Source organism: Blastomonas aquatica (assembly GCF_014639875.1).
Classification (GTDB): Bacteria; Pseudomonadota; Alphaproteobacteria; order Sphingomonadales; family Sphingomonadaceae; genus Blastomonas; species Blastomonas aquatica.
Window position 1 is genome coordinate 1 of the sequence record NZ_BMGD01000008.1, and the last position, 52,546, is coordinate 52,546.

A 52,546-nucleotide genomic window follows, 5' to 3' on the forward strand; every position below is an offset into this window, starting at 1 on the left:
CCTCCCGAAACCATACCACAACCCGTTTCTACCGCGCACAGGCGGGCCCCGCCCAGGACTGTTTCCTAAGAACAACTGCGCGCGCAGCACAAATTCCGGGCCTGGGTGAGGCCACCAACTCATAACTGACCGTACGCGCGGGGCTGGCCGAGCAGATCCGGGTGATACACCGGCGCTCGTGCGGCGTCATTCGCCAGTTACAGGCCTGCGCAATCCCGGTGACGATCTCGGGGAGTGGCGTACAGGCATCTGCCGCCTTTACCGCCGCGGCCGACGAAGTTGGCGACTTTCCGACATTCACGCAACGTTTCCGCCGGCGTTGTTCCAAATATGAGCCAGGGCCGTCCTTGTTTGCCAGCAGTGAAGCGTGAAAACTGATCTCGGGGCGATGCCCCGAGAGGGAGCTCGGGCATGAACGATCTGCGAAGGTGGGCAATGGGATACGAAGCCCGCTTCAAGTTGATGCGCCGCTCGTCTCTAGGAGGGCGGATAAACCACGACCAAGCTCCGGCTCGCCCAGCGTGGACAAAACCATGAAACCATGAAGGGACGCCAATGCCTTGCGCTGCGGTTATTGATCGACCCAAACGTTACCCATAGGATAACAGGCTGTTGGAGGCGTCCACACCCCCGCTACTTTTGGTCGGGTGTGCTGCCCAGCATTCGAACGTGGCGGCGGGTCAGCAATGCACCCAGACCCAGTAGCAGCGCAATCAATGCAAGGTCTGCTGCAGCGCTCAGGAACGGCCAGCGTGCAGACGTCCCTGCCTGGAAGACGAGATATGTCGGCCGCTTGATGCGATAGCCGGCATCCTGGTATAGGCGTTCGAGCGCACCAGGAATGGCGGCTTCGCGTAAAAACCCCTTGATGACTCTGCGCTTCGCCGCAACGGCATCCTTCGTCGGCGATACCTGGATAAAGACCTGGATATCCGACGGGTTCTCACCAACCGTCAAAGGAGCCACGTAAAGGTCACGCTCTGTGAATATCAGCCGTTCTCGATAATAGCCTATACGGTCGGTCCGCACCCATGCTCGAGCCTGAACCTCGCGCCCGGCGGCAGGGGCGGGATTTGTCAGTGAGAAACTGCGCACTGGCTGGTCATCGCCGGAAGATACCGATAGTCCGAACAGTGCCAGACCGACAGATACAATGAAAAACAGCCCGGACAGGATTGCGAGCCACTTGCCGAGAAAAGTACCTCGCCTTGTCAGTAATCCGAGATTTGCCCGGCCATAGAGCCGTCGTCGCTCGCGCAGGCGCCAGCCGATCAGAAGCAGTGCAGGTAGAATGAGAAGCAAAGTCAGAAGAAAGATGGTCACTACCGGAAACATGCGGTCAAAGCGACGAAACTGCCACTCAGCCAGCCATGCAAATACGCCCGTATAGCTATAGGATTGCCAGACCAGGACAGCGATCACGAGCAGGCCCCAGGCTGTTGCAAACCATGAAATCCGGTGAACGCTGTAGCGAACTTCTGTGTCGGGGACTTCTGTTATGCCATCTGCCAGCATCTTCACTCCTAGATGCAAGCAAGGTACACCATGGCCTTAACTTGCGCCCGGTCCGAAGCCGTACCTGTAGCGTACGCGCCCTTTTTCCCGGTAAGTCCTTATGATGCTCTCACTTTTCTGTCGGGTCAACTCGGCTTGTATATCGCGAGTTGCAAGCGCCGCCTGAATGCCAGGTTGAAGGCTGTACGGCGTGCGCTGCACAAGCCGCCAATTTCGGCCGCCGAGAGAAACCTGCCCACCAGCCGATGTGGCTTCCAGCGCAAGGGCCTCTGTCTGGCCAATTTCGGCGCTATCCAGTGTGACAGGGCTGGCATCTGGCAGGTCGACCTGCTCGATCACGATCATCGCCCTGCGGGCATAGCGCCACGGCTGTTGTTCAAGGCGCCGAACGACTGCCTGCGCATCAGGCGAGGGTAGGTTCCTGCGAAGGCTCCTGTCGAGGGCTTCTGCAAGCAGCTGCTCATCTGCCCTGCGCCGGGCGAAATGATACTCGCCGTCAGCCTGCAGCCCGAGGGTACGGGCTTCGGCAGCAAGTATCTTCCGGTTAATGAGCGAGTCGAGGACGGCGTTGGCCGATGATTGACTGACCTCGCCCGATGCCATGCCCTGAACACGCAGTTCCTGTTCGAGCTCGCGCTGTGTTATCTCGACCCCGTCGATCGCAGCGACAGCCTGTTTGCTCATTGTTTCGCTGTTACATGCCATCGCAAGCAGCCCGGCACAGGGTGCTACCCATCGTCGAAGCTGCTTGCCATGACGGCGCAGTCCGTCCATCGCGGTCGTATGGAAACGGCGTTTGACTGGCTGAGCGTTGCTGTCTTCGGCGCCATCGCGCTGACCTATCTGCATCGTTCCCTCATACTCACAATCCGCCCGGATCCCATAATTGCTTATCTCCCTCCGGTCGCCGCCTGCGCTCTGGCCAACTGGCTTGGCAATGAAGGCGAAGGATTTGCTGCGTCTGGGATTCTGCTGGCTGCGGTCATATACTACCTGCTCGTTCTTCGACCGATTGATGACTTTAGCTAGCCGTTCCAAGCAATATCGCGTCGAGCTCTGGTGACGAATACTCGAGCAGCTCGGCTGCAAAATCCGCCAGCTGCCCTCTGTCTCGCGATGCATCGGCTGCCCTTTGTGACAAACGGACCAGAATTCCCCTCGTGCTGAAGCCGGTCAGCGCACCCTTTATGATGGCAGCCCGCTGCTGCCAGATATCCTGGGGAAAGCTGTCGCCCAGCCGGGTCCAGTAGAGCACTGCATCGCGACGGCTGCCACGCTCTGCCTCCAGGAAGCCGGCAGGGATGTTTCTTCCGCCAGCCTGTAGTTCATAGCTCTCCTGCCGCTTGATGCTAAATCCTGATGCCGGATAGCATGTTTCGGGGCGATGAAGCTGCGATGCAAAGCCCTGTACAGCGTCCTGAGCGATGACCAGAGTAATTGGCGGTGAGCGTCCGTCAACGAACCGGCGGATGACAACCTCTCCATAGGTCTGGTCGGTCAACCCGTCATCGGGCGGAAGGATCGCATCTACAGTTGTCTGACCGGCCCATCCCGCCACTTGCTTTGGCAATTGGCCGGCAATCTTGGGGCCATTTGCACTATTGCGCCTGCCCGCGCCGACAGGGCCCAGCGCCAAGCCTGCGGCTCCGCCTGCAGCCAGAATCCCGGCGAGGATCAGTTCACGGCGGGTCGGCAAGCCGGATTCGCTCTTTGGAGCACAACAAGCTCGATGCCGCGAGCTACACCCACCAGCATGGCAAGCGCGATTATAAAGCTCAGGATGCCCGACAACGGATGGATAAGGCCCCCAAGCGGTGCCGGGCCAGACAGATCGACAAGCGCTATCAGGCACAGGACCCTGAGGAGGTTTGCGACCAGCGCTATAGGTATGGCTAGCGCTGAAATGAGGACAATCCCTTTGAGGTGCGAACGGTATACCCAAAAGGCAAACAGAAATCCTATCGCAACAAGACTGATCGTTGAATTCACGCCGGCACATGCCGCCTCGACGCTAAGCAGATACTGGTTCACCACAATGTTCCCTTCCTCCAGCGCTGCATCTATGCCGATCCATCTCGAAATCTCGACTGACCATTGCGACAGCCAGCCGCGCAACAGTGCGTTAAGATATGCCGACAGGGCATATGGCAGCGGTACGACCAGGGCTAGAAAGATCAGCGGTATCCGACATGCTCGCACCATGGCCCAGCCAGCCATGGCATACAGGACGGTCACTGAGATCACCCACGCCATCAACGCGATCACCGTAATGCTGTCGATCATGATCGCCACGAGATAGAGAGGCAGGGACAAGGCCAGTATGGCCGCCCAGACCGCAGGCGTGCCGGAACGGCTCTGTACCCTGCTGTCGCGTGCCATGCGCCACACGGTCCATAAGCCGAACAGCAGAATCAGCGGAGAAAGCGAGCCCGCCTCGCTTCGCCATGTCTGACGGGCCAGTGCCGCGGCAGCTGGCAGCAGCAGCACCACCAGACCTGCACTTGCGATCCAACCTTCAGGGATCGTCCAGCGGGGATGCGAACCTGAGCTGGATGTCGGACCGAGTGAAATCAAGCGATCATTGCCTTTGGGATACGCGACACGATCTCGACTGGGTCGACATCTTGTCTTTTACCCGCTCAGGCAACAGCGGCCTCACGCAACGCTACTTCGTCTGCTGAAATCAGCGATGCGGGTCTATCCGGGGCGACGGTCAGACCGAGAAGGTGAGTGATAGTGGGGTGGACACGTTGCAGAGACACCGGCGATTCCAGCTGGGAAGGGCGCACGCCTGGTGCCTTTACCCAGAACAGGCCATCGGGACTGTGCATTCCGCTCCGCAGCGCGTCCAGCGGGTAGAACAGCTCCGAAAATGGCAAGAGCGTGTTGCTTGACCGGTTGCGCACAAGGCTTGGCCCCGGATCGCTGCTGAGCTTGCAGCCTGCATCGACCTTCAGGCCGATCGGCGCGGCCCACATGACCTGCTGGCCGTCATCCAGTGTCAGACCCTCCAGCTTGGCGGCGACAGACATAGCTTCAGCCTCGGTGCGGCAGTGGAGAAGAAACTCCTGCGACATGACAGGTGCGTACTCGCATTCTTCGTCGATGCCGGCAAAATCGAGCAACTGGCGGATATCGCGATGGCGGAAAATCTGGCGTCCGTGATCATCTTCATATGTCAGCATTGGCTGCTGGCTGAGCGCTGTGCACAGCATGACCGCAGTGTCGGGGCCGGCCAGCGCCAGAGCCTGGCCGACAATCCGGTCCATGTTACGGTAGCCTTCAAGGATTGTGTCGCGGAAGGTATCGCGATCCTGCTCACGCGGCGGGATCTTGAAGAGTTCCGGTTCCATCTCGCGCCAGTGGAAATGCTGAAAATGGGCAGTGGAGTTTATGAAGAAACTCGCAAACTGCGGACGCTCCCTGCGATAGACACCGCAAAACAGGTCCCATTGAAGCCGATCGAGGATGAGCGCTCTGCGCCACTTGGTAGGATTGCGCCTTTCACCTACAAGCTGAGCGATCGTTGCGCGGATCGTGTCCATGTTCAGTCCGTTGGCGATCATGAATTTTCCGAACCTAGCCATGGCCAGGGCCGAGACCTGTGGGCGTCCACTGTGTTCCTGGACAAACGTTCGCACAACATCGGTGAACGGACGGAAATAGCTGTCAGGCGAATCAGGAACGCCTGTCGCCCAAGGATCGGGAAGAAAATGGCCGCGGAAAACAGATTTGTCGAACCCGGCGTTCATGCTGCCGCAAACCCAGCTCTTGCCACCGACTGCGCCCAAATCATCCCAGATACGCCTTGCGTGAAGTGCCCCCCCGTCATTGAGATGGAAGCACTTGTGCTCGCTGAACGGCATCCCGGTGTGGACCGTAACCCATTGAATCCAGGGTTCTAGATTGGGCGGTGTCTCTTCGGCATCCGTAACGCAGCACATCGACGTGGCGCGCAGGCGCTCAAAATTGGGAAGGTGTCCTGCGCTAATAAAGCGATCCATAAGCCGCGGCGACAGTTCGTTGAACTCGAGCATCAAAACACGCATGAGCACAATCCTTCTTCTGCTGATTGCAACCTAGCTTCCATTTGCCGGAGAGTCATCTGCATTCGTGGGCTATAGTATGACGCTACCCATAGCCATAAGCGAGCGATTGCCGAATCGACATATCGCTGCTTAGGTTGCGCCAGGCAGCCTGGCACTTGCGAGAGACTGTGGGGAACCAGCACAAAGATTGCCAATCTTCGTTCATGCCATTGTCACAAGCAAAGTGTACTCTTTGAAATAAATCAACAGTAAATTTTTAAAATTACGAGTAATGTCAGCGGAATAGGGCCACTTTCATGGTGCATAGATTCGACAACAGGCTTTCTCTAAGCAATGGGAAAACACACTTATCTTTTGAATTGGGCGGTAAGCTTATATCTTACGCGTACATTAGAAAAAATGCGTGCAAAACCTTCAAAATAGCGCTGGGATTTGAGAATGGCGCAGATATCCGCGAGGTATCCAAAGCTTTTCCCGATCGAAAGGGCGCTCATCATGATGCAACAATCTTCGTGTATAGAGACCCTATTGAAAGAATCATGAGTCTATACAGAAATAAGATTTTGGAAAAAAAACAAAATCAAGATATAATGCGATCTATTACAAGCAATCTTGGGGTCGATGAGATCGATTTTGAAACGTTCATCACATTCTGTCGTTTAAAAGTAGATCCACATACTTGGAGTCAAAGATCTCACTTGAAGAGAATAAATTACACTCACGCCATTAAGATGGATTATCTTTATGAGGCAATGGTGAGTATCGTGGGCGCAGAGCATGCTGCCCCGTTCAAGCAGAAAAACAATAGCTCAACTCCTGTCGATATTACCATTTCTCAAGATTCATTATCAATTTTGCATAAAATATACGCAGACGATTTTAAAATGATCAAAAATATCGAAAAAAAAGACCGATAAATATCTTTGCCTCCGAGCTACACTGTGAACAGTAGAAAGTGTATGCGCCTAAAGTATAGATGGTAACTAACATTATTCATTTCGCAATAGGTCTTGCGCTTCCTGAGAAAACTCACTTTTCAGTACGCATTCGATGACCTCTTCGTAATTATCAACTATTTCTGAAAGGGGAGAATCAGTAGTTTTTCCAAAATTGATCTGAGGTAAATGCTCATCAATTTCAAGAAACTGGCAGGTCCTTTGCGCAGCCACTACTGGATTGCGCTGGATATCTTGTTCGTAGCTAAGCCTGAGAATTTTGCAGTTCTCAACTGCATCATGGGCCTTAGCGAAGAAGTCACGATATTGGTAAAACGCGTCGAGCAATGTTGTGTGACGATGGCCAACGTAAATTCTTGCCGGATTTATTCGGATTTTATGAGCAGCAACGTGTTCTTTTGATTGAATGTGAAACTTTTGACGCTGCGTTGCGATAAGATGAGAAACTAATTTTCGGAGATAATTTCGTTCAAGAAAGATAAACCGATCAAATCCCAAATGTCTAAGTCGCGTAATGTACTCTTCAATATCAGTTTTCATTATTTCTGCATGATAATCCTGCATTTCGGTGCCGAAAATTCGACCGCTAGCGCGGCGCTTCATGCGATTTTGCAATTCGCGTATGCCCTCATCAAGGTCGAACGCCCCATAGAGATCTGCAAAGCCATACTCACTTTTCTTTTCAATCTGATGGAGCTTTTTCTCCTGCGTCTCACCATCCCAAAAAACGTCCTGATGTTGATCCATCATGTCTCCGAGCAAAGTGCTCCCACTGCGTCCATTATGAAGCATCAGAACGTTACCAGTGCGGCGTGGCCGCCTGATGAACGACTGGATCGTCGACGAGAGAGCTCTGGGACCACGTTCCCGAAGTTTCGTTAATGTTCCGGTCATGTTTAGCTCCAATTTTTGGTAGATTCCCTGCAAAGCAATTCAGCCAAGTGACCAAATGATCATGCCCCATCGACGCTGCGGGCCCATTCGCGGGCCTCTGCATAGTTCCCAATAAATTCTACGGCACTTCGATCAGCAATTTTTTTGAGCTGCGTTTTCGCGGGCCTCTGCTCGAGGTCGAGTGATTGCAGGAGATTTGCAATGGTAGCCGATTGGAGCTCCGGAGTTGCAAGATCTCTTTCATATTCGATTGCTTTGTGTGGGATGCTGGCCAGCGCTTCAGCTTCCTTGACGTCAAGGGCGCTTCTATTGCGAATGCCACGCTCAAGTTCTGCCCGGTCGATTATGAGGCAAGTGTTTTCCGGCCGGTCATCCCGTTTGTGATAGGCTCCTCGGGCCCTGGCCAGACAGCCAGAAATATAATGGTCGAACTTGCTCGTTCTACGAAGCGCGATAATTTGCCAACCGTCGTCATACATAGCCTTTAGAAATTGCCTCGGGTCAACTGGACGCGCACCTTGTTCGATCCTGTCATGATCGAGTTGGTAAATCTTGACATGGCAAACGACATTCTCGTCGGCAAATTTGCGGGCGATTCCTTTGATGTAGGCTATTGGGAAACGGACCTTTTCGTTGGGTGCACCCAGAACCTCACCCTTGCCGTGAAAATACCCGGTCGATTCCAGCAAAGATTCCAGTAGCGTACTTCCTGTACGCCCCTGAGCGAATATCAGAATTCTGCGCGATTTTGGGGCACGAGAGAAGATAGACCGGAAATAAGCTTTCAATTCGCGCTTGATGCGCCAGCGGTCTTCACGCGAGATTGTAAATGCCACTTCAGGCTCCAACATCTAACGGTCCGGTGAGCCAGCGAAGCAATTGGTTCGGATATAGTACCCTAGTTAAAAGGCATCCCCATCTTTTTGACTGCTCACCTCAGTCCAGTCGTTGGGTTTCTTCCGAAAGTCGGTCCAGAATAGCACGTACATCCGCTCTCATGTCAACCCGCAGCAGTGCCAATGCGAGGGTTGCTTCGACGAAGCCAAGTTTGCTCCCGCAATCATAACGTTTACCGTCAAATGTCACGGCATTGAAGGGCTGCGTTCCAATCAGCTTGGCCATTGCGTCGGTCAGCTGGATTTCACCGCCCGCACCCTTACCTTGATGTTCCAGGATCTGCATGATCTCCGGCTGAAGGATGTATCTTCCTGAAATGATCTTGTTGGAAGGGGCTTGATCGACGGGAGGTTTTTCCACGAGGCCGCGCACTTCAGTGAGGTTGCCACTAATCTCTCCAGGGGAGATGACGCCATAGCTGGATACGTCCTCAGGCTTGACTTCAAGAACACTGATCAGGTTTCCGCCGACCTGCTCATAGGCATCAACCATCTGCTTCATGCAAGATTGCTCACCAACCATCAATTCGTCTGGCAACAGGATTGCGAACGGTTCGTCGCCTATGATCGATCGGGCACACCAGATCGCATGGCCCAGTCCAAGGGGGACCTGCTGGCGCACCGCAAGGATGTTCCCAGGCGTGAACCGGGCCGAATCGAGGATTGACAGATCCTTGCCTCGTTCACGCATCGTCGCCTCGAGCTCGTAGGCGATGTCAAAATGGTCTACGATGGCGGTTTTGCCTCGTCCCGTGATGAAGATCATCTCCTCAATGCCTGCCTCGCGGGCTTCATCGACCGCATATTGAATGAGTGGCCGATCAACAATGGGCAGAAGTTCTTTCGGGATAACCTTTGTCGCGGGCAGGAAACGAGTGCCTAATCCCGCAACCGGAAAAACTGCTTTTCGTACAGGCTTCATGTGTCGGACCTTTTCGTTGTCGCAAGGGTGACTCGTTCGAACAATGCGCAGATGAGAAATGCAGAATGCTTTAGGTTTATGACAACAGAAAGTTGCGACAAGGACTATATTCCTATTGCATCGCCGAGAGCGTCAATCACAGCGCCGCGGAAAAGTGGGCATTTCAAGCCTGAGTTGGGCGCAATGGGGGCGTTCCAATGGCTGGCTGACGGTTGGACGTGTTGTCCAGAACCTGCCTGAGTGAACAGTCAGATGAGAAATGATCCAGAGGCGTCCGGCTCGAACGTCCATATACTGTGCTGATGCGATGGCTGCTCGAGCCACGCTGGCTGGCGAGCGGCACAACTTGAGCTGTTTCATCTGCCAGACTCGGACAAACGGCGCTGATCGCCAGGTTTGGCTCGAGATATTGCAGATTATATAGTCACGCACTACTGGCCGACGCAATGATGAATGCCTCGTTTTCTGATACGACTGATTATCGACCCAAAGATCGATTGTCACTGGGTTGTAGTTGCATCACGGACGATTTATAAAAAGTGCATAGGCTACTGCCCAGGGTACTACTGCGCAGGCCGCAAGGATGATTGTCCGGATTTGCTTTGGGTATTTCGCTTCGCTTGTATCGATAGAATCGACAAACGCCGGAACGGGTATTGCTGGCTCGGCCTTGAGGCGCGCGGCGGCCAGCTGCGCAGACGTCAGTTTCTCGTGAAAGCGACAGCCATGGCGTTGACTGTCAGCCCACACCACTTCCGCCTCAACAGGAGCCGTGGCCGGCAGTTCAACCACAAATACTGTTCCAACCTCAAGCGAACGGTCAGATTGGAATGAGAAGCCTCCATCCGAAAGATTTTCGACGACGAACTCTATGGTATCCTGTTGGCTATCGCGTCCTGACAACGTCAGCGTCAGCCGGTGGCGGTGACTCAATCGCTGATATCTCGCAAGGTCGTTGGCTGACTGGTTTTGTAATTTCGGCATGTGCTAGCCTCCAAAGCAGGCTCTGTGACCCTGGTCTGCCTTCAGATTATGACCTACGGATTAACAAAGATTTACCTATTTTCGGTTTGGCAGCCACGGCCCCAGTGAGGTAGGGCCAGATGGCAACGAGGGCGTTAACCAGAGCTCCTAGCCACCGTCCGATATTGAAACTGCGTCTGGCATCAACGCAATAGTAATTTCACATAAATGCGATAAAGATAAATGAAATCCACGGGAGACGGGCGGGTAGTTTGATAAGGGGGCGGCGCTAACGAAGCGGCCCCACTGTTCCCGCGTGCCTGCTTGACAGTGTCATGGGTCGTCGGGAGCGCTTACTCGTATGAAGATTGCAATGATTGGTTCGGGCTATGTCGGCCTGGTATCGGGCGCCTGCTTTGCCGATTTCGGCCATGACGTGGTGTGCGTCGACAAGGATCCCGCCAAGATCGAGTCGCTGCTGGCAGGCATCATGCCGATCTTCGAGCCCGGCCTCGAATCTCTGGTCGCCAAGAATGTCCGTGCCGGGCACCTGTCGTTCTCGACCGACCTTCCCAGCAGCGTCGCCGATGCCGATGCGATCTTCATCGCGGTGGGCACCCCCTCGCGGCGTGGCGATGGCTTTGCGGACCTCAGCTATGTCCGCGATGCCGCGCGCGAGATTGGCGAATCGATCGCCAAGCGCTGCGTGATCGTCACCAAGTCGACCGTGCCCGTGGGTACCGGCGACGAGGTCGAGAAGATCATCCGCCAGATCGCGCCCGATGCGCAGTTCGAGGTGGTCTCCAATCCCGAGTTCCTGCGCGAGGGTGCCGCGATCGGCGACTTCAAGCGCCCTGACCGTATCGTTGTGGGAACCGAGGTCGATTGGGCGCGCGACTATATGCGCGAGATCTACCAGCCGCTTTATCTCAACGAATCGCCGATCCTGTTCACCTCGCGGCGGACATCCGAGGTGATCAAATACGCCGCCAACGCATTCCTCGCGACCAAGATCACCTTCATCAACGAGATGGCCGATCTGTGCGAGAAGGTCGATGCCAACATCCAGGACGTCTCGCGCGGAATCGGGCTCGATGGCCGGATCGGGTCGAAGTTCCTCCACGCAGGCCCCGGCTATGGCGGCAGCTGCTTCCCCAAGGATACGCTCGCGCTGATGAAGACCGCACAGGACCATGAGGCCCCGCTGCAGATCGTCGAGGCGGTGGTCCGCGTCAACGACCTGCGCAAGCGCGCGATGGCGCGCAAGGTGATCGCGGCGATGGGCGGCGATGTCGAGGGCAAGCGGATCGCACTGCTCGGCCTGACCTTCAAGCCCAACACCGACGACATGCGCGATGCGCCCGCGATCGTGATCGCGCAGGGGCTGATCGATGCCGGCGCCGAGGTGGTCGGCTATGATCCGCAAGGCATGGAGGCCGCTGCGGCGCTGATGCCCGGTGTGACCATGGCCAAGAATACCTATCAGGCGCTCGATCAGGCCGATTGCGCGGTGATCATCACCGAATGGGACGTGTTCCGCGCGCTTGATCTCACCCGCGTGCTCAGGACGATGCGTGGCAGCACGCTGGTCGACCTGCGCAACATCTACAAGCCCGAACAGATGAAAGCTGCGGGAATGAACTATTTCAGCGTCGGACGCTGAGCAGTCATGGGGGGTAGCTAACTCGATGACAAAACGTCAATGCCAGATCCTGCCTGCTTCAACCACGCGAACAATCGGCCGCTTATTTTTGCTCGGCATTTTGCATCGCCAGCCAATACCAGTGAGCTTTGTGGGAACAGGCACCAGCTGCAGATCCCTTCGCCTTTGCCAGTGTCCTGTCTGACCGCCAACTATAGGATCGCCTTGTATGACGCATGATTTTAACCCCACCACCCTTCGCGAATACGATATCCGTGGGATCATCGACGAAACGCTGAGTGACAAGGATGCCTATGCTATCGGTCGCGGCTTTGCGACCCTGATCGCGCGCGCGGGAGGAAAGTGCGTAGCCACAGGCTATGATGGACGGGTGAGCTCCCCAATGCTCGAGGCCGCACTGATCCGCGGGCTCAACGATAGCGGTATCGATGCGGTCAGCGTCGGCATGGGGCCGACCCCGATGCTCTATTACGCCGAAGCTGTGCTGGAAGAGGCGGATGGCGGCATTCAGATAACCGGCAGCCACAACCCGGCCAACTACAACGGCTTCAAGATGGTCTTTCAGGGTCGCCCGTTCTTCGGCGCGGATATCCGCAAGCTCGGTGAGATGGCGGCGAGCGGCGACTGGGACAGCGGCACCGGCAGTTCGCATTCGGTCGATATCCTCGATCGCTACGTCGCTCGGCTGGTCGAGGATTTCGGTGGCGCTGGGTGCCGCGTCGGCTGGGATTGCGGAAACGGCGCTGCTGGCCCTGCGGTGGTAAAGCTGGTGAAGCTGCTTCCGGGGGAGCACTTTACGCTGTTTACCGAAGTCGACGGCAATTTTCCAAATCATCATCCTGATCCTACCGAAGAGAAGAATCTCGCTGATCTCAAGCAGCTTGTCGCCGAAAAGTCGCTCGATTTTGGCGTGGCTTTCGATGGTGACGGCGACCGCATCGGTGCGATCGACGGCCAGGGCCGCGTGATCTGGGGCGATCAGCTGCTGAGCATTTACGCCGAAGCGGTTCTGAAAGACGTTCCCGGTGCCACGATCATCGCCGATGTGAAAGCTAGCCAGGCCTTGTTCGACCGGGTGAGCGAACTCGGCGGCGAGCCTTTGATGTGGAAGACCGGGCACAGTCTGATCAAGCAGAAGATGAAGGAAACCGGCTCCCCGCTTGCGGGCGAGATGAGCGGCCATGTGTTCTTCAAGCATCGTTATTACGGCTTTGATGACGCGCTCTATGCAGCTGTCCGGCTGATCGAGGCGCAGACCCTGCTCGGCAAGTCCGTCACCCAGCTGCGCGGTGAAATGGCGCCAATGATCAACACCCCCGAGATTCGCTTCCAGGTCGACGAGACCCGCAAGTTCACGGTGATCAACGAGGTCCTCGAACGGCTCTCGGCAAGCGGTGCGACGGTAAATGCCACCGATGGTGCACGCGTCAACACCGACGACGGCTGGTGGTTGCTGCGCGCATCGAACACTCAGGACGTGCTCGTCGCGCGCGCTGAGGCGCGTACCCAGGAAGGTCTCGACCGGCTAATTACGCAGATCGACGAACAGCTTGCCGCCTCCGGACTGAAGCGCGGCGAGCAGGCCGGGCACTGAGCAGAGCGCGGGGATGACCGCAATGCACGTCACTCGAACACATTGATTCCTAAGGGCAGGTTCAATGTTCGGCTTTTGTCAGCTGGTAATACCAAATGACGCTAAAGAAAGTGGAAAAAATGTATCTAATCAAATTTGTCGAGAGCAAGCTATATCGGATCCGTGGCTTCATGCATCCTACCGATGCCTTTGCATTTGCAGGGATCTTATCGAACCAAGCCGACAGATCGATAAAAGGCATGCTTGTAGAAATTGGAGTGTTCTATGGGCGCTCATTCTCTCTTTTGGCATTGCATGCAAAAGCATCGGGATCTGTCGCTGTGGGTATTGATCTTTTCGACATAGCCGGGCAGCAATCTTATGTTGATAACATCCTTGCGAAACTAGATGTTGCATCCTCTGCTGCTATCATCGCCCAACCGTCAGAATCCGTCGGGGCTGAAGGCCTTGTGAGTCAGTATAAAAAAGCACGATTTTTTCATATCGATGGCGGGCATGAGCGGCATCATCTATTAGCGGACCTCGGTCTGGCCATGCACGTCATGTCGGATGATTGTGTTGTTGTATTTGATGATTTTATGAATGCACAATACCCCGATCTATCCGTTGCAATAATTGATAGTATTCAGGAACATAGCGAAAGCCTGGTTCCATTCGCTATAACGCGTGCAAAGCTTTATACATGCAATCCCAGGATGAAGGAGATGTATATGGAGGCTCTACTCAACAGCATGCGGCCACCCGGCTCGCACATTGACAAATTTTCTTTTCTGGGTAGTGAAATATTGTTCATTGATCAGCGGGTAAAGGAAAGGGCTATTTTTCAGGCCTTTGCTGCGGCTGGTATCGGGTCCGTCGCGAGATCTTTTACCGCCAAAAGCTCTCTCGGCTTTACTCGTCAGTGATAAGCTTGGAGTGATACAAGAAAGCTTGACCTGAATTGAGGTCCATGTTGACCAAATCACGGCTATTCAATGTAAATTTCGATTACCCGAATTGAGTCTTTGTAAAACTCAAGTGCTTGTCTTAATGTAGGGGTTCTCGAAACTACTTGGCATTTTTTCGAAAAGCAATCTCACTCCGATAAGCGGTAAGGAGTTCGCGTAGAAAATTATAAGACCGAGTTGTCGTGCTGCCGTCTGTCCAGTTCCATAGGAGATTTGTTCTGCGCATCAATCTTGGAGCTACAGTGCCAAATGCCGATGCGATCACTTTGTAGCGTTCCGGTTCAGATGTCTGATGTATGTCGTTATGACCAAATAGTTGTTTTGATAATGTCATCGTTACGCTCAGTAGCCTTTCTATCCGGTTCTTTGCTGCGAGATCGGCTATGGCTTTCAGGTCCTCTGTGCTCGAATTCTTTGTGCACCACATGAGCTCGTGGGCATAGATGATCCAGGGGCTCCCGGAGCGCAAGGCTTTTGCAAAGTTGATAATGCAAAGCATAAGATCATGGTTCTCTGAAAATGTCCGAGCTGTCCGGTCGCCGATACTAACGATCGAGCTCTGTTCGAAGAATTGCTCTATTTCTCTGGGGGCAGGCGTCCCCGGTTGTTGAACCTTGTTATGCAGATCCACCAGCGGGTGGCTGCGGCCTGGTCCATAAAATGCTGATTCACCGAGGTATTTATGCCACCACGTATTGTCGGATACCGAAACTGTGGAGTAGCCTGCGTCCATTAAAGCCGCCCGCGCTGAATTGTATTCGCTGGGGTGCACGAGGATGTCTACATCAGACGATGGGCGGGCATCCCATCTCCCGTAAACCTTGAATGAACGGACAGGGCCCTTGAACAGGATCGCTTTGATCCCGGCAGATTCGATGGTTCGCCAAGCGTGGACAGAGCGTGCGACGTTGGACAGGTTGTTGAGCAACGCTAGCTTGTTCCACTCCGCGCAATCAGCCCTTAAATTGGGCGAAAACCGCTCTGCTATGCTTGACAGGCTAGGCGTGAGTATTCCCAGGATCCTCAATCGCATCGCGAGATGGACCCGGCGCTCCCAATTTCCTTCAATGGAATCTACATTGGTTGAAGGGTCGATCGAGTGTTTCAGAAGACGGACAAGCGCCGCAGCATCTGCCAGCTTCACACCATCCGGCATTGAGCTCCCTTCCAGTTCAAGCATGACTTTAGCTCCGGATCACTGTGATATTGCCCGCCGTCCTGTGCGATACATGCGTACGCATATTGTGGAAATCCAAAAACCTATAATTAGCACATATTACTCCACTCAAGTCCAAAACTGAATTTGCAAGAGTTATTTTATACGCGTTTTCCATTAGATAGGGGGCAAAGCTCTTCCAGTCTGGAGCATGCAGTACAATTGTCCTATTCCGTTCGTCTCGGTTTCCCGCTCTTTGTACGATCGAATAGCAGCCTCCACCGCCTGCATCGATTCCAGTGCGCATGACGTCATCTGATCAGTGTGCATGCGTTGCTCTCCCGAATCGAGTGCCGACCGTGGGGCGAAGCAGAATCGCTGGCGCGATCTGTAAATGAATGGTTGCGACCGGCGAGGGCGGGCGCTAGCGCTTTGGGTCAAGATATGGACGGGGGTTGCAGGCATGTCATGGTTCTATCGGGCATACGACCTCACCATTGAAAGCGAGTTCGAACTCGAAGAGTTGCAGAGCTGTGCCCCACCTGGTCTTCATGCAGCACACGTGTCGATCCGCTCAGGCTCAATTGATAAGACTGTTCTGAGCGCCCTGAACCCGCTCCATCCGCAGGTGAGCGTGGGACCGGGCACACTCTGGCTCAACATACCAGGCGTGGCTGTTTATGCAGTCCTAGACGGGCATGAGGTGCTCATACAACCTTACCCCGGCGCAGACCCGGGGGGCATCAAGCTTTTCCTGTTGGGCACATGCATTGGGGCCATACTTTGGCAAAGGGGCTTCACCGTCCTTCATGGTAACGCGGTCAGGATAGGAGATGGCGTCATGGTTTGCGTTGGGCACTCAGGTGCCGGCAAATCAACCCTTGCCGCCGAATTTATTCGACGGGGCTTTCCGGTAATTGCCGACGACGTGGTCGCTGTAGACCAGAATGCCAATGCCGTGCAGGGCATTCCCAGGATAAAGCTTTGGCAGGAATCTCTCGATCATTTTGATCTGGATAACAGCAACCTGACCCGGCTTCGTTCGGGCGAAGACAAATTCAGTGTCAAATTTGAGGCCGTCAATGACGCAGCTAGGCTTCCAGTAAAGTGGATTTTCGTTCTCGAGGCGGGTGACTGCGATTACCCACATATCGAAGCAATAAGGGCAATGGAGGCGCTGCCCCTGCTGGTCGAGCATAGCTACCGGCTTGAGCTGGTCAGCGGGTTTGACCTACGCGGAAGCCATTTCCTGAATTGCACGCAGATTGCTTCCCAAGCCGTCGTCGCAAAAGTCATTCGTCCCAGGTCGGGGTTTCTGCTCACTCAATTGTACGATGTTGTCACTGATTTTGTTGAAATGCATCAGTAAATATCAGTTTTTCGGCTTATTCAATGAGCCTCAAGAGGTTAATCGCTATTAAATAGGCAGTATGACGTCTAAGTAGTTTTTTACAGTTTGCTGCAATTTAATGCTTAATATGAGCACATGTTGTTGATTGCTATTTTGCAAGAAATAGAAGGTACATGCAGAATCGAATAAAGATACTCGTGCTTATTTGACCGTCCAGTGGTACCAAATTTGTCAAAGGAAATGCTATGCCAACGGAAATTGCATGGCTGCATCATTCCTATGGCTTGGTCCACAGACCAGATAATCAGTGATGGTGTATCGCGGGGCAATGCGTATTGATCACTTCCAAATGTGCATCGAAGAATACACCCTCTTTAGCGATATTTGTATATGTCCAAGTGCAGTGATAACTGGCCTCCACATCACACTGTTCATACATGTGGGTTGCAAGCGTGTGCGGCAGATTGATTAAAATAATACCGCTTTTTATGGAATTTGCTATCTTCAAAAGATCGTCACGCCAGCCACCGATCTTATCCAGCATATAATAAAATAACACTTTCACGATTTGTTAGGTGATTTAGAGATGGTAACTAGCACTACTAGTATTTAGTTGGCCGAACTCGGCGTTGATCATGCTGGTGGTGACCGGCCTTGGCCCCCGGCCCCCGTTAGCAAACAATCTTTCTGCTGTTTGCATAACGCAAAGCGCGTCGCACTCCGGCGTCGGCTTAACCGCTGGCGGCCTTCAGGGGCAGGAATTAACTTTATGTAACGGCTACCGCAACGAATCAGAACATCAATGATTGTAGTTTACAAAAAAATTAGGTCATACGGAAGCGAATTCGGCACAAAACAAACAATAAAGATTGTAAGTTACGTTGCTACTATCAATTATCGCCTTTTTATTTTACCATAATTCCACTGCGGCCGGCTAGTGAGAAATTTATGCTCTGGAAGCTCCAATAATTGTTCACAAAATCTGAATGAAATCTATCATGATGTTATAGATGTAATTTGAAGTAGCGCCGAAGTAGGATTTCGTAATGCCCAGCACGACAGTGATTATGGGTATTCCCTCTTCGATTTGCTGCCAGGTGTAGCAAGATGGCACTGCACGCCACTCCCGCAGAACAAAATCTCTTGCCATGCTGCGCTACACAAGGCACCTCAGCGCCAATCACGAACAATGCTTTGGTGAGGCACTGGCATTTGAGGGGTGGGCAACTTGAGCAACTATCCCGGCGAATTGCATGGCCGTGGCATTGTTGCACCGGAGACCGCGCGATCTTGGATCGAAACCTGGAGGGGGCCAAGGCGGGCAAGCACGCCTTGGCATCTACGTTCACATGCTTCTTCCCATGAGCTGAAGTTAGACCGACATGGGCGCGCCACTATGATAGTCCAGCCGGTCAAAGCGTCTCGAGGCAGTCCCGCTCAAAATGAGGTTTCCCATGAATGACCCGCAACTGGCAGCCCACCTTGCCTTGATCGCCGGCAGGCTGCTGCTTGGGGTTCGTGACAGCAAAATGCTGGACGGCAAGGCGCTTGGGAAGGCGGGGGACCAGACTGCCAACCAGTTTCTAGTTCATGCGCTGCGCAGTCAGCGACCCGAAGACGCTATCCTGTCAGAGGAGAGCAGCGATACGCAGGACCGCCTTGCCAAGAGACGGGTTTGGATCATTGACCCGGTAGACGGAACCCGGGAGTACGGGGAAGGCAGGGCTGATTGGGCAGTGCATGTCGGGCTGGCTATCGATGGCGAGCCAGCCCTGGGGGCAGTGGCACTTCCGGGTCTCGATGGAGGTACAGTGTTGCAGTCCGATAAGCCTTGCCTACCTGCACCCGTCAGCCATCCGCCGCGCCTGGTGGTAAGTCGTACGCGGCCTGCGGCCGAAGCGGTCGCTGTGGCTGCGGCGCTTGGTGGCGAGCTCGTGCAGATGGGCAGCGCAGGCGCAAAGGCCATGGCTGTCGTGATGGGTCATGCAGAAATCTATCTTCATTCGGGCGGGCAATATGAGTGGGATAGCTGCGCTCCGGTGGCAGTCGCTCGCGCGCACGGCCTGCACTGTACCAGGATCGATGGCAGCCCACTTGTGTACAACCGTCCAAACCCGTGGATGCCTGACCTGCTTATCTGCCGCCCTGAGTTTGCCGAGCCGGTGCTGGCGCACCTTCGAACGATGACAATCGTGCGCTAAAGTTCAGGACGAGACATGGACCTGGGCTATTCCGTTGCCGGAATGTTTGTCGGTTTTCTGGTCGGCCTTACAGGCGTAGGTGGCGGGTCGTTAATGGCGCCGATCCTTATACTATTCTTTGGCTTCAGTCCGGCGGTTGCCGTAGGCACAGACCTTTGGTTTGCGGCTATTACCAAGATCGTAGGTGGCGCAATCCATCATCGTGTCGGATCGCCCGATTGGCAGATCGTCCGGCGACTGATGCTGGGGAGCCTTCCGGCTGCCGGCGTTACACTGCTATGGCTCGCACTCTTCCATGAAGGACGGCTGGAGCAAGGCTTTCTCCTGCACCTGCTCGGGGGAGCATTGTTTGCTGTAGCTCTCATTATGCTGTTGAAGCCGCGTTTGGGGCCGATCATGGCCATATTCCGGAACCAGATGGGGGCATCGATGCGCCAACGACAGCTGGTTGCAACAATTGTCGGAGGTGCAGCAGTAGGGGTCCTTGTCACGCTCACCTCGGTGGGTGCCGGCGCCGTTGTGGCAGTGCTCCTCGCACTGGTATACCCCATGAGGCTAGGAGCCAGGACAATTGTCGGAACTGACATAATCCATGCGGTGCCCCTGACGCTGCTTGCGGCAATGGGCCATAGCTGGCTGGGGAACGTCGATTTCTGGTTGCTTGTCAGCCTGCTTCTGGGGTCAGTGCCAGGCATCGCGGTGGGATCGCTGACCGCCGGAAAAGTCAATGATGACCTGGTCCGTTACGCATTGGCGGCCATGTTGATCGTGTCAGCCATCAAAATGGTTACCAGCTAGCGAGCAACGCAGAATCTCAGGCGTATTCTTCGATGAGTCCGGGGCGAACCCAATAGGCGATTGCACCCGCATGGAGCGCTGCGCGCGCATGCCAGCGTCGCGAGCGCACAGTGCCCGGCAAAGTAGCTGTGGCCATGATGGCCGAAAACAGGACCTTGGCACCTGAGGTCACCGGCAAAAAGAAATAGGCTTTTCTGTCGAATTCACGGCACAAGAGACCATGCGTTTGCCCTGCGCGGAACATCCGGCGCCGCACCCATTGCATGTTTGCCCGCCCTTCTGGCACATCTTCAAGCACTACTGCATCCGGGCAGTAAACGATGCGTCCCCCAGCCTCGGCGATCTCCCGGAAGAAAATAGTGTCCTCCCCCCCGGTCCTGCCCAGTTCGATCCGAAACCTGATGCCATGCCGCAAAAGAAAGTCGCGATCGATCAGCGCATTGCTGGTATAGGCATTCGTCGGATTTCCTCTGATACGATTGGAATGGAAATCACATGCACGGACCCATGCCGGCAGATCAGGGCCGTAGACAGCTTCGCAGCGGCCGATCACTACATCTGTCCGGTTGCGCGCCATTGCCAGGTGCTTCAGCCAGTCTGGTGTTGCCACCTCATCATCGTCAATGAAGGCCAGCCAGCGGGTACGGGCATGGGTAAGCGCGGCATTGCGCGCGATAGAGATATTCCGGGCTGGAGCGTGGACGTAGCGCAGAGGGAAAGGAAAATTTGCGGCATACGCCTCAAATCGCGTCTGCAGAGCATCGGTCTCATCGTTGTCAATGATCAGAACCTCGACAGGTAACTCGCCGGTACCTTCAAGACCAGAAAACGAGTCAAGCGCTGCAAAGGCACTTTCACGCCGGAATGTGCACATGCAGATCGTGACGGCGTCTTGCAAACAGGATGCTGAGGGTGGCCGACCTGGCATCATTGCGCCGCCAGGGGCTTGAGGCGATCAGGCCGCAACGCGCAGGCCAGCATTGTAAAAACGATCAATGTGGAAAAATGCATGTTGGAAAAGCTGACCAGTTCGAAGAAGATTCGCGGCGTTTCAAAAACCAGCAGCGTGCAGCAAAAAATGCCAAAATAGGTCGGCTTCACCATTACCCGAATAATAAGCCGCACCGCGCAGAATGCCATCACCAAAGCAAACAATATCAGTCCAGCATAACCAATATCCACAAGTATATCTCGGGGCGTATTATGAAAATTGAAGCCCATTCTGTTGGAAATACCCATGGCTCTCCATAGAAATTCTGCTTCCAGATTTCCATGAACCCAAAACGCGTTGTATCCCAATCCCAGCACCGGTCGCTGTGCAATATACTGATCCGCGTTTCGCCAGAGAAGGGCTCTTCCAGTAAGGCCAGCATCTTTGCCCGTCTCTGTAAGTATCAGATCGAAAAGAGGCTGCATCCAGTAGGTGCTCGTTGCAGCCATACTGATCACCACAATCGTTACAATAATGAAGATGAACGAGCGTATCTGGACATTAAGCCGGCGGGAAATTATCCAGGCTGTCATGCATGGCAGCGCGATGATTGAGGCAATAAGGACGCCCGTTGCCTTGCTCGCAACGAGGCAGAATAGCGCAAATGGGAGAATGGCGACCGCTGCAGCCAGCCAGCGCCAGCGAGCCTGTTCGATTGCCCACCAGATCATGAGCACCGAAATCAGCAACGTAAGTGCAGCAGTATCTCCGGCCGCATTTTTTGACCCTGCCAACCCTGCAAACGCCAATCCACCGTCGTTCCAGACTACCCAGCGACCGAACAGGACGCTCATCAGCGTGTAGGTGCAGAAGGCGACGAATATGCCCTTGAGAACACTCGTGCTTTGAGCTCCTGCGCCGATAAACAGCGCAGGAAGAACAGTGAGCAGGTACAATGTACCATAATAAAAAGTACGACCCGGGGCCTGCGACCAGATGGTGGACAGCAGGCAAAAGGCGGGCAGCATCAAAAGCGGCCAGCAGGTCAAAAGCACCTGAACCACTCTTTCACGGCGCAACACAATGTACAGGAACAGAGATGTGACAACCACAACAGGCGTCAGTGGCCCAAGCCACCAATTAAACAAAATTCCAAAAAATGGCAGCGCAGTCAACACAGCGTCAATCGTCGGGCTACTGCGGTTCAACCAAAAATGCGCTTCCGGGCGGCCGGCAAAACGTTCCGCCATCAAAGACCGCTGCGTGGACGTCGCCACGTTCAGAAATACCGCTCGCCTACGCGAATCGTGTCACCGGGCGATACGAAAACCGGACGGTCGGCTGTCAGTTCATATGTTTCTTCCCTGGCCTGGCCGCGCCGGCGTATGAAAACGCGTCGCTGGTCTGCGCGGTAGGTGTATCCGCCCGCCAGAGCAACGGCCTGCTGGACCGTCAGATCATCGCTGAACGGGAACTCGCCAGATTTTGCAACCTCGCCAAGCACGTAGAATGGGCGGTAATTCAGTATTTCCGCCGTGACCCTGGGATCGTTAATATAGCCCTTCGAAAGCCCGGCGATCAGTATGGCCTGAAGCTCATTTACGGTTTTTCCTGCCACCGGGATGTCGCCGACAAGCGGAAAGGCGAGATCCCCGGCCGATGAAACAGCATATTCCCTTGTAAGAGCTTCCTCTCCAAACACGGTTATCCTCAACCGGTCACCAGCGGCCATCCGATACTCGGTTGGCTCATAGGCGGCAGAGCCAGCGGGAGGAATAGAACCGGCACATCCGGCAGTAAAGAGAGCGGCGGTCGCGAAAAATATGCTCATCAAGAGGCTGCGCAAATCAGTCATTATCGCTCCGTCTGGAAAATACCGGGATTTGGCGAGACATTACCCAATACATTGGGTTCGAACAACAAGATTGCGTTTCACACACGGCCTGTGATTTTTTGCCAGCGGGCGATGGCTGGTAAGCGATAGAGCCAGAGTGCCGAAGGCGACCGAGCCAGAGCGGTTATTGCAGATGCAAAACGCCGCTGTTTAAGGGCCTCGATTGAAAGGCTGAACGCGACGCCGCGCCGCAATGCCTTCCAGCGGCCGCGATAAGCCTTGCTCGAGGCGAGGGCAGGCCCGACCAATGTACGGACGTTGCATTCGGCAATGAACATGCGTTCGGCGTTTCCCGCCGACAGCCGATGCGAAATTGAACCTGCGTGCTTGCGGTAATGATACAACGGTTCGCACGTTATGGCATAACGACAGCCTGACGCAAGCAATCGGACAATTAGTTCGTCATCCTCACCAATCCGCAGCCCCTCGTTATATCGAGCCTTATGGGCTTCAATGACAGATTTCCGGATCATGGGTTTCATATATCCCGGGCTCGGTACAGGTCCGAAAAGATGCGATCGTTCGAAATACTCCTCGATGCCCATGATGTAGGCGGAACCCGAAGTACTTAAATGGTAAAGCGGATGGGGAGACACACACTCTCCAAAAACCAGCAGGTTATCGGCGACAAGATCTGCCTGGTGCAGTTCGGCAAGGTCAAGCAACGCCAAGCTGCGGCCCGGCGTCAGCAGGTCGTCGCTGTCCAGTACGGCGTACCATTGCCCGCGCATTTGGTCGATTGCCATGTTCCGCGCGCCGGCGGGACCGAGGTTATGTGTTGTCTGCAATAGCCGGACGCGGTCATCGTCGTGCGCCAGCTGCCGAGCATCCTCAATGCTGCCGTCTGTGCTGCCATCGTCCACGATCAGGACCTCAAGTGTTATGCCCTGCTGTGCGAGCGCTGATCTGACTGCTGAGATCAGATAGGGCCTGGAGTTGTAGCTCGCGACCACAAAACTGATCTGGGGAGCTGCTGAGCGGGAGGCGGACAAAATGGAAACTGACATTCTCCCGGCGAATCTGCATAGTGCATTCATGCGCAGACTATTCAGGAATCGGGCGCGGGTCACCACCCAAGCATCAAAAGGGCGGATTTACGCGATCGGGGATGTACACGGGCGATATGACTTGCTGCGCAACCTGATGGATCGTATCATCGGGCACTGGGAAGCTTCTGAAAAGGACTTTTCCAAGGTCAGTCTCGTATTTTTGGGAGACGTGATCGACCGCGGGCCCGATGTGGCCGATTGCCTAAAGCTTCTGCTGAACCTGGTTCGTCAGCCCGGTGTTGTCCTGTTACGGGGCAATCACGAAGATCTTCTGCTCAAATCATGTGAAGGCCATCCTGTCGCTCAACGTCTGTGGCTCGAGCACGGAGGTCGCTCAACGCTGGCAAGCTACGGTATAGCACCGCTTATGCAAGGCGAGGATAGCTTCGATTTCGGACAGCGAATTGCCGATGGTATCCCTCTCGAAATACTCGATATGATCAGGGCATCGCCGATAAGCTTTGCGAGCGAAGGCTATTTCTTCGTTCACGCCGGAGTGCGACCTGGGGTACCGTTCAAAAGCCAGGAAGAGCAGGACCTTCTGTTTATTCGCGACGAGTTCACCAGCTCCAGCGCTTGGCACGGTGCCGTTGTCGTGCACGGCCATTCGATTGTCGATGAAGTTGAATTTTATCCCAATCGGATTGCCATAGACACAGGTGCCTATCGCACCGGGCGCCTGTCTTGCCTGTGCGTTCAGGGCGAATTGCGCGAGGTGTTGACCACCTGAGGTCTCAGGTGACACCGCCATATAAGATTGTTGCAGTTTCGGTAGACGTTCCGAGGCATCTGCTCGTTGCTGCCTTGGACCAACGCGTGCAGTCCCAATAAGGTTGGCGCACCCGGTTCCGCAAAACCTGGACGAATACAAAATCGGGAGGCGCGACAACGATCGTATCAGCACCAAGGATTGGGGGCGCCTGTGCAGGGTCAAGCCAACCTACCACTCGGCATTCCGGGCGGCTTCCGCATAGATCGAGCGCGTCGAGCGCCCAGCGTCCCGGAGTTTGTCCCCGAAGTGGCAGCTGGAGCAGAGCAAAAGGAGGCTTGGAAGGATTGCCGGTGTTGCCGTCTGTTATTTGTGCCGCGCCGGTCTCTTGCGGATCGGCCGCTGCCAGATCCCCAACGGCAGCATTTATAACCTCCGAACCAGGCTCTTCGTCAGGCACATGCGCGGAAGACCAGGCGGCCAGCACCGGGACTGAGGGTTCACGGCCAAGGCCTCGTGCTGCGAACACCGTACGGCTACCCCAGAATCCGTCCCAACGGAAGAAAAGATGGGTACGCACCGCAGTGATCTTGACCAGGCTGGCGCTCCAATAGGGCACCACCCAGTCGGTGTGGTAATGCGTAGCAAGTCCGACACGCCGATCGATGTTTCCATCGAGCATCGCACTTGCCCGCAATTTTGCCGCAGAATAGGCCTGTGCTGAGGGACGCCACCGGATCATTGATCCATCGCAGGTGAAGCTGAACTGACAACCCGTCTGGCGTTCTGATCCCTGGAAGACCACGCCGCAGACGGATTTGGGAAAAGCGGGGTGACGGACGCGATTGAGGACCACCTGCATAACCGGCCACTGGTCGTCTGCTGTCCCGCCAGCTTCATAGATTGCAGCGATGGCCAGGCAACTGATGGCGCGTTCCCGATCAATCCCCGAAAGCGCTGAACGAAAGGGTCGAGGTAAAGAATGAGCTACCGTTGAAAACGGGCGAGAGGCGTTAATCTCCTGCGCTGTCTGGCGGGGCACCGGAAGGAACTCGTCTTCCGGTGCCACCGTGCCGGGCAGCCCCACCTGCGGCAAAGGCGGCTGCCCACGACCCGCCGTCTCAGAATGCGACCCAGGCTTGCCTGCAGCCGGACCACTCCAAGGAGATGCGTGCCAGCCAAAGTACATCACCAAGCCCAGCGCCCCGACGGTAAGGAAAGCGATGAGCCACCATAATTTAGCCAGTTTCAAGAACTTAAGTCCCTCACGCCAGTCACCTTCGGTATGGTTGCGCAGGCACGCCACAGTAGTCGCCCGATGGATGCTCACCTTGGCGTTTCGCAAATTTGCGCCATTCGTTGACGGCCCAAGTCGGTGTCATATACCCGTACGCAGGGTGTTCCTGAAGAGCTTTATGTCAGCTCGATGGTCTCAATGTGGGCCAGGAATATCTGCGCAGCTGTTTACGGGACATGGTGTCACACCGACATGTTATCTGTTTGTTTGCAAGGGCGCGCGGATTTTCAACGGCGGTATCGATAAGGGGCCACGAATTGATGCCCGCACATGACGGCAAATTGTCCTTCGCCATCGTATTTTCTGCCAGACGAGAGACGATGGCGGATGGACGGGCGCGATTGTTTGCTGAAGACACCCTCATTGGCGCTGTTCAGCTGATAACTGGGCACCCCCTGCGCAAGCGGCTCTGCAATGGGCTATTGGTGCATGCCGGGAGCAAGGCAAGCTTGTGCCACCTGCGTTAAGCACCTACAATCCCGATGATGCGGAAAATACTTGTTCTTTCGGGCAGTTTTGTCATCGTGGCTGGCGCTGTCGCAGCATGGTCCCTGACGCAAGCCGGGACCTCAAATCCATTGCCAGTTCGCGCTGTTGCTGATCGCCCGCAGCCTGTGGCTGGCCCGGATGCTTTCGGCAAAACTCCTTTGTTGGCTCCTCAATTCCGCACAGGGGACGCCTATCCTGAGCGACCGACAGTCGATCTCGTCAATACTGTGATCCGTCCTGGCGCCAGGGAGGCGCTCGCGGTCGTCGAGCTTTCCTCTTCTTCACCCACTACCGTAATCGCCTATGTCCGATGCCGTGCAGGCATCGGATCACGTCCTGTCAGGGACCGGACACAGGCGGTGATATTCCGGCCGGGAGATCCGCAGCGCGCGACAGTTGCCTGCCCGATCGAGTCGGCCAGGCCCGGGCAGTCTATCGTTTTCCGCCAGGCGTATGAGCCGGACGGCGGCAAGCGCGGCCAGGCGCAGGCTTCGGCAACCGTGAGTGACACGGACGCGCCGACGCCTCCGGTTACAGAGGGTTTCCGCGCGCCTTATGCCTTCGCTCCTTTGGGTCAGCTGGTTTACAATGCTGATGCCACGTCCATTCTGTTTGACGACAAGGGTGGGCCAGGCATCTGGTCCACTGCGCTGGCGCATGGCAGGTCGCAGCCAGCCAACCAGGAGACCGGATACTATGGCACGGTTGCCATGGGTGCGGTCGAAGCGAGCGACAACGCAATCCTGTTGCGGACCCGAAGACTCGAAAAGCCGGTTGATGCCAAGGATGGACGGCCCCCCTATCCGTTTCAGGCAGCAATCCTTTCTGCGCACAAGTCGCGCGATTTGGAGTTCGTTTACGGGTCGGTCGAATGGGATGTCAAAATGCCCGATCGCATAGGGACGTGGCCTGGTCTGTGGTTGCTTCCGCGGCACGGATGGCCTCCGGAGATCGATGTCTACGAAGGGTTCTCTCACAATCCTGAGTGGACGCTTTCGTCGAGCCTCTCGACGACGATCCATGGCGGCAGCCGGTCTAAGCGGGCATTCCGCCGCTCTGCCTTCCGCATGCAGATGGGCGACTTTGGCCTGGCCAACACATTGACGAGCGAGTATCACAAATTTCAGGTTACGGTCGATCCGGGTTGGATCACGATGTTTGTCGATGGGGTGGAAACCACACGCTATGCCAATCCATTCCCGGGCACGCAGTGGCACCCGCTGATGCAGGTCGCGGTCAAGGCACCGCCTGACAGTCCATATACCCAGGGCACCGGAGATATGGCGCTGCGATCCATCAGGATCTGGCGTTCGCAGTAAATGACAGCTGGTGGTGTTAGCCAGTAGCGAGCCCATATTGCGGTGGGGGGATCCGCGTAGCGGCACCAGCTCGCAGGAAGCCAAGGCCCCATGCCAAGTGCATGATCGCTGCAGCAAACCCGGCAAGAAAACGCCATCCCCCACCATCGCGGTACCCGACAAACAGTCCTACCAACAGGCATGCTGCCAACCAGAAAGCAGCTGGAAGGGCAAACAGCGGGTGGGCGATCGCCAGGGGCAACATCATTACCGCAACCGGCACTACCAGCGGCGCTACCTGCCTTACATGAGGACGCATCATGTGACGGCGCATGTTGCGCGCACGACCAACTCCGTACCTGAAATACTGCCGCCACAAAGCGATGGGCGTTGCCCTGGGAAAATAGACGATGCTGGCGTTCGGCTCGAGCCAGATCTTGCCACCTGTCCGTATCTGACGATAATCAAGTTCGGCATCCTCGTTGCACGGCATGGACTCGCAATAGCCCCCTAGCCGGCGGAACATCTGCAATTCCATGAGCGCATGATGGCCGTGGTCGACAAAGCGACCCTCACCGATGTGCCGGTGTGGCGAACCCCCTGTTCCTAATACGCTGTTCTGTGCCGCTGCGACTGCGAGCTGGAAACCCGATTTCCCCACGGTCTGCATCGGTACGACGACTGCGCTTGCGCTTGTCTTCTTTGCTGCTTCCAAGAGCAGCACGGCGTAATCGGGGGGGTACAGGCAATGCGCGTCGACCCGGAGCAACCATTGATGACCCTCGCCATGGATTTCGACCGCCAGATTGATGCCCGCGCTCTGAATCCGCTGAGGGTTGTGCAGCAATTTGATCCGCGGGTCGGCTTGTGCCAGCCGTTCCACTATTTCGCAGCTCCCATCAAGGCTTCCGCCGTCGGCAACCACGATAGTGCAAAGCGTTGATCCCACCAGCAACTGTTCAAGCAAGGCACCGATATGGCCAGCCTCGTTAAGGCACGGGATAACCGCAAGAACAGTCATTGGATTCCGGCTCCAGCAATGTCATGGACAAGAGCAACGCAATCACGGTCGTCAGCGACAAGCTCGTCGCGGGAGATCGACCTCAGCTGATTTTGCATTGCCGCGAGCTCCCCAATCGTCAAGTCCAGCAATCGATTTTCAGCGTGCTCCGGCTCGGAGACCAGCAGGCCAGCCCCTCTTGCCTCTAGCCAGCGCCCCACCTCGACATCTGCCAGTGCAATCGGGATGGCCCCGTGAGCGAGGGCTTCATAAAGTCGGTTGGGTAACAGCCAGCTGCTGTTCAATCCCTCCTCGAACCAGTCGATCGTCCAGGCGAAGTGACACTGTCCGTAAAGGTCTGGCAGCTCATCATAGCGATATGGCCCTGTAAATCGCATCCCCGCGACTGTCTCGACCTGAGTAGCAAGATCAGGCAATTCGGCGGGTGACGGCTTGCCGGCGATCAGCACTTCGATGCGTCCATTCGAGGACCGGACGAGTCGGGTTAAGAACTCCAGTGTCTTGCGGCACCTCAACATACCGAACCAGCCGATCTGCAAAGGCTCGCCGGGCGCAAGCGGTGCAAACTCGGGAACGAAGCCCTCGTTGATCAGCAACTTGTTCTCGACCAGACGGATCTTTGCTTGCAGGGGCCTCTTGCCAAAGTGATTGGAAACGAACGCAGGCGACGAGGTGAGCAGCAGGTCGACATAGGGGAGCAGTAAGGCCTCGACAGCCTGAACAGCACGGGATGCCGCACTGCTGCCCACCAAAGACCGGTGGATATCGAGACATTCATAGACGATCGGCCTTCCGCGAGCCACCCGGCGGGCGATCGCGAGTTGCTCCAGATTTCGCGCCATAATGACGTTGCAGCCTGCAAGATGCTGACTCAGCCCTCCACTGAACGCCACCGCTTTCAAAGTAAGCTTTGCGCGGTCAAGCAAGGCGGCATCCTGCGATATTCCCAGTATCAAAGGATCTCGCGCGGCAGGCCCGCCGGCAACAATCGTATCCCTGCAAAAGCCTGCTAGGGCCACCTTCGCACCTCCGCGAGACAGCATTGCGCACCTTCGCTCAACCGCTGGGTCATTAAGATTTTGAACGATGTAACCAATCTTCATAAATGCTCCTGAGCGGGGTCATTGACACTTATGCTGCATCGCGACAATACAGGTATATCGGCCTGACCATGGCAGTCTGATGACGTTGTTACAATCGGCGCTCGACGCCAGTTGTATATTCTCCACTGCTGAGTTGACGACATGCCCACAGAACGGCCAATTGCTGTAATCATCGCGGCATTCAACGCTCAGGAGACGATCGCCAAATCAGTCCGCAGTGCTCTGGATTGTCCAGAGGTCGGCGAGGTGGTGGTCGTGGACGACGCATCATCCGACCGCACTGCCTTTATGGCAGGAGTAGCCGGGGCAGGAGACTCCCGCTTCAAAGTTCTGGTCCAGGAATGCAACCGCGGACCCTCGGCCGCTCGAAACCGCGCGATCCGGGAAAGCAATTCGCCGATCATAGCCATGCTGGATGCAGACGACCTGTTTTTGCCCGGCCGTTTTGGGCCGCTTTTGGTGACCGATGACTGGGACCTGATCGCTGATAACATTGTCTTCTTTTCAAACTATCGTGAGATAGTGCCCTTTCAGACTACGAAATCTCAGGGCCCACACCCGGTGTGCACCCTTTCATTTGAAGATTTCGTTCTTGCAAATGTACCAAAGCGTGACGTGCGCCGCGGCGAACTCGGTTTCCTCAAGCCCCTCATACGAAGGTCGTTTTTGACAAGGCATCAGCTTTCATACCCAGAGGATTGCCGGCTTGGGGAAGATTTCATTCTGTATACCGAGGCACTCTCGCGCGATGGAAGATTCAAACTGGTATTGTCTGGAGGCTATGCTGGTTTGATCCGACCCAATTCTCTGAGCGCGCAGCATCAGGCCGAAGATCTTCGAGCGCTGTTGCGGCAGGAACGGAGGCTGCTCGAGAACCTGAATCTGACATCCCAGCAGAAGGCCGCGCTCTCGGTCCACGCGCGCAGTACGCAGCGGCGCCTGCGGTATCGAGAGGTTCTGCAGAAAAGACAGCGCAAGGGCATGCTGAGTGGCGGCTTTGCCGCCTTGAAGCAGCCGACCTCAATCCTCGACTGGTGGTACGACTATAGCTCCCCGGCCCAGCCGGCAGCATTTTCGACTCCTCGCATGCTTTTGTCGCCCCAAGACTTTGAACGCTACGCACAATGATCAACCTTGCGCACGAGCTTGCGCAGCCTGAAATCGAAACCGACGTGATCATTATCGGTGGTGGCGTTGCCGGTCTCGCGTTCGCTGACCGGTTGAGGCGAGATGCGGTGGTGATCGAAAGCGGAGGCGATGCGCCCGATCCCGAACGCGACCGCCTGTTTGCGATCGAGAGCGCTGGCATGCCGATGAACGTGCAGTCATTGCAACGCCGGTTGCTGGGAGGTTCGGGTGCGCTGTGGTCAGCGCGGTGTGCCGAACTGGATTCTATCGACTTTGATGCACGTGAAGGACTGCCGCATAGTGGCTGGCCAATAACTCTCAGCGACTTGCGCCTCTATTTCGATGCAGTGGCGACGGACTGGAGGCTGCCTCTGGCTGCCAGCAAGAGCGCGCTCGACACTCCGCGGATGCGCAAGATGTTTGACACAGCACCTGGGCTGTCGTTGCAGCTATGGAACTACGCCTTCGAACGACGCGAAACCCCGCTCAATCTGGGGCGCCATTACCGACGAGTATTTGACCGCCCAGGCAAGCGATTACTGATGCAGGCTGATGCGACCGGGATGGAAACGGACGGGCGGCAGGTGATCGCAGTGCACGTTCGCGATCGCAGTGGAAAAGTGATCCGGATCAAGGGACGTCATATCGTCCTTGCAGGTGGTTGCGTCGAAAATAGCCGTTTCCTACTGGAGCACCAAGCTCGCGGTATCCAACTATGCGCTGAAGTTCACCGTTGGCTGGGGAGGGGTTTTCATCAGCACCTTGTGGTCAACTCTGGCTCGGTTGTTGCGCAAAACGGGACCGGAGCCAGATTGCAGCATGTCTTCAATCGAAAGCGCCGCAGGCCCGCCATTTCATATGAGGTGGGCGTTCGCCCGTCCGATGCCTTGCTCATCCAGGAGAGCCTACCCAATTGTTCGGCAAAATTCCTGTACCAGCGCACAGGTGGCGTTACAGCTAGCTCAGTTCCGTCGTTGGCCATCAACTGGCTGCGAGGCAGGGAGCCGATTCTCCAACGCCCCAGAATCCTTGTCGAGATAATGGCTGAACAGCAAATCAACCCTGACAGCAGCATTGCTTTGGCCCCCGACGTTGACGGGAGTGGTCGGCTGGGGGCGCGTGTGAACTGGAAGGTCGGCGACGCTGAAAAGCAAAGTGTAGTGCGACTGACCAATTTGCTGGCTGGTTTTCTCAAAAAAAATGGGCTGGGAGAACTCGCTGAGATAAGCAGTCACGATCAGGTCGATTTTATGCCCATGCGCGACAGTCTGCACCATATGGGCGGAACCCGCATGAGCGACGGGCCGCGTTATGGTGTGGTGGACCGAAATCTCCTCGTTCATGGCACGACGAATGTCACGGTTCTTGGAGGATCCGTTTTCCCGACAGGTGGACACGCCAACCCTACCCTTACCATCGCAGCACTGGCTTTGAGAGCTGCTGACCACCTTGATGGGCAGGTTAATGTCAGATTGGCGGGGTAAGAGCCTCTACTTGAGCTGGACTGATATAGCGAGGTTCGGTAGCTTCGGTAACGAGCTGCGAGCCCAACCCTGCTGCTCTTCGGGTCAATCGGGAATGGATGAGCGGCAATCCGTAGCGCAGGCCAGCGCGCTGCCCAAGAATAGCCATAGCCTGGCGTCGGCCGTCCGAGCTTTGACCGCGCAACTGCCACATCATCCCGTCCGCCAGCGCCAACGCCAGCGCGCGCCCGGCGACCGAACTTTTTCGCATCCGCTCCAACCGGTCAAGTGAATCGGATGTCAGCAAACCTTCAAACCCGTGCTTGCCCTGCACTGTGCGATTGCAGATTGCGGTCTCAACCGGTGTCAGGCCGATGTTGGGCGCAACGACCACCGCAGCTGCAAAATCTTTGAAGGCCGCCTCCCACAGACCGTGCCGGCCCATGATGCAGCCGCGTTGCAGCAATGCTGCTCGCCGCACCAGGCGGGGGTCGTTGGCAGCCACCAGACTTTCAAAGAAATCGATATCCACTTTGTCATAAAGCTTTTGAAAGATGGCACGATCGAAAGCTTCCCATATTTGTGCCGAGGCGCCAGCTGCATGCACTATGCTTTGGGGGCCCCTGGCGCCGTCATGCTTTCTTTGCTCGAAAATCAGACGATCATGAAACATGACAGGGGATTGCATGGCCAGCCGAACGAACATTTCATAATCCTGGGAACGCAACATCGCAGGATCAAATGGTCCAGCGCGCACATAAGCTGCGCGCGTGACCAGCGCTGCATTGTGCATCACGAAGGAATCTTCGAGTATATGGCGTGCGAGCGAGCCTGAGCTCAGGTCCGGCCAGTAACCAACACCCATGTCCACCTTGCTGCCGCCGTCCATTCGGAATCGGGTGTAACGACCGAAAATCATTTCAGCCGATCCGTTCTCGAGTAGCGTGAACAGCTCGTCAACGGCGCCGGGCAGTAGCAGGTCATCGTCATCACAGATCCATACATATTGCCCACCGGTCATTTCCATCGCGCGATTTAGAGCAACGGATTTGCCTGCGTTGGTCTGTCGGATGTAGCGCAGCGGGATGCTCATCGCGTTCACCACTTCAGCGGTATTATCCGTCGATCCGTCGTCGACGATCACAAGTTCGTCATTCTGGTCCATCTGTCCGGCGATCGAGAAAATCGACTCGGCAATGTAGGCCGCCCGGTTGAAAGTCGGCATGATGAAAGAAATCCGAGTCATGCTATGGGTGTTCCTGTCATCGGGGCCAATTCACGGTACCGGTCCGAAATGGGCAAACATTGCCCGCAGCTGCCGGTCATTGCCATTCCCAAGCAGATTCTCGGAAAACAGCGCCACCTTCTGGGTTCTCGGCCATTCAATGATGTCGAACCATAGGTTCGCGCGACGCTGATTTGTGCCGGCCAGCCGTGCCATCCAGAAAAACCATATGTCATCACCTCTGGGCGCGAGCTCAAGGAAAAGGGACCGGTCCATCACCTGGGGAGAAAACGCGCCAGGGGGATATAGGACTCCACCGACGCCGGTGGGGAACAATCGGGTATCTGAAGTGCCCGCAACAAACCTGTCACTTGCCAGTTGCCAGTCTTGATATGGAACAAACTTTCCAAGCGCGTCGATTTGAGCTTCATGCACCCGGCCCGCTATCACTTCCCCCCCGTGCGCGCGGGCGCCATCGACCAGTGCCTGAAGCCAGGTCTCGGGATAATAGACATCGTCGTCTGCGGTGACAAAATAGCGATCCGGATCCTCTTCGAGCGCAGGGATCAGCTTCTTGTAGCTTTGCAGGTCATCGCAGCCCTTGATGGTCAGGCCGTGAGCTTCGAGTTTCCTGACGTCTGCTGGCAAGCTCGCAAGGTCCTGATGGGCGACCCATAAAATGGTCTGATCAGCCGCAACTGTCTGATCTAGAAGGCTGCGTATTGTTTTGGCAAGGTGCGCAAAGCGCGGCGGATAGGATGTGAGGGTAACTACGAGAGGTGCATCGAGGTCATGGCGTTGTTTGGACGACAGTCGGGGAAACTGCCGGACAGATGTCAATGCACGCCATGTCTGGCGCTGTTTACGCACGGCCCTCTTCAGCATTCGAAGGCGGTACGCGCCAGGTATACGCAGTGGACTTATCATCAATTGCGCCCGGATTTCCGAGACACTGTGCGGAAACCGAGATTGTCGAACCAATGCGCCAATCTCCCTGCAGTCAGGCGCGCCAGCAGGACAGGATTACGGAAGGACCGGTAAAGCGGTTGATCGATGATCCTGTCTGCTGCCGACGGGTTCATGACGGGTAGCCAGCGAATTCCGCGCCGAAGCTGACGAAGCAGGAATGGCGTATGCCTCTCGACATAGCGTTCGGACATCCAGAACCCTTTGCGGGTCGTCTCTACCAAGGGCTGATTTTCGTAATCAAACTCGATGAGGTACTCGTGGGTTACCTGATCTGCCAGGCATCGCAGTCCGGGATCAAGGCTTGTCCTCCAAGCGAAGAGGCGATCCTTGTTCAGCCCACCTGAAACCGGCTTCTTCCATGTTTCTGCCGCGCTCGATACGTCTGCCGCAGCTGCACCAAATTCGATCATCGCCGGGTCAAACGGGATCCCGGTCAGGGTGCAAAGCCTCCCCAACTCGCCTGAAGGGTCGACGACGAGGTTTTCATAGCGAACCGTAGCACATTTGCTGTCAGCTTTCATGAAAGCCTCTGCGGCATCCTGCCACCTGCGCCAAAGATAGATATTGGCCGCAAAAGAATTGCTGAAAGTCGGTAGGTTGCAGGCAGACAGCGCTGCATCGCGAGGGTCGCGCATGATGCGGATAATCCAGGCATCGGGCCAGAGGGTCCGGATCTGGTAAAGATTTAAGAGATGGTTGGGTGTTTTCTCGATCCAGCCTGCCTTTCCCCGTTTTTGAGCAAAGGGAACGGTCAGCGATTCGAGCATTGCCGCGACAGACGGTGAGCGTTCTTTCAAAAAATCGTAGGTTGCCTGCTCGCTAGAACCGAAAAGTGTTACAACCGGCTGTCCGGCAAGTTCCAGGCTCATGAGTGAAGCAACCGCAGCCCGAGGCCAAGCGGGATCCTCGATACACAGCGCCAGTCGCTGAGGGTTCAGTTTGCTGAAAAACTGCGTTTCGGGGCCTGCAGCATAGAGCCTGTGCGAGCCAAACATCGCCGCCAGCATCGTTGTGCCTGAACGCGCGGCTCCCACGATGAAGAGCGGTTGCCTGTCAGTTGTCATGACCCATCCGACTCCAGTAGATATAAATTCGCAACTTTTTGCTCATTTCTGTTTTCCTGCCGCATCTGCAATATTGGTCAAGGCGCTGCCGATCTCGCGATGTGTATCAGAGACGCACAAAACGCGGCGCGCCCCAAAATCCCGTATACGCTGTCAACCTTCAACGGTATGGCGATCCATGCATTGCAGCAAAACGAGATAATTTCCAGTTATGCAAGGAGTACGGAACCGTTTGGTAAAGGGGGCGGCCATGCTCGGTGGGGCAAGGGTGATCGTCAATCTGACTGCATTTGCCAGCACCCTGGTTCTCGCACGGCTCCTCACCCCCCAGGATTTCGGCCTTGTTGCACTTGTCATCGCAGTGTCTGCAATCGTTGCTGCCATTACCGACATGTCTTTGAATCAGGCATTGATCCAGCTGGAATCGCCCAGTGAGAGCAGCTATCATACTGCATTCACGCTAAATTTGCTGCGATCTATCGGGCTTGCTCTGCTTATGTTGGCATTGGGTTATCCCATGGCGCTGATTTATCATGACGATCGGCTTGTAGCCCTTATGGCCGTCGTTGCCGTGATTACAGCGACCGCTGCCCTCGACAATCCCAAGCTCGTTGTGTTTCAGAGAAATCTGCAGTTCAAGCAGGCTTTTGCAATCACGGTCACCGAGCGGATGGTTGCCTCACTTGTGGCAGTCGGTCTCGCGGTACTATACCGAAGCTACTGGGCCCTTGTGCTCGGAACGCTGGCTGCAGCGGTGATCCGGGTCGCTTTGTCATACGCATTCATTCCTTACCGGCCCCGGCTTTCACTCACCCACTGGCGACAGTTTTTGGCTTTCTCGATCTGGTTGTCGCTGGGCAAAATGGTTCAGGCTGCCAACCTCAGGGCAATTCCCCTCGTGGTTGGTGCCTTTCTGCCTGCTGGTGCTGTGGGCCAGTATTCAGTAGGTGAGCGGGTGGCCGCTATGCCGATCCGGGAGAGCATTGGTACCCTGCAGAGCGTCCTGTTCCCGGCTTATGCACGCATGCGTGACGATGTTGAGCGTCTGCAGCGCGCTTACCTGCGAGCCCAAGGCTCCGTAAGTCTTTTTGCTTCTCCGACAGGGTTGGGCCTTGCTGCAATTGCCGCACCGCTTGTGCCAGCCGTGCTCGGCGCAAAATGGATTCCGGCTGTTCCAATTGTTCAAGCGGTTGCTGTCGCAAGCGCGGTAATGGCGATCCAGAATGCGTTACCCCTTGCGATGGCTCTGGGCCAGCAGCGAGCACTGTTCATGCGGAACGTGCGGGTTTTTGCCATTCAATTACCGATGCTCATAGCGGGCTTGGTTCTTGGCCGTTTGTCGCCGCTGGGTGGACTGGGCGGCCTTGCTGTTGGCTTGAGCACGGCAGCTATCGTTAATACATCAATAAACCTCTGGCTGGTGAGGTCGATTTCCGGCATTGGCATACGCGCTCAGATAGGTGCAGTAGTCCGACCTATGCTCGCTGCGATAGCAATGGCTGCTTCACTCATGGTTGCCCAGGAATTTTTGATCAGCGGCCAGCATCCCGTCACCGGACTTTGGCTCTGTGTGATCTTGGTCGGGGCAGGGGCGGTGATATATGCGGTTCTGCTGGGGCTTTTAAATCTTGTGTGGCGAAATCATGATGGTGCTGAGGCTGAGCTTTTCAATATCATCAGACGCGTGATTTCTTCCATTCGATCCAAAGGTCCATCAGCGCATTGAAGGCATAAATGTAATTTAGAAAAGTCGTATACAGAGACTAATTATTGGTCGCCGACGTAAATAGATTTAATGGAATTCCTGACATGGAAAGCTTGCCTAAAACCAAAAATCCCGATGAACGCATGGACGATGAGGACGAGACCAGCTCTCCACGGGATTCGAAGGCTATCCCATTATTACCGGATCCCGGACTTTTGTGGCAGGTGTTTCGGCGCAACGCCCTACTTTTCTTTGCCGTGGTTGCGACGATCGTTGCGCTGGTTGCGATGTTTCTGGCTTTACAGGTCCCGACTTACACCACCAATGCCAGCATTTTGATTGAGAAGACCGTCGATCCGGTGCGGACGGGCCAGCCAGTGTTGAGCCGCGATACTGTGGAAGCTGACGAAATCGACACGGAAATCCGGCTGATTCAATCTCCCCTTGTCACACAGCGGGCAGCTGAGCTTTATGTCGAACGGTTTGCTTCCCCAGATGGCGACAGGTTCACCGAAGCAGAAACCGAAGATGTAGCATCTCGCATAAGGCGCAGTATCGCAGTCTTCCGCTCGGGTCAGACACGGCTGATCGACATAATCGGTCAGAGCGAGGAGCCTGCCTTTGCTGCAGCTGCCTCAAATCTTGTGGCCGAGGCGTACCTTCAAAGCCAGGTAGATGCAAAGACTGCCCGAAGCACTTCTTCCTCAGCCTTCATAAACGCGCGCCTAGCCGAGCTCGAGCGAAAAGCGCTCGAAACGCAGGCAGCACTGGATAACTATCGATCGGCTCGTGGATTGGTGAGTGCGAATGGTTCAACAAATGCTGAGCAGGAAGTCTCGACGTTGAACCAGCAGTTGGCCGAGGCGCGCGCAAATCTGGCCGAGCGGCAGGGTCGTTATAATGCGGCGCGAGCACAGCTTACACGGGGTAGTGGCGGCGCCGATGTCGGCGCGGCACTGGGGTCTGGCACTATCGGCAGTCTGCGTCAGCAGGAGGCAACAGTTAGTGCCCAACTGGCGGTTCTTCGTGAGCGCTACGGCCCACTTCACCCGGAGCGCAGGCAGGCTGAAGAAGAGATTCGCGATATCCGCGAGAGAATTCAGGATGAAATCAACCGTGTCCTGTCCAATCTTCAAGCCGAAGTCCAGACCGCCCAGTCTCGGGTGTCGTCGCTTGAGGGAAGTCGCGGCGGTGCGCTTGGGTCGTTGCGTACGAACAGCCGTGCGCAGGCTGGGCTGAGCGAGCTCGAGCAAAAGGCCGAAGCAGCGCAAGCGATCTATCGCGCGTTTCTTGAGCGCTCGCAGGAAAGTGGAGCATTGCGCGACAGTGCTATGCCCGATGCAGTGATTTCTGCTCGTGCCCTCGTCCCTGAGGCCCCGAGCAGCCCTCGATACATCTTGATATCCGTGCTCGGCATTATTCTGGCATTCGGGTCAGGTTTCTTCGCAATCATGATTGCTGAATACCTGCGCCGCGGAGTGCAGACCAAGCGCGATGTCGAGCGGCGGCTGCATTTGCGCTATGCCGGAGCCATTCCGTCACTTCAATCGACCATCAAGGGCCGGAAACCCACGGAGCTACCGCACGATTATGTTCTGAACCATCCGCATTCCCTGTTTGCCGAAGCATTCCGATCTATCCGTACTTTCCTGACACTATCTCCCGGGACCCGCCCACGTGCGATAGCAATAACATCAGCACTTCCGGGCGAAGGCAAAACAACGACATCGGTATGCCTTGCGCGAACCACAGCCGCCGAAGGATCAAAAGTTTTGCTGGTCGATGCAGATTTTCGCCGACGTGGATCCAGCATTCTCCTCGATTATGAAAGTCCGAATGATATCTACGATTTGCTGGATGGAACAGCCAAACTCGATTCCTGCATTTTTGTGGACCCGCTGTCCCAGCTGCATGTTCTTGGAAGCAACAAGGTTCCGGATAAGGTCCGCAGTCCGATCACTCAGGCCCGGATCGAAGCTTTCTATGCAGAGCTCCGAGAGGTGTACGAAGTGATTATTGTTGATACTGCACCCATTCTCGGCGTAGCGGAGGGCCGGATACTGGCCAGTGCAGCTGACCGGGTATTGCTGATAACCCATTGGCGCAAAACATCGGTTCGGGCGGTCGAAGCCGCCGTTTCCATGCTGATTGACGCTAAGGCCAAGGTAACCGGGCTTGCGTTGACTCAGGTCAACATCAAGAAGTACGCCAGCACCGGCGATGGAGATGTGTATGCCTACACCAAAAAGTTTCGCGGGTATTACCAGAATTAAAGGCTGTCACCGATCCTGGAGTGGTGGCTGCTGGTCCGCCCGAGCAATTCTTCCGGCACACAGAATGGCTGCTGCGGGGCTCGCCGCTGTCGCGTTGGGCTGGGGGGGCGGAGCTTCGGCCCAGGAACTCGATCCGTTCGGATCTATTGTGGACAGAGCGAGGCCGGGCAACGCGGCGCCGCCCATCAACTGGGGTGGGTTTGAAGTGACTCCCCGCATTGGTGCGGAGGTCGAAGCCATTGACAATGTCTTTGCCTCAGAACAGCTAAATGTCAGCGATGTCACGGTTGCAATCAATCCAAGCGTGTTGATCGCGCAACGACGCAGCGACAGGTTTTTCAGTCTTGATGTCTCCACCGGATTTGTGAAGTTCCTGGACGAAACGGTCGATGATCGCTTCAGGGCCCAGATCCGAGGGCAGGCGCGTTTGGGTCTGGGAACACGGACACGGCCTTTTTTCGGATTTGAGTTTCGCCAGAACGATGCACGCAACGCGGCGCGCGTAAGTCTCAGCAATATCGAGCAGCCGCTCAAGTTGACCTCATACGGTGGCAACCTCGGAGTGGAGCAGGAATTTGGCCCATTCACTGCAACGGCTGAGGGGCGTTTCAGACGCACAACATTCGACGGCGTTTTCGTGGCAGGGCAAACACAAGTCGATGCTGGATTCAGGGATTTTGATTTGCTCGCTGGTCGAGCCAGGCTGTCCTATTCGGTCAATCCGGCGCAACGATTCTATGTCGAGGCAAACTTCGATCGCCGCGATTTTTCGACATCACCACTCAACGCCCCTGCTTTGCCGGTGTTGCAGGGTAATCGGTCATCAGAATCAGTGGCTATACGTGTCGGCTATGCGCGTCAGCTGACTGAGCTTTTACTACTGGACGTCAACGTAGGCTATTTGAAGCAGGAGTTCGACGATCCCCGTTTTTCGGGCCCTTCAGCCTATTCATTTGATGGACGGCTGTCCTACAGCCCAAGCCAGCTCACCCGTTTTCAGCTTCGCGCCTCGCGGACCGTCGACGACACCGTCAACCCCCTGTTTACAGGTTTGTTGCGAACCGAGTTCTCATTCGGCGTTGAACATGAACTCCGCCGAGATTTAGTTCTGTCGAGCGAGGCAAGGTATGTAAAGCTGGACTCCGGAGACAATACCGCCGATGGCAGTGAATACTGGCTGACCGGCACTGCGCGCTACTATTTCACGCGGAATATCCTTTTGCGGCTCCAGGCTGAGTACTTTCGTAGAGATGGTGTGTTTGCAGGTGATCAGACCCGCGGCCTGATCGGGGTGGCCTACGTATTCTAGGTAGGGATCCAGCAGGCGTTGCATCGGCTTTCAAAGTGATAGAGAGCATCGACGTATGCGTGCGGGAGAGCAATAACAAGTGATGCTTCGACGGCATGCTGACGTCTATCGTTTGCCTGTAGAGATCATGTACGCGTCCTCCCGGTTTCTTCAAAAGTCAGTCTCATTATGCCGCGGGGTAATGGTTCCTTATAATCACTATGGTATTGGTAGTGGTAGTGGAATATAATGAATTTCCTTCAACCGCATCTGGAAAATAAATTAATGAACAAATTCTAAAACTTAAAAAATTAAGAAAAATTAATGTCAAATTTATTTGTGTCTAAAATTATTATAAAATTAATGGTCTGTAGGTAAATCTCTACGGTATTTATGGATTGATTTATCGTTGCCACATATCATTTAAATGGCTGGTGGGTTCGAAATTGATATTTAGACGATTTTACATATTCGGCGAATCAATTTTCATTTAGTGAATATTTTGTACGGCGCTACGAGCTTATACTTTGGCCTAAATTACCCGAATACGCCTCATGATATTAGGCTTTAGATGTGTGAGCGTCCCGGAACCGGACATCGCCGCCTGTGCGGTGTTTCCAGTCGCCTGCGTCCTTTACGAATCGGGAAGTTTGATATACCCATGCTGCACTGCAATATGCCGAGGAGGCTTCTTTGCTTTATCAGCCTGTCAACCGCGCAAAGTACAAGCCTCCGCGCATTATTCGCGAAGGGCGATTTATCTCTACAGATCCTATTGAAATGAGGATCATCGACTTTGCGGGAGCGCTCGCGCTGCTGATCGTTTTCATGCCCGCCATGGTTTTGATTGCCTTAACAATCTTGATTACCGGCCGGGGCCAATCGGTTTTTTTTGCACAGCAGCGTATCGGCCGAAACGGCGAGATGTTCAACTGCTACAAGTTCCGAACCATGGCGGTCGATGCAGAATCGAGACTGGCAGAGGTGCTTGCCCGGGATCCTGCGGCCCGGGCCGAATGGCTGCGCGATCACAAGCTTCGCGACGACCCGCGAATCGTGGGCATTGGCGGTTTTCTGCGAAAGAGCAGTCTCGATGAGCTTCCCCAGCTATGGAACGTGATAAAGGGCGATATGAGCCTCGTCGGGCCGCGCCCGATCGTAAAAGAGGAAGGTCAGCGCTACGGGCGATACTTGGCATATTACTGCCTCGTGAAGCCAGGAATCACCGGCCTCTGGCAGATCAATGGCCGAAATGACGTGAGCTATCGACGCCGCGTGGCCTTCGACGTCATCTACGCGAGGAAGTGCACCACGGGCGATAATGTGCGAATCCTAATTCTCACTGTGCCTGCTGTTCTGATGGGCCGAGGATCATATTGAGCCCTTGGCGCCACCTCCGGGACAAAGGTATCGCGTTGGCAGTCCATCGCTGATACGCTAGCGTAAAATTACGGTGGAAGAAAATGTGGCCAGGAGAGTGTCATGGTATCTGAGACAGCGATGGTTCCAACAGGGGCTCAACGTCAGTTCACCCGGTTTCTGCTTGGTGGAATAGGCGTGGTGGCTATGGTGATCGCTTTTGGCCAGCATGATCGCCGCGGGCTGCTTCTGTTCGATCAGCCTGAGGCTTTTGCTGCCAGTGAACTGGCGGAGTTATCTTCGCCGGGGGGGCTTGCACAAGGCATCGGTGTCCGCAGGATTCTACCGTCCCGAATTGGCGCGAGGCAGATCGCCAGGGCGGTCAATCCAGGTTCAGTGCAGGCACCTGCGCCTGGTGCAAGCGGCCCCGCCGGCGTTGGCTCGACGATCGGACTGCAGCCGTTTGTTCTGTCAGGTCCTGAGCCTTCATTCGCTTCAGATGGCACATCACCAGGGCAGGGTCTGGGTCAGTCGGGCCCAGTGCTTACCAGCACGTCTGTCCCGGGGACAGGAATAAGCCCTACGCCGCTCATCGTTCCAAGCGGCCCAGGGGTTGTTCCAACTGAACCTGGAATTGTGCCAACCGTGCCTGACGTCACGGATCCGGTTGTCCCTGCGGTTCCAGAGCCTGCCAGCTGGATTCTTATGATCATTGGCATAGGCGCCCTCGGGGCGGTCATGCGGCGGCGCCAATATACTGTCGGGCAACTAGTCGCCGGCCGCTAGACTCACCGCTTGCTTTTTCGGGATCCGTATGCTCAGCACGGGAGCGCCCAGGCTTGTGATTGTATCCATGCCGAGCAGTGATCTTCCGAGTTTTTCCACGATAATCACGCGATGACCCCGTATGCGGTTGCCGGCGACGTCGAACGTATTCGCTGAACCGTAATGGGCTGTGATCGTTCCGCCGACTACTGCAAGCTGCGTTTGGCCTTCAGTGTCTACCTCTGCAAGTCTCGCATCGGCTGCAGACATGATAGTGTGACTCGCGCCCGTATCTAACTGAAATTCTATCGGGACACCGTTGACATGTGCATCGATCTGCACGCGGTTGTTCTCATCAAGCCTGGCAAAGAATGCAGAATTATTGCTTGTAGAAGGTAAACTGCTCCTCTGGACTGACAACTGATTGAGGACTTCAGGATATATAGCGTTTGGGAGCGTATCCACGGATAGAACCGCCGATCCCGCCAACAATGTGCACGTTGCGATGAAAACGGTGCTGATGTCCGACATAGATCGGACTTAGCGCGGACATATTAGCAATCCGTTATCCTGATGAAGGTGACAGCCCGCTCTGAAGCGTCGGCAAAACCTGGATTGTTTCCTTATGGAGCCGATCCGGCTCGGCTCCATTGAGCACGTCAACTGCGCGTCATTGTCCTGCCCTCAATGCCAGTCACAGATGGCGTGCCGAGGATAGATGCGGGCGCTTTGGGCCAGCCGGTCGGTAGGCCCGAGCCCATCGGCTTGGGTGTTGCTCGATCAGCTGAAGCATCCCACGATGGTATAGGGCTGCGCATTTCCCCCTCCGGTTACCGTGACCGCACCTGCCGACACCCAGGCATGTGCCTTTATCTTCCCGTGAGGGTGTTCGCGCAACAAACCCAGAAAGACGGCATGCGGAATCCGATAGATACGCAAAAGTAAAATGGCGCAAAGCGCCTGTGGAAAACAGTTGGCGCGCCACGGAGCGTATGACGAAGCTAGCAGGATGGTGCGTCCAAGGTCGAGAGCGGTTTCCCGCTGGCCGGCCTCAAGCAGCGGTGTCAGGGGACATACATGAGATTGCAAACCGAGGAGGCGTACAAGCCGTTCAAAGGAAAGCAGGAGTATCGCACCGCGCCCAAGACCCAGGACGACCCAGGCAGGGGCAAGCCAGAGCAGCTGCAACCGAGATTTGTGTCTGACGGCGCGTAACTTTCGAAGAACCCGGCTCACCACCGGCATTCAGGTCCGCGCAGCCAGCCCTTGACGGGCAAGGTCGTCGAGAAACGCCTCGCAATCCTTGCGGCACGTGGTTTCATCGACGTTATGGCTTTGGCAGATCGCACTGACCATCTCCTCGACACATCTTGGTTCCACCATCAGATCCCAGATGATCTGGCCAATCCCGGAGAGTGCGAAATATTTTCCCGTTGATACGCTGAGCATGACGGTTTCTCCCCCCATGTCGGCGGCAATGACGTCAGGTTTTCTCTGGTACTTGGTTTGCATGTTATGATCATCCTTTTGACGCCTCTAGCCCATAAATGGCGTTCGCTTCGTTTTGTTTCTGATATTACTGCGAGCAGGGTCGCGCAATGGGACTTGTCCCCTAATGCGATCAGCCGGGATCCACAATTGAGGCAAGGTTTCGAGCTGGATGCGGCCCTTCGTTAACCTTCGGAGCTGATCACATTTGCGAGATAACTGTCGGGTGAGCTTGCTATCTGGGCATAGCTCCCCGTTTCCAGCACTCTGCCATCGCGAAGCGCAACCACCCAGTCGGCAAATGATATGAGTGACGGGCGATGAGCGATGGTAACGACAGTGACCTTGCCGCGCAGATCATTGATTGCCTTTGCTATGATCGCCTGATTTTCCCAGTCCAGCGCGCTCGTCGCCTCGTCCAGGATAAGCAGCTGTGGCTTCCTTAAAAGCGCCCGCGCCAAAGTTATTCTTTGTCGTTCGCCTCCGGAAAGCCGCAGGCCGCGGTCACCGACCACCGTTTGCAAACCACGTTCGAGCGCACTTACAAATCCGTCTGCCGATGCAGTTCTGAGAGCCGCCCACATGTCTCCTTCGGTGATGTCGCTCCGTCCGAAGGCAAGGTTTGCAGCGAGCGTGTCATGAATCAGAAAACTGTCCTGAGAAACATATGAGATACTGTCCCTCCAAAACCGGCGGTTCTCTGCAGTTAGCTCGATTCCGTCCAGCAAAATGGTGCCACTTGTCGGCTCAAGCAGGCCCATGAGCACGTCGGCAACTGTAGTCTTGCCACTGCCTGAGGGCCCTATGATTGCGGTTACCTCATTGACAGGTAGCACAAACTCGACATCATTCAGAGTAGGTGATGAGTTCCCGGGATATGTATACGAGACCTTCCTGAATTCGATATTGCTTTTGAGCTGGGGTATCTGTTTTTGCTCCCGCACCATGGCTTCCTGATTCTTGATTGCATCCGATCTTAGCCTGTACATTGCGGTTGCCGCAGGGATGCTTGCGTTGAGATCCTGCCAGCTACCCTGTACCGAAGTGATCTGGGGCGCCGCACGTATGAAGAGCAAAATCAAGGCAATCGTCGAACCGTAATCCAGTCCCAGAGGGCCTAAGGCGAGGTAAGCAAATGTTGCAAGTCCTGAAGCCGCCGCGACCTGAAATATAACGCCTCCCAGGGTATGGATTCGCATGAATGTGATTGTATCTTTTCGAATCCATAGAAGAGATTTTCGTAGCAGGTCAAAGTAGAGCGGTTCGGAGTTAACTGCCTTTGCGGCTTTAAGTCCTGTGACAAATTCAGACACGATGCGGTATTGTTCGACACGGCGGTCAGACAGTGCCTCGCCGAATACCCGCGCCGCGCGACGGATGGGTGTCATTGCCCCCAGGATAACGACCCCGAGCGTGACCCCGAAGAGGGCCATGGCAGGCGACACCACCAAGGCAACGAGTGAATAGACCGCCAAAACGATCAAAGTTTGTATAAGGAATATCAGCTGGGCAAGCGCCCTGTGAACCCTCTCGACCTCTGCAAGCAGGGCATGGCTGATATCGGCACCCCTGATTGTGGCAAGATAGGACCAACGGGCACCCGCCACGCTTGCAAACAAACTCGATTGCAGACCGTGGACATAGTCGTGCATCAGAGCGTTGACCTGGATATCCTTCCAGCGGGTCAGCATGGCGCGCAGGGCAATGATGGCAACAAACCCTGCGAGGATACCTTCGAGCGGTAGAGACTGAGCCGCGTCGAAAACTGTGGCAAACATTCCAGATGAAAAGCCCGCTACAGCACTCTCACCCTGAGGTCCCAGCACACTGATAATTGGAATTAGCAGAAGCAGGGACACGCCTTCGGTTAGGCTGCTGAATGTCGCCAGAGCCAGAATCACCATCCCTCTGCCGCCAGTCCTTTTATGGACCGCTCTTGCAAATTGGTAGATGGAGAGTGTTCGAGCTTGAGTCATATCGAATCCAGGTTTGGCGCGAGCGCTGGATAGCTTCCTGTTAGATTTTTGTAACCAGCCCCGCAGCCACCTGCCAATAGCGTATAAAGCGCAACATGAGTTTAACTTGGCATCATCATTGGGGCGTTTTTCTGTGCCGTTACGATACAACCGGTAGTGAACGAAAGATTAATGAATCGGCTTGACCGAAGCTCGCAGAATCGGTTATTTGAGTAAGGGGCGTCCTATGGAAGGAGTTTATCCTATGACTGAAGTTACTGAAACTAAAGCTGAATACACCGCGCCGGCTCTGGTCGATCTGGGTGACATCAATGAAATCACCGAGAGCATCAACGTTCTGGGTGGTGGCGACAGCCAGTTCAGCCTGCTCGCACCGAGCTGAAAACGGGGCAGTTCCTTGCGGTACTGCCATCTTTCGGACCTGCTAGATTTTTGCCCTGGCTGTGCATGCCGCTTGACAGCGGAATGGCATATCTAGGGCAAAAATTTGTGTACATTCCTCGTAGAGCGTTAGGAGTATCACGACAGTCTGCTCGGTTTTCCGGCGAGCGGATCGCCAAAATTCATGCCGAACGCAAAGAAGTTTTTTAACCGAAATTGGGTTGCTGTTCCCAATCCATTTCATGGCATGTCATCGTCGAGCGAATTGTCCAGCGTGTCATGGGCCCCGATCCATACCGCGTGCGAATATGCCAGTTGCAAGATGAATGCATCCGTACCATTCGGATTCCGCAAGTAATCTTTCAAGGTTTGCTGAAGACGCGTGACGTTCCAAAAACGCGAGAATGCGGGGGGGGCGATTGAAAACGCTGTCGCCAGCCTGTCGCGTTCCCCCTTAAGACTCACTGCCAGGTTAAACCCCAAATTTGACTTGTCACGTCGCAGCCTCACCGGCTCGGGTAGAACACCTCGTGTGGCCTCTCGCAGTATGAAGCGCGTCCAGCCATTTCTGACTTTGAAGTGCACCGGAAGAGCAAGGCAAAATTCCACCAGTCGCTTGTCAAAGAATGGATGGCGCTGCTCAATCCCGATCCGTGCACCGATCCGATCAAAAAATTCAAATGACTCGGCGATAAGCGGAAGTTCGATATTGCGAAGATGATCCTCCGCCGCTGACGGTCGCCATGATTCCAGCGGCAGGGATAGCGAACTCTGGTAGCGCGCCGACGACTGCACGCGTTGAGAAAGCTGCGTCAATCCGCTGCGCCCATGGGCATGACGCCATTTTCTTGCGAGCCATTTCAAAGAATCCGGAGCTGCCGCCCCCAGCAGACTGCGAGCAGAGACTCCATACTGTGACCGAAGTATTCGCGCAGTGTTGAATGCACGCCCTGGTGATCCGATCTTTTTAAGATACGGGACGCACGGTACCGCATATTGCGCCAGTAGTGCTTTTTTTGATCCCTCATAATTGCCAAGAAATTCGCTCAGCAGATCAAGTTCTATTGCAAAGCGTTGCCACTCTTCGTTGAGCACGAGTTCGGTGAGAAGCGAAAATCCGTGTGACACCACAGTATCGCCGTCGTGCCCTCCCAGGAGGACCCCCATCCCCTTTTCTTTTGCCTGGCTGGCGAGCTCCCAGATCTGAAACAGATTTGGGGCGAGCATTGGTTCGTCCAGGGCTTCAGCCAGCGCGGCTGTGTGTGTGAGGGGACTGAGGTTATCCATTCGGTGTCTGGAGATTTCTATTGGAGCCAGCTCCGACGCGTCGACATCTTCAACCAGCTTGATCCATTGCTCCTCGTCCGACCCTGGTACCATTGGGAAGGTCGCTGAAAAGGTGGAAAGATACCCGACAGGCGAGTGCTCGGCGACCTTCTCCCGCGCCAGCATGACGATCGTCGAAGAATCCAACCCACCGCTGAGGCAAGCACCGACCGGTTTGCTGGACCGTAACCTGCAGTGCACAGCTTCGCGCAGCAAGTCGATAAAGCGATCTGCGATCTCATCGTCTGACCCGCTCAACGGGATTGCCGGCACCTCCGGTTTCCAATACCTCCATTCCGTCAGTCCTGTTTCGTCCAATTTGAGGGCATGCGATCCCTGAAGCCGTACCACTCCCTGATACACCGTCGACGTGGTATCGCGAGGATTCATCGCAAGCAGCGATAGTATTCTGGTATCGTTAACCTGGGGTCTAACTATCCCAGAGGCAACCACGCCTGATGGCTCACTTGCAAAAACGAAGTGATCACCGACAAACGCATATGAGAAAGGTTTTTCTCCGAAATGATCGCGGGCGCAAAATAAAGACTTTTCCTCTTGATCGTAAATTGCAAACGCGAATGCGCCAAGCAAATGATCCAAGCAATCATGGCCAATACGTTGATATAGAGCAAGAATGAGTTCACTATCGCAGGATATATTTGGTGAGAGTTTGAATCTAGCGATCAGTTGGTCCCGATTGTCAATTCGAGCATCGCAAGCAATGATATGCGTACTCAACGGATTTCCCATTTCGGGTTCCTGCTCGAGCTCAGCTCCAGGAGTAATGTGTAGAATTGCCGTGCCGAGGGCGCACCGATCATCATTCCAGTGCCAGCTGCGATCATGTACCCGATGTGCGAGTGAGCGAGACATGGCCTCCAGACGATCTACGGTTAGATTGTCGCTTTTGCTGATGATGCCGAAGATAGAGCCCATATATCCCACCCTTAAAGTCAGCAGCACAGAGTGGCGCGAATGTCAGCCAATCCATACATGCTCAGTGCCGAACCCATAAACACGATTCCGAAAGGTGAGTAGTTCTGATTTGCGGTAGTGGCAGGGCATGGTTTGATCGCAGTCACCGAGCGTGATGGAGTGATTCGGATCGCTCATCATTCGACTTGGAGTCGGCATTCAGGAATCGAACCCATTTTCAAGATTATTTTGTTAATCCAATTGATGGACCTACTGCGTCGTCTGGGTAAACGAGTCATTTAGATCAGAACGATCATGGTCTGATTCGATACCCCCTCCGTCGCATGCCTCAAACTGAGACACGGTCAGGGATGCACTAAAGGAAGTCGGTGGCCGGTCTCACCGCATTGCAGGTCAAGAATGCCACGCCTGGACGCGATGGGGACGGGATAGGGCTCAATCTGCCGGTGCGCGAGGCTTGGTTTAGGTCCAGGCTTCTGCTCGTCATGGTCGACGGCTGACGCAACGACTTTGGGCCTGGCAGTGCTGGCGACCTATTCCTTGCCGACGCAGGTGACAAAACAGCCGAATGGCGCGCGATCCCAAAACAGGGCGCGACCCTTCCATGGTCAGGCGCCCATCGTGCATATCGCGCCGCTGACCACCCGTGTCGTCGAGTTGCTGCAGTCGCCACAGCCGATGGCAGGGGAACCCAACGCGTAAGCTTTTTTGGGCTTGGGTGCTAAGCCACTCAGCGACATGATCATGGACGCGGCTCAGGGATTGCTCGCACGTTGCACAACAGTTCGCGGCTGGCGTTCATGCTTTCGCGACTTCGTCGCCGAAACCACCAATTTCAATAGCCAGCTTACCGAAATGGCCGTGGGCACACCGTCGCGACTAGGGTCAGGACCCATTAATCGCTTGCGCGCGACCTGAACGGTTGATTCAATGTGGCAGGAGGTAGCTGCCATGACTGATTTGCTGATGTTGAACGATGCGCAGATGCGCCGGATTGAGAAATATTTCCCGCTTTCGCACGGTATTCCGCGAGTTGATGATCGGCGGATATTGAGCGGGATCCTGTTTGTCATTCGCAACGGGCTGCGCTGGCGCGATGCGCCGAGCGACTATGGGCCGCACAAGACGATCTATAACCGCTTCATCCGGTGGAGTCGGCTGGGGGTATTCAACCGTATTTTCGCCGAGCTGGCCAAGGATGGCGATGGCGTGCTGATGATAAACGCCACCCATCTCAAGGCGCACCGCACTGCAGCCAGTCTGCTAAAAAAGGGGCTCTACCCCGATGTATCGGACGCAGCCGAGGCGGGCTGACCACCAAGCTTCATGTGGTATGCGATGGGCGGGGGCGCCCCCTTCGGCTCCACCTTACCGAGGGCCAGCGCAGCGATCACAAAGGGGCTGAGGCCTTGATTCCGCATCTGCCGCACGCTCGTGTGCTCATAGCCGACAAGGCATACGCCTCACGCTGGATGCACCAATCTCTCGAGCAACGCGCAATCACCGCCTGCATCCCGGCTCAGCGACAACGTCGGCATCTGCCCGAATATGATCCGGTAACTTACCGCCAGCGCCATCGCATCGAAAACATGTTCGCCAAACCCAAGGACTGGCGGCGCATCCACACCCGCTACGACCGATGTGCAGACATATTCCTCGCCGCCATCACGTTCGCAGCAATCTTCATCTTCTGGATCAATGAGTCCTGACCCTAAGGTCGAAAAGACATTTCGCCGCTGCAAACTGCTGGAGCGACGCCGGGAATTGATGAACGCACGTGCAGCATATTTTGCTGGCCAATCTGCCGCATTTGTCAGCATAGATGATGCGCGGCAGGTAAAGAAATCTGCCGCATAGGCTGAATAGTCGTCGCGGCGCCGTGGGTCTGACAGGACGCCGGGTCTAATCACCAACGGATTTGGAGTTCCGACGATGCCTGATCAGTCACGTATCCGAACACCATCCGGGTGTGAAGGCTTCTCCGCTGCAATTGAAACGCCAACTGCGGTCTTGGACGCGATGATTCCGGGTCCGGGTATCGCGGCCAACGCCGGCGAATGGGAGGGCGACATAACCGAAGACGTGGAGGAGGGTGACCCGGCAGGTGGCGACATTTGTGATGAGGCGCACGATCAGGGATCCAAGGTGCAGTTGCTCGACAGTGGATCACACACCACCGGCTGGTTCCATGGGATCGACCAACGCTTCATACAGCAACGGGGGACCTACCTGGTTATGCCAACGCGACCCTATGATTGGTTGGATGCCGAATACTTGGTCAACGAAAGGGAATTATGATGCCAATCGATGCGGCGAAAACCACGTGCATTGTGACGCGTGGGGTGATGGACGTCGGTACCTGCGATGAGCTCGATCTTGCTTTCCGTCAGATAGGGCATTTATTCGGTCCGATCAGCCTTTTAATTGGTTCCGAAGCGACACCGGCGGAAGTGCTTTCGGGTCTCGCCAGTGTAGGTGAAGCGCTCGCCGAGGCCGCGCTGGACCAGCTGGGCGCATTGCAGATCGTCTCGCATGTAACTGAATATAATGTCAGTCAGTCTGTGAATTGAAGGATGAGAGGCGTGTCAAATTTGAACATTCGCATGAGAGACGGTTTTATACCGCTGCGCAATCTTGGAGAAAGCTTGAGCAAAGCGGGTATTGATCAAGATCAATCGGATGCGTTCGTGCTAGACGCGCTGCGTCGCGGCGCACTGCTTGCCACGGGCTGCAGGGAGTATAGGTTTGATGATCTGCGAATGAGCGTTCCGATCGGAGAAAGGGAAAGTATACGCCGCTCCTGGTGGCGTGGCTTTCGCTCCTTTGCCTATCGGGAGGCCGGTGCCTTTTCTGCCAGAAATAATGTTGCCGGATATTACTTGGATGTAGCTTCGCAAGAATTGATTGAAGCTATGGCCGAAGCTAACCTCAGTGACCGAATAAATTGTCCTATTGCGGGCGCACAGTTCCGAAGGCATTGGACAGCCTATCACGGTGTCCGTGTCGAGGCATTAGCGGCGGATGGTCTGATTCAGGCAATCGCGCCTTCGATTATGCCAGCGTCGACCCGGGGTAAGCGGGGACCACCTGATAAGGTAACGGTTACCGGATTGGTTGCCTACATCGATGCCGTGGTTGCCGAAATTTCGATATGCGGGAAGGTTACGATGGCCTGCCAGCACATTGCAGAAAGAGCAATCAACCAAGGCGCGGTCGAGATCGAAGGTCGCCCAGCAATGCCAACGTCGGATGACCTAGAGCAGGTTAAGCAGCACCTGCGCAGTAAGTATCGCAGCCTCCAACGCGCGCGAGATAGGATCAGCCCCCCTCAGTCCTAACGCTCGGGAAAAACCTCCAGCAACGTCGTTGGTCCCAGCCGGCTCGGCCCGCTCAATCGCTAGCCTCATAGAACATCGGGTTCTTGAGCCATTCCTCGATTGCCGATTCCCGCCACCCGCAGCATCGCTCGGCGAGCTTGACCTGCTTCGGAAAAGTGCCTGCTTG

49 protein-coding genes are annotated in these 52,546 nt (G+C 55.3%); 22 read left to right on the forward strand and 27 right to left on the reverse strand.

Features of this window, described 5'->3' with window-relative positions:
- Positions 1–633: 633 nt before the first annotated feature.
- Complete coding sequence (locus IEW00_RS16815; RefSeq protein ID WP_188515590.1) at positions 634–1,521, reverse strand: hypothetical protein; 888 nt, start codon at positions 1,519–1,521, stop codon at positions 634–636.
- 30 nt (positions 1,522–1,551) lie between these two features.
- On the reverse strand, positions 1,552–2,199 hold the full coding sequence (locus IEW00_RS16820) for a SurA N-terminal domain-containing protein (protein WP_188515591.1): 648 nt from the start codon (positions 2,197–2,199) through the stop codon (positions 1,552–1,554).
- 99 nt (positions 2,200–2,298) lie between these two features.
- Between IEW00_RS16820 and IEW00_RS16825 the strand changes: the two genes are divergently transcribed.
- The gene (locus IEW00_RS16825; protein ID WP_188515592.1) at positions 2,299–2,544 is read left to right on the forward strand and encodes an XrtV sorting system accessory protein; all 246 of its coding nucleotides are present in this window, start codon (positions 2,299–2,301) and stop codon (positions 2,542–2,544) included.
- Here IEW00_RS16825 and IEW00_RS16830 read toward each other — a convergent pair.
- The 3 genes from IEW00_RS16830 to IEW00_RS16840 all read right to left on the reverse strand — a co-directional run bounded on the left by IEW00_RS16830 (position 2,537) and on the right by IEW00_RS16840 (position 5,564).
- Entirely contained in the window at positions 2,537–3,211 is a 675-nt protein-coding gene (locus IEW00_RS16830; protein WP_188515593.1) for an exosortase C-terminal domain/associated protein EpsI, read from the reverse strand. The two genes, IEW00_RS16825 and IEW00_RS16830, sit on opposite strands and share 8 nt — an antisense overlap.
- The gene (locus IEW00_RS16835) at positions 3,190–4,089 is read right to left on the reverse strand and encodes an exosortase/archaeosortase family protein (RefSeq protein WP_188515594.1); all 900 of its coding nucleotides are present in this window, start codon (positions 4,087–4,089) and stop codon (positions 3,190–3,192) included. Before IEW00_RS16835 ends, IEW00_RS16830 begins: the two co-directional genes overlap by 22 nt.
- Positions 4,090–4,154: 65 nt before the next feature.
- On the reverse strand, positions 4,155–5,564 hold the full coding sequence (locus tag IEW00_RS16840) for a hypothetical protein (protein ID WP_188515595.1): 1,410 nt from the start codon (positions 5,562–5,564) through the stop codon (positions 4,155–4,157).
- Positions 5,565–5,860: 296 nt separating this feature from the next.
- On the opposite strand from IEW00_RS16840, the gene IEW00_RS16845 reads away from it, so the two are divergent.
- Positions 5,861–6,481: a sulfotransferase family 2 domain-containing protein gene (locus IEW00_RS16845; RefSeq protein WP_188515596.1), complete on the forward strand. Its 621-nt coding sequence runs from the start codon at positions 5,861–5,863 to the stop codon at positions 6,479–6,481.
- A 72-nt stretch (positions 6,482–6,553) separates the two neighbouring features.
- Here IEW00_RS16845 and IEW00_RS16850 read toward each other — a convergent pair whose 3' ends face one another.
- The 4 genes from IEW00_RS16850 to IEW00_RS16865 form a co-directional block, all read right to left on the reverse strand.
- Positions 6,554–7,414, reverse strand: a complete 861-nt coding sequence (locus IEW00_RS16850) for a sulfotransferase (RefSeq protein ID WP_188515597.1) — start codon at positions 7,412–7,414, stop codon at positions 6,554–6,556.
- Between the two features lie 59 nt (positions 7,415–7,473).
- Entirely contained in the window at positions 7,474–8,265 is a 792-nt protein-coding gene (locus tag IEW00_RS16855; protein WP_188515598.1) for a hypothetical protein, read from the reverse strand.
- Positions 8,266–8,350: 85 nt separating this feature from the next.
- Complete coding sequence (gene galU / locus IEW00_RS16860; protein WP_188515599.1) at positions 8,351–9,232, reverse strand: UTP--glucose-1-phosphate uridylyltransferase GalU; 882 nt, start codon at positions 9,230–9,232, stop codon at positions 8,351–8,353.
- A 519-nt stretch (positions 9,233–9,751) separates the two neighbouring features.
- Complete coding sequence (locus IEW00_RS16865; protein ID WP_188515600.1) at positions 9,752–10,216, reverse strand: PilZ domain-containing protein; 465 nt, start codon at positions 10,214–10,216, stop codon at positions 9,752–9,754.
- A gap of 340 nt (positions 10,217–10,556) precedes the next feature.
- Between IEW00_RS16865 and IEW00_RS16870 the strand changes: the two genes are divergently transcribed.
- The 3 genes from IEW00_RS16870 (at position 10,557) to IEW00_RS16880 (ending at position 14,357) form a co-directional block, all read left to right on the forward strand.
- Positions 10,557–11,858, forward strand: coding sequence for a UDP-glucose dehydrogenase family protein (locus IEW00_RS16870; protein ID WP_188515601.1), 1,302 nt, complete (start codon positions 10,557–10,559; stop codon positions 11,856–11,858).
- 208 nt (positions 11,859–12,066) lie between these two features.
- A complete protein-coding gene (gene pgmG, locus IEW00_RS16875; protein WP_188515602.1) occupies positions 12,067–13,452 on the forward strand; it encodes a phosphoglucomutase/phosphomannomutase PgmG in 1,386 nt (461 codons plus the stop codon).
- A 95-nt stretch (positions 13,453–13,547) separates the two neighbouring features.
- Complete coding sequence (locus IEW00_RS16880; protein ID WP_188515603.1) at positions 13,548–14,357, forward strand: class I SAM-dependent methyltransferase; 810 nt, start codon at positions 13,548–13,550, stop codon at positions 14,355–14,357.
- A gap of 142 nt (positions 14,358–14,499) precedes the next feature.
- Here the strand turns inward: IEW00_RS16880 and IEW00_RS16885 are convergent, their stop codons facing one another.
- Complete coding sequence (locus tag IEW00_RS16885) at positions 14,500–15,579, reverse strand: nucleotidyltransferase family protein (protein WP_188515604.1); 1,080 nt, start codon at positions 15,577–15,579, stop codon at positions 14,500–14,502.
- Positions 15,580–16,018: 439 nt separating this feature from the next.
- On the opposite strand from IEW00_RS16885, the gene IEW00_RS16890 reads away from it, so the two are divergent.
- On the forward strand, positions 16,019–16,924 hold the full coding sequence (locus tag IEW00_RS16890) for a phosphoenolpyruvate carboxykinase (ATP) (RefSeq protein ID WP_188515605.1): 906 nt from the start codon (positions 16,019–16,021) through the stop codon (positions 16,922–16,924).
- 286 nt (positions 16,925–17,210) lie between these two features.
- On the opposite strand, the gene IEW00_RS16895 is transcribed toward IEW00_RS16890, so the two are convergent.
- On the reverse strand, positions 17,211–17,450 hold the full coding sequence (locus IEW00_RS16895) for a hypothetical protein (protein ID WP_188515606.1): 240 nt from the start codon (positions 17,448–17,450) through the stop codon (positions 17,211–17,213).
- Positions 17,451–18,360: 910 nt separating this feature from the next.
- Between IEW00_RS16895 and IEW00_RS16900 the strand changes: the two genes are divergently transcribed.
- Positions 18,361–19,107: a 3'(2'),5'-bisphosphate nucleotidase CysQ gene (locus IEW00_RS16900; protein WP_188515607.1), complete on the forward strand. Its 747-nt coding sequence runs from the start codon at positions 18,361–18,363 to the stop codon at positions 19,105–19,107.
- Between the two features lie 15 nt (positions 19,108–19,122).
- Entirely contained in the window at positions 19,123–19,905 is a 783-nt protein-coding gene (locus tag IEW00_RS16905) for a sulfite exporter TauE/SafE family protein (protein ID WP_188515608.1), read from the forward strand.
- Between the two features lie 16 nt (positions 19,906–19,921).
- On the opposite strand, the gene IEW00_RS16910 is transcribed toward IEW00_RS16905, so the two are convergent.
- The 4 genes from IEW00_RS16910 to IEW00_RS16925 form a co-directional block, all read right to left on the reverse strand.
- The gene (locus IEW00_RS16910) at positions 19,922–20,779 is read right to left on the reverse strand and encodes a glycosyltransferase family 2 protein (protein ID WP_188515609.1); all 858 of its coding nucleotides are present in this window, start codon (positions 20,777–20,779) and stop codon (positions 19,922–19,924) included.
- A 53-nt stretch (positions 20,780–20,832) separates the two neighbouring features.
- Positions 20,833–22,086, reverse strand: a complete 1,254-nt coding sequence (locus IEW00_RS16915) for an O-antigen ligase family protein (protein WP_188515610.1) — start codon at positions 22,084–22,086, stop codon at positions 20,833–20,835.
- 29 nt (positions 22,087–22,115) lie between these two features.
- On the reverse strand, positions 22,116–22,691 hold the full coding sequence (locus IEW00_RS16920; protein ID WP_229737112.1) for a polysaccharide biosynthesis/export family protein: 576 nt from the start codon (positions 22,689–22,691) through the stop codon (positions 22,116–22,118).
- Between the two features lie 77 nt (positions 22,692–22,768).
- Positions 22,769–23,737, reverse strand: coding sequence for a glycosyltransferase family 2 protein (locus tag IEW00_RS16925; RefSeq protein ID WP_188515611.1), 969 nt, complete (start codon positions 23,735–23,737; stop codon positions 22,769–22,771).
- Here IEW00_RS16925 and IEW00_RS16930 point away from each other — a divergent pair.
- Positions 23,724–24,509: a metallophosphoesterase family protein gene (locus IEW00_RS16930; RefSeq protein WP_188515612.1), complete on the forward strand. Its 786-nt coding sequence runs from the start codon at positions 23,724–23,726 to the stop codon at positions 24,507–24,509. The genes IEW00_RS16925 and IEW00_RS16930 overlap by 14 nt on opposite strands.
- A 4-nt stretch (positions 24,510–24,513) precedes the next feature.
- Here IEW00_RS16930 and IEW00_RS16935 read toward each other — a convergent pair whose 3' ends face one another.
- Positions 24,514–25,740: a cell wall hydrolase gene (locus IEW00_RS16935; protein WP_188515613.1), complete on the reverse strand. Its 1,227-nt coding sequence runs from the start codon at positions 25,738–25,740 to the stop codon at positions 24,514–24,516.
- A gap of 1,034 nt (positions 25,741–26,774) precedes the next feature.
- Between IEW00_RS16935 and IEW00_RS17560 the strand changes: the two genes are divergently transcribed.
- On the forward strand, positions 26,775–27,593 hold the full coding sequence (locus IEW00_RS17560; RefSeq protein WP_229737113.1) for a glycoside hydrolase family 16 protein: 819 nt from the start codon (positions 26,775–26,777) through the stop codon (positions 27,591–27,593).
- Between the two features lie 16 nt (positions 27,594–27,609).
- Here IEW00_RS17560 and IEW00_RS16945 read toward each other — a convergent pair whose 3' ends face one another.
- Together IEW00_RS16945 and IEW00_RS16950 are read right to left on the reverse strand one after the other, a co-directional pair.
- Positions 27,610–28,593 carry a glycosyltransferase family 2 protein gene (locus IEW00_RS16945; protein ID WP_188515615.1) on the reverse strand — a complete coding sequence of 328 codons (984 nt, stop codon included), beginning with the start codon at positions 28,591–28,593 and terminating at the stop codon, positions 27,610–27,612.
- A complete protein-coding gene (locus tag IEW00_RS16950) occupies positions 28,590–29,696 on the reverse strand; it encodes a glycosyltransferase family protein (protein WP_188515616.1) in 1,107 nt (368 codons plus the stop codon). Before IEW00_RS16950 ends, IEW00_RS16945 begins: the two co-directional genes overlap by 4 nt.
- A 141-nt stretch (positions 29,697–29,837) precedes the next feature.
- Here IEW00_RS16950 and IEW00_RS16955 point away from each other — a divergent pair, with 141 nt between their 5' ends.
- The gene (locus IEW00_RS16955; RefSeq protein ID WP_188515617.1) at positions 29,838–30,824 is read left to right on the forward strand and encodes a glycosyltransferase family 2 protein; all 987 of its coding nucleotides are present in this window, start codon (positions 29,838–29,840) and stop codon (positions 30,822–30,824) included.
- The gene (locus tag IEW00_RS16960; protein ID WP_188515618.1) at positions 30,821–32,308 is read left to right on the forward strand and encodes an FAD-dependent oxidoreductase; all 1,488 of its coding nucleotides are present in this window, start codon (positions 30,821–30,823) and stop codon (positions 32,306–32,308) included. The genes IEW00_RS16955 and IEW00_RS16960 overlap by 4 nt, the downstream gene beginning before the upstream one ends.
- Here IEW00_RS16960 and IEW00_RS16965 read toward each other — a convergent pair.
- The 3 genes from IEW00_RS16965 to IEW00_RS16975 are packed head-to-tail and all read right to left on the reverse strand — an operon-like array spanning position 32,292 to position 35,545.
- Positions 32,292–33,533 carry a glycosyltransferase family 2 protein gene (locus IEW00_RS16965; RefSeq protein WP_188515619.1) on the reverse strand — a complete coding sequence of 414 codons (1,242 nt, stop codon included), beginning with the start codon at positions 33,531–33,533 and terminating at the stop codon, positions 32,292–32,294. The two genes, IEW00_RS16960 and IEW00_RS16965, sit on opposite strands and share 17 nt — an antisense overlap.
- A 30-nt stretch (positions 33,534–33,563) precedes the next feature.
- Complete coding sequence (locus tag IEW00_RS16970; protein ID WP_229737114.1) at positions 33,564–34,397, reverse strand: hypothetical protein; 834 nt, start codon at positions 34,395–34,397, stop codon at positions 33,564–33,566.
- 41 nt (positions 34,398–34,438) lie between these two features.
- Positions 34,439–35,545, reverse strand: coding sequence for a sulfotransferase family protein (locus IEW00_RS16975; protein ID WP_188515621.1), 1,107 nt, complete (start codon positions 35,543–35,545; stop codon positions 34,439–34,441).
- Positions 35,546–35,756: 211 nt separating this feature from the next.
- Here IEW00_RS16975 and IEW00_RS16980 point away from each other — a divergent pair, with 211 nt between their 5' ends.
- The 5 genes from IEW00_RS16980 to IEW00_RS17705 all read left to right on the forward strand — a co-directional run bounded on the left by IEW00_RS16980 (position 35,757) and on the right by IEW00_RS17705 (position 42,956).
- Entirely contained in the window at positions 35,757–37,271 is a 1,515-nt protein-coding gene (locus tag IEW00_RS16980) for a lipopolysaccharide biosynthesis protein (protein ID WP_268235848.1), read from the forward strand.
- Positions 37,272–37,354: 83 nt separating this feature from the next.
- Positions 37,355–39,523, forward strand: a complete 2,169-nt coding sequence (locus tag IEW00_RS16985) for a GumC family protein (protein ID WP_188515623.1) — start codon at positions 37,355–37,357, stop codon at positions 39,521–39,523.
- Positions 39,524–39,587: 64 nt separating this feature from the next.
- Entirely contained in the window at positions 39,588–40,832 is a 1,245-nt protein-coding gene (locus IEW00_RS16990; protein WP_188515624.1) for an outer membrane beta-barrel protein, read from the forward strand.
- Between the two features lie 672 nt (positions 40,833–41,504).
- Entirely contained in the window at positions 41,505–42,191 is a 687-nt protein-coding gene (locus IEW00_RS16995; RefSeq protein WP_229737115.1) for a sugar transferase, read from the forward strand.
- Between the two features lie 186 nt (positions 42,192–42,377).
- Entirely contained in the window at positions 42,378–42,956 is a 579-nt protein-coding gene (locus IEW00_RS17705) for a PEPxxWA-CTERM sorting domain-containing protein (protein ID WP_373282666.1), read from the forward strand.
- Here IEW00_RS17705 and IEW00_RS17005 read toward each other — a convergent pair.
- From IEW00_RS17005 to IEW00_RS17020, 4 genes are all read right to left on the reverse strand, one after another.
- Positions 42,939–43,466 carry a retropepsin-like aspartic protease gene (locus tag IEW00_RS17005; protein ID WP_188515626.1) on the reverse strand — a complete coding sequence of 176 codons (528 nt, stop codon included), beginning with the start codon at positions 43,464–43,466 and terminating at the stop codon, positions 42,939–42,941. The genes IEW00_RS17705 and IEW00_RS17005 overlap by 18 nt on opposite strands.
- 249 nt (positions 43,467–43,715) lie before the next feature.
- The gene (locus tag IEW00_RS17710; RefSeq protein WP_188515627.1) at positions 43,716–44,180 is read right to left on the reverse strand and encodes a lasso peptide biosynthesis B2 protein; all 465 of its coding nucleotides are present in this window, start codon (positions 44,178–44,180) and stop codon (positions 43,716–43,718) included.
- Complete coding sequence (locus IEW00_RS17015; RefSeq protein WP_188515628.1) at positions 44,181–44,447, reverse strand: lasso peptide biosynthesis PqqD family chaperone; 267 nt, start codon at positions 44,445–44,447, stop codon at positions 44,181–44,183.
- A gap of 161 nt (positions 44,448–44,608) precedes the next feature.
- Positions 44,609–46,327, reverse strand: coding sequence for an ABC transporter ATP-binding protein (locus IEW00_RS17020; RefSeq protein WP_188515629.1), 1,719 nt, complete (start codon positions 46,325–46,327; stop codon positions 44,609–44,611).
- 316 nt (positions 46,328–46,643) lie between these two features.
- Between IEW00_RS17020 and IEW00_RS17025 the strand changes: the two genes are divergently transcribed.
- The gene (locus tag IEW00_RS17025; protein ID WP_188515630.1) at positions 46,644–46,781 is read left to right on the forward strand and encodes a lasso RiPP family leader peptide-containing protein; all 138 of its coding nucleotides are present in this window, start codon (positions 46,644–46,646) and stop codon (positions 46,779–46,781) included.
- A gap of 239 nt (positions 46,782–47,020) precedes the next feature.
- On the opposite strand, the gene IEW00_RS17030 is transcribed toward IEW00_RS17025, so the two are convergent.
- Positions 47,021–49,042 (reverse strand): asparagine synthase-related protein, encoded by a 2,022-nt coding sequence (locus IEW00_RS17030; protein WP_188515631.1) that lies wholly within the window; start codon positions 49,040–49,042, stop codon positions 47,021–47,023.
- Between the two features lie 951 nt (positions 49,043–49,993).
- On the opposite strand from IEW00_RS17030, the gene IEW00_RS17035 reads away from it, so the two are divergent.
- The 4 genes from IEW00_RS17035 to IEW00_RS17050 all read left to right on the forward strand — a co-directional run bounded on the left by IEW00_RS17035 (position 49,994) and on the right by IEW00_RS17050 (position 52,380).
- Positions 49,994–50,751, forward strand: a protein-coding gene (locus tag IEW00_RS17035) for an IS5 family transposase (protein WP_188515632.1) whose coding sequence is annotated in 2 segments (ribosomal slippage) — positions 49,994–50,321 and positions 50,321–50,751 — 759 coding nt in all. Because the reading frame shifts where the segments join, the coding sequence is not laid out codon by codon here.
- Between the two features lie 223 nt (positions 50,752–50,974).
- Positions 50,975–51,340 carry a hypothetical protein gene (locus IEW00_RS17040; protein ID WP_188515633.1) on the forward strand — a complete coding sequence of 122 codons (366 nt, stop codon included), beginning with the start codon at positions 50,975–50,977 and terminating at the stop codon, positions 51,338–51,340.
- A complete protein-coding gene (locus tag IEW00_RS17045) occupies positions 51,337–51,612 on the forward strand; it encodes a hypothetical protein (RefSeq protein WP_188515634.1) in 276 nt (91 codons plus the stop codon). The genes IEW00_RS17040 and IEW00_RS17045 overlap by 4 nt, the downstream gene beginning before the upstream one ends.
- A gap of 12 nt (positions 51,613–51,624) precedes the next feature.
- Positions 51,625–52,380 (forward strand): hypothetical protein, encoded by a 756-nt coding sequence (locus IEW00_RS17050; protein WP_229737116.1) that lies wholly within the window; start codon positions 51,625–51,627, stop codon positions 52,378–52,380.
- A 52-nt stretch (positions 52,381–52,432) separates the two neighbouring features.
- Here the strand turns inward: IEW00_RS17050 and IEW00_RS17055 are convergent.
- Positions 52,433–52,546: helix-turn-helix transcriptional regulator (locus IEW00_RS17055; protein ID WP_188515636.1), on the reverse strand; the 114-nt coding region annotated here is incomplete at its 5' end.

Excerpts from the sequence above, each read along its gene's own strand:
- IEW00_RS17015 (WP_188515628.1), bottom strand. The coding sequence starts at position 44,447 with ATGCAAACCAAGTACCAGAGAAAACCTGACGTCATTGCCGCCGACATG.
- IEW00_RS16955 (WP_188515617.1), top strand. The coding sequence starts at position 29,838 with ATGCCCACAGAACGGCCAATTGCTGTAATCATCGCGGCATTCAACGCT.
- IEW00_RS17025 (WP_188515630.1), top strand. The coding sequence starts at position 46,644 with ATGACTGAAGTTACTGAAACTAAAGCTGAATACACCGCGCCGGCTCTG.
- IEW00_RS17030 (WP_188515631.1), bottom strand. The coding sequence starts at position 49,042 with ATGGGCTCTATCTTCGGCATCATCAGCAAAAGCGACAATCTAACCGTA.
- IEW00_RS16975 (WP_188515621.1), bottom strand. The coding sequence starts at position 35,545 with ATGACAACTGACAGGCAACCGCTCTTCATCGTGGGAGCCGCGCGTTCA.
- IEW00_RS16885 (WP_188515604.1), bottom strand. The coding sequence starts at position 15,579 with ATGCTTGAACTGGAAGGGAGCTCAATGCCGGATGGTGTGAAGCTGGCA.
- IEW00_RS16910 (WP_188515609.1), bottom strand. The coding sequence starts at position 20,779 with ATGTGCACATTCCGGCGTGAAAGTGCCTTTGCAGCGCTTGACTCGTTT.
- IEW00_RS16930 (WP_188515612.1), top strand. The coding sequence starts at position 23,724 with ATGGAAACTGACATTCTCCCGGCGAATCTGCATAGTGCATTCATGCGC.
- IEW00_RS17045 (WP_188515634.1), top strand. The coding sequence starts at position 51,337 with ATGATGCCAATCGATGCGGCGAAAACCACGTGCATTGTGACGCGTGGG.
- IEW00_RS16990 (WP_188515624.1), top strand. The coding sequence starts at position 39,588 with ATGGCTGCTGCGGGGCTCGCCGCTGTCGCGTTGGGCTGGGGGGGCGGA.
- IEW00_RS16985 (WP_188515623.1), top strand. The coding sequence starts at position 37,355 with ATGGAAAGCTTGCCTAAAACCAAAAATCCCGATGAACGCATGGACGAT.
- IEW00_RS16905 (WP_188515608.1), top strand. The coding sequence starts at position 19,123 with ATGGACCTGGGCTATTCCGTTGCCGGAATGTTTGTCGGTTTTCTGGTC.
- IEW00_RS16895 (WP_188515606.1), bottom strand. The coding sequence starts at position 17,450 with ATGCTGGATAAGATCGGTGGCTGGCGTGACGATCTTTTGAAGATAGCA.
- galU (WP_188515599.1), bottom strand. The coding sequence starts at position 9,232 with ATGAAGCCTGTACGAAAAGCAGTTTTTCCGGTTGCGGGATTAGGCACT.
- IEW00_RS16850 (WP_188515597.1), bottom strand. The coding sequence starts at position 7,414 with ATGACCGGAACATTAACGAAACTTCGGGAACGTGGTCCCAGAGCTCTC.
- IEW00_RS17040 (WP_188515633.1), top strand. The coding sequence starts at position 50,975 with ATGCCTGATCAGTCACGTATCCGAACACCATCCGGGTGTGAAGGCTTC.
- IEW00_RS16820 (WP_188515591.1), bottom strand. The coding sequence starts at position 2,199 with ATGAGCAAACAGGCTGTCGCTGCGATCGACGGGGTCGAGATAACACAG.
- IEW00_RS17710 (WP_188515627.1), bottom strand. The coding sequence starts at position 44,180 with ATGCCGGTGGTGAGCCGGGTTCTTCGAAAGTTACGCGCCGTCAGACAC.
- IEW00_RS16870 (WP_188515601.1), top strand. The coding sequence starts at position 10,557 with ATGAAGATTGCAATGATTGGTTCGGGCTATGTCGGCCTGGTATCGGGC.
- IEW00_RS17005 (WP_188515626.1), bottom strand. The coding sequence starts at position 43,466 with ATGTCGGACATCAGCACCGTTTTCATCGCAACGTGCACATTGTTGGCG.
- IEW00_RS16960 (WP_188515618.1), top strand. The coding sequence starts at position 30,821 with ATGATCAACCTTGCGCACGAGCTTGCGCAGCCTGAAATCGAAACCGAC.
- IEW00_RS16920 (WP_229737112.1), bottom strand. The coding sequence starts at position 22,691 with ATGACTGATTTGCGCAGCCTCTTGATGAGCATATTTTTCGCGACCGCC.
- IEW00_RS17705 (WP_373282666.1), top strand. The coding sequence starts at position 42,378 with ATGGTGATCGCTTTTGGCCAGCATGATCGCCGCGGGCTGCTTCTGTTC.
- pgmG (WP_188515602.1), top strand. The coding sequence starts at position 12,067 with ATGACGCATGATTTTAACCCCACCACCCTTCGCGAATACGATATCCGT.
- IEW00_RS16980 (WP_268235848.1), top strand. The coding sequence starts at position 35,757 with ATGCAAGGAGTACGGAACCGTTTGGTAAAGGGGGCGGCCATGCTCGGT.
- IEW00_RS16970 (WP_229737114.1), bottom strand. The coding sequence starts at position 34,397 with ATGCTGAAGAGGGCCGTGCGTAAACAGCGCCAGACATGGCGTGCATTG.
- IEW00_RS16865 (WP_188515600.1), bottom strand. The coding sequence starts at position 10,216 with ATGCCGAAATTACAAAACCAGTCAGCCAACGACCTTGCGAGATATCAG.
- IEW00_RS16840 (WP_188515595.1), bottom strand. The coding sequence starts at position 5,564 with ATGCGTGTTTTGATGCTCGAGTTCAACGAACTGTCGCCGCGGCTTATG.
- IEW00_RS16890 (WP_188515605.1), top strand. The coding sequence starts at position 16,019 with ATGTCATGGTTCTATCGGGCATACGACCTCACCATTGAAAGCGAGTTC.
- IEW00_RS16825 (WP_188515592.1), top strand. The coding sequence starts at position 2,299 with ATGGAAACGGCGTTTGACTGGCTGAGCGTTGCTGTCTTCGGCGCCATC.
- IEW00_RS16855 (WP_188515598.1), bottom strand. The coding sequence starts at position 8,265 with ATGTTGGAGCCTGAAGTGGCATTTACAATCTCGCGTGAAGACCGCTGG.
- IEW00_RS17020 (WP_188515629.1), bottom strand. The coding sequence starts at position 46,327 with ATGGTGATTCTGGCTCTGGCGACATTCAGCAGCCTAACCGAAGGCGTG.
- IEW00_RS16950 (WP_188515616.1), bottom strand. The coding sequence starts at position 29,696 with ATGAAGATTGGTTACATCGTTCAAAATCTTAATGACCCAGCGGTTGAG.
- IEW00_RS16925 (WP_188515611.1), bottom strand. The coding sequence starts at position 23,737 with ATGTCAGTTTCCATTTTGTCCGCCTCCCGCTCAGCAGCTCCCCAGATC.
- IEW00_RS16915 (WP_188515610.1), bottom strand. The coding sequence starts at position 22,086 with ATGGCGGAACGTTTTGCCGGCCGCCCGGAAGCGCATTTTTGGTTGAAC.
- IEW00_RS16945 (WP_188515615.1), bottom strand. The coding sequence starts at position 28,593 with ATGACTGTTCTTGCGGTTATCCCGTGCCTTAACGAGGCTGGCCATATC.
- IEW00_RS16880 (WP_188515603.1), top strand. The coding sequence starts at position 13,548 with ATGACGCTAAAGAAAGTGGAAAAAATGTATCTAATCAAATTTGTCGAG.
- IEW00_RS16845 (WP_188515596.1), top strand. The coding sequence starts at position 5,861 with ATGGTGCATAGATTCGACAACAGGCTTTCTCTAAGCAATGGGAAAACA.
- IEW00_RS16900 (WP_188515607.1), top strand. The coding sequence starts at position 18,361 with ATGAATGACCCGCAACTGGCAGCCCACCTTGCCTTGATCGCCGGCAGG.
- IEW00_RS16965 (WP_188515619.1), bottom strand. The coding sequence starts at position 33,533 with ATGACTCGGATTTCTTTCATCATGCCGACTTTCAACCGGGCGGCCTAC.